Genomic DNA, 57,671 nt, shown 5'->3' with positions numbered 1-57,671 from the left:
AAAAATCGCCTGTATAATTTTAATAATAGATAACGAATCAAAACATAGGAGGATCTATTAATGAAATTAAAAGGGATTAAATCAGCAGTACGTCATTATAACTGGGCGGAACACGCAACAGTTATGTGGGACAGTGAAAATGACGAAGTTTGGACAGATGTTTTCGGTGGATGTAATGAGTGGAACGAATATCACGATAAAAAGATTAGGGCTGTTTTGGGGAAACATGAAATTTGGCCTGGGGGAAGACAAACAACGATGAAAGAAATACGCATGGCGTGCGAGGAAGAAGCTAAAGAAATGCTAGAAGGGGAAGAAAAGAAAGAAGAGTGGGCTGAAATAAAAGAAGATGAGCCAGAGTGTAGGTTCTAGTAAATATAACTCAGTTTAGCTTAACTGAGCCATGATTTTCAACCGAGTCTAAGAGTATTAGAGCAATTAACACACGTTCTAAATGTTGATCCAAGTATTTGGTTTAAAAAACACACAAATAAGCTCTAGCATTTGCTAGAGCCTTTTTTATTTATATAAACAAGGTTTTTATTTCATCCCTAAGAGATAGCTATAAATGCTTTCAGTTAGGTCTATTGATTCTCAGGAAACATTGGAATAGATAGCCTTGATACATTCCTCTAAAATGATTTAATTGATTACGAATCCACGGGGCTTTTAAATGTACCGCCGAGTCTATCTTCTCTTGAGAAGTATTAGTTGGAGCAGTCACAGAAACTCCATTACTATCCACTGCTATAGCTATTGTCTTCCTTCGATTACTCCACTTTAAGTCATAAGGGATTTTATTTTTTCTAAATTGAATATTGTTCAATTAGTACCCCTCCCTACTTTTCAGGTTAATTATTGTCTCAAAAGCATATTACTTCTTTTCTCTATTTTATCATAAATGAACAAAATCAATTCAGGATAAACGCAAGCAAAGTATACTGTACTCTATACTTGAGTCTCTACTTTATTTAACACAAGTACATTATTTTTAACTTCTATTCTTAAGATTAATCTTTTCAAGTAGTGGATTACTAAGCATGACTAAGATATTTGGCGACTTTGTTGGATAGATTAGCTTCGATGACTTTTTAGGAACATCACCGGAGGGGGTATTTTCTGTTATATTCCTGGCTATTATCTAATCGGCGTGCATCCATTATAAAAGTAGTTCAACTGGTGTTTTTCATGTTTTATTCACACTAATTTACCTAATTAGAGAGAATGTCTGAATTATATTTTCTCTAATGTTTTTAATATTTTTTGTAGTTTATAACGAACTTTTTGTACTTTCTGACCTTTTCGTCCAAACTTTTCTTACTTCCAGTACTTATTACGATAATTATTTGAACTATTTTTGAGTAGACGTTTATATTTAAGACAACCTTCTTGTACTCCACCTAGATTTTCTTCTCAATTAAATGAATATGCTTAATCCAAAGTAGCTGAATGGTTGACCATTCCCCACTATTTCCCTCTATTTCTTTTCCTCTATTGTTTACTTCTATATTTCTACATTTTATCTGATTAAAATCAGTCTACTTTTTTCCTTACTTTACAAGTGGGAAGGGGTTCATTTATCCAGAGTTTTCACGGGTTTCTTCTATAAGAATAAACATTAACTTAAGTGATCCAACTCCTTGTCCAAACATCATATTGTTCTTTTTCTTGGTATTGCTTTTCAATGTTTGCTCGGCTAGTTAATGTAGCAGCTCTATTAACCGAACTGAACTGAGCTGAGCTTTCTATCTCTTTTAAATTAATAGAATGCAATTAAACGTAAATACCTTTTTCCTCAGCAAGTTTAATTTATAATTATAAAGTTAGAGATTTATTATATATGTTTTGTGGAATAGTTAAGTAATTGTTGTGTAACTTTAATAAAAACTGGATCCTTAGAAACCAAGCTAAGCTTGGAAGAACGATATTTATACATAACTGTTAGTAAACCTTATGCAATAGTTGTGTAAGATTACTTAACTAATGACGCTTTTCAAGGAAAGAATTGTTTATAATCTACGCTTTCTCTACAACGAACTGCTTTCCTTAATCTTTTTATGAAATAGGATGAAAAATAGAGATTTTAGTGGAAAATAAAGCACTAACTGTGTGTTGAAGAGAGATTTACTTCGAAAGAAAAATGTGGGTACATCATCGGAAGGGGTATTTTCTGTTGTAAGTCATAGTTATCTAATCATTCTTCTTAATCGAATGGGAAAGATGAAGAGGGATGTTATTAATGTTATTTACATAGGGAAATTATGTACGTCTTTTGGCAATTCCGTCTAAACATAATTTAACCTTCAATGTTTTTGCTATTTTACACAGAATTGCTGGAACTTTTAGCACTTTTTGACCTTTTCGCCCCAACTTTTTCCTCTATTTCATATGGATGTGAAGGTAGAAGTTTAAGACTGTGGTTAATATTACACCATATTATCAGGACACATAAGGAAATTATGTGACACTACCAAAAGGGATTTATTATTTTGTTTCACTACAAATAGATTCTAGTTGTTTAGAGGTGGAGCAGATAGACCTACCTCCTGTATAATACAGAAAAAATAGAATAACCCTCCCTGATGACATGGAGAGGGTTATTCTTGGAATGATCGATTTCACTGTTATTGAGATTCGCGGCTCTTTTTAATTATAGCATAGTGAATTACCTAAAGGTTTACTCACTAATGTCCCAACTCTCCAGCAAAACAATTAGATTCTATATTAGCACACCAAAATTTAAACTTATTTACTTTACAAGTGGAAAGTTTTGTCAGGGAAATGTTCACTTCTATGATAGCCTAAAAATATGGGGACCTCATCGTAGGGGGTATTTTCTGTAATATAATTTAAAGGTAGGTCAAATAGGAAATTGAGAGAGTTTAGAGTATGCAAGTATCAGAAACAAAATAGTGAGTTTCCTATCGAAAGAAGCTTTATAAATACAATCTTTTTAGTCTTTTCTTCAGTTTTTATCGAACTTTTGATTGTTTCAGACCTTTTATTCCATACTTTTTTGAATTTAAGAGAATTTTAGTTAAAATGCAAGTGCAAATATGCTACAACCCATTTCAAATAAAAAGAGGAAACCGTTACGGATTCCTCAATTCGAAAAATTATAAAATCGTTTCTAAGTGATTCTTAGGCCTTTAAAATAGATTATCAATTCTGCTAGGGTTCCTGATTTTCAAATAGTAATTACCATTTACTTAATGTAGAACACAGCAATACTAAGCAACTCGTCTAAGTCATCCATTAAGGTCTGGGCCAATTCACTTCTTTTAGTTGATGAAGATGAAGATGTAGTTGTAATTTGCCATCTTTCTCTATTCATGGTTGGAGGTTCTAAAAAGAAGGTTAACGGTAAATTGAGAGATTCTGTTATTTTTATCATATTCTCATGATAGTGATCATGTTTAGACATTTTGCCTTCTATCATAAAGTGCAAAGTAGATGCTGATATGCCCGATATTCTTGAAATTGATGTTAACGTATATCCCTTGCAACGAATATAAGATAACATGTTTTGTCCAATTTCTTTTCGAATTTGATAAGGATATAAAGTCAATTGAATACCTCCCTAATCTTTTATGATGCTTTTAATCTAATCCAAATTAGAAGTGGCCAGTAGGTAAAGGCATCTCGAAAAATTCTCTTTCATTTCTTCTTCATCATCTGACCAATTCATTTCCCAATTTTGAAGGTCTTTATTAATCGTTTTGTCCAAAAAAAAACATTAAAACTTTAGCAAGTAAAATACTTTCACTTTCATCTTCAAAAATCCTTTTGGTTAACTCCGGAATACCCTTAATGAAATCCTTTCTTTCGATGTTAGTAATCATTATCATCCAAACTTTCATCATTTATAGGTAAAAATCTATATTGACCTTGTACAACTTCAGTAATAGGAAATATAAAGCAGTTAGCATTGACATCTTTATTTCTAGCTTTGAAAACCAAAACCACTTGTAGTATTGAATCATCTAGATTAAGTCCATAAAAACTGATTGTTGTAAGCTCTGTATTTAAGTTATCTCTTATTATAGTACCTTCTAGGGTAAAATCATTAGAGATAAAGCTAAAACCTCTTTCAGAGGTTACTCTTAACGTGTTCAAAGAACTTTCTTGAGTTATCCAAAAATTTTTCGCTGGCCCTAACCACCCGTCAAATAACATTTGATCCTTTTGTAATAGTAAGAAATTGGACATTCTTAACTCCTTCAGTAAATGCCTATATACATCCGGGTTTATATAGGGAAACTCTATTACAACTGCTACGCCATGATCCTTTGCATCCCCCCCCCAGTAAATCAAATTACTTTTTGTATAGACATCCATATTTACACTCCTTTTTTGACAATAAAAAAAGCCATTGACTATAGGTAACAAAATGTTTTTTTTTTAAAACATCGTTACCCATAGTCAATGGACTTCAAGAATTATTGTTATGTTATTATTATATCGTAAAACTTTTATCAACATTATGCAACGAGTTAAAAAAAGCCTTTATAATTAAAATTGTTCGAACTAATTTATAATTCAATCTTATTAGCAAAAGTATTACATTGTTTGCCTAGTTATAATGTCGATTATGAGTCAATCATCGAACAGCCGAAATCTAAATTAAAATCGGCTTTATAATAGCTTATTGGAATCTTAACTATACTTTGAAGTTAACTACTAGTTCGTTTCTTTAACCAAATTGCTTTTTCCATTTTTCAATTTTGGCTAACAACTCGTTGTTTCTTTTGCTCAACCTTGAAGGGCTAGCGATTTTCGTAATTCTTTTTGAAGTTGGCAAATTCAGTTTTCCATCTTTTTTCATTTACTTTTCCTCCTACATTTTCAATTATCCCCTTCATATATATACGCATTACCAAAGAATCTTTTACCCTTGAATTTATAACATTTGTAAACATGTTATGTCTAATAAACTTGGCAATTTATTAATCTTATACACTTGAGGAATAGTTATTGGATTTAAATTTAATTCTTTAAAGTTTTGAATTCTCTTTTTATACGCATCTTTTTTAATAGAGTCAGGGTAAAAATTGTTTAAGGGAGTGTCTAGATTACCATTGGATACTTTTTCCAAGAAATGTTTCAATCGTCTCCTAATTGTTAAACTATATTTGCTTGAACTAATCAATTCTTCCGCTAAATCAAATTTATAAAAGTCACCTGTCGGAAAAATTCTAAATAAATATTGCTGAATATACTCATTAAAGACATCCTCTTTGAAAAATGAATATAAACTCTTCATTTCTCCCGTTCCTTTAACTCTATTATAAATATGCGAATTTTTTAAGCAAACTTCAAATCTTATAGCGTCGCGTTCCCACTCCTCTGGTTCCCTATTATTATTTTTACATTGTTCATTTTTATCATAAATTATAGTATGGATACTCTTGCATTTATGATACATGGTAGTTTTATATTCTTTCTTATCTTTCCTTAAACGTTTAAAACTACCTTTTGTTTGCTGATACAGATGCATGTATAATTCTCTATGACTTGCTAAAGGTACTTTTTTATCTACCCTATAATCAATTCTTACTAAATTGTGATTATCATAAAGTTTTTCGTCACCATAAACCTTATTTAAAGCTGACTTTACAAAGCGGTTAATACTCCAATAATCTGCTTCTACAATATTTCCTCTATTTAAAATTTTTGTAACATCAATAAAAATGCTACACCTCGGCACCCCATGTGACCTATACTGTTTAGCTTTAATGCCAAATAGACCGTTTTCTTTCATTATATGATTAAAAGATGTGTTTTTTCCATGATTATTATCTTTGTAATATATATGTTCTCCTTTTAATTCTATAGACAGATGTGCTGTATGAATCATAAAATATCCCCCCTATTAATATGTGTACAAATGCTAAAATCTACTGTAATACCAATGGTTTTAAAAATAAAAGTCGTCTTTAGAAGAGCTATATTTATTTCTTTCTAAGTCAATTAGTAAAGTTGATAACTCCCTTCCATCGCCATCTCTATAAATGGTTATTTACATGATGCTATACAATACGCACATAAAAAATTCCATTCTTCTATATGAAGGTATTTCAATAGATTTCTTTAAAGCATTTAATTGAGTATTGTCTGTAACAGCTAACATATTGGAATAATCCTATGCAAAGATGCTTAGCATATATTGATCAATTAAAAAGGAGCGATTTATCGCAATTAATAAGGGGGATTTTGATGTTAGGAGAAAGTTTAAAAATAGCCAGAACAAAGAAAGGGATATCAATTAAAGAATTAGCTGAAGCGATAGATGTTACATCACCTTATTTGGCTCGAATCGAAAACAATCTCATTATTAATATTGGAATAGTAACTTTCTCAAAAGTTTGTTCTGAATTGGATTTATCAGATACACAAGTACTGGATATAATTAAATCCTTTAGATAGTTAAATTTATAACATAAGCAAAAAGCAGCACTATTATATTAGAAGCTGCTTTTTGTTTATTTCATATTCTTTAGCTCACATAAGGTCCAAATATAAAGTTTATTGGTTATTGAGGTCAGACAGGGTTCGACCGTTTTTTACACTTTCAAGGCTTGCTTTCCTTTATTCTTATATAGAACACGTTGCTAGTACAGGGTCAAACAGGGTTTGATCACTTTTCCCACTAGTGGTGATTCAGCTCTATTATTATAGAGTTCAAGTAGTAATTCTATTTCTCAACCAGTTATATTCACACACGCCCATAGACTAGATCGTCTTGGACAGACTCTAGCACACAATCCGCTAGTCTACTTTCTCCAGCATCTAGTACATCTTCTGAAGTAGGATATTTCTTTAACATCAATAAAGAAACCATGGAATAAAGATCACCAAAAAACCTTGTGGTATTCAGGAAACACTTGATCTAAAAATAGTGTGGAACTGCAGTTTAGCCTCCACATACATATTCGTCACAATCTCCTATTGTCTTGAAAGAATTCTAAGATTTAATAATTGAATCCCTCTATTTGTTTTTATGGTTCAAAATCTTCTTTGTAATAAAGCACAGACAATTGATACGCATCAATTGCGTCTGTTTTTACCTTTCATAAACTAGATTTCTTCACTTGATAAGAAATGATAGGGTTAAGCAAAATATATAAAACCTCATGCTCCTCCAAACATTGAACAACAGGAGAGTTGTAATGACCGTTCAGTATCTAATTTTCAGATTAATTTGAATGTGTGCATCATTTACTTCGTTTCCTTTACTAGTTTAATTAGGTTTAATCCCTTTTAAGTATTGCATTAGTAACTTTCTAATCTTCCGAAGTCACACTATATTTATTATTTACCAGTGAACTTGGAACTTTTACCCACTTTTTGTTCTACATATAATTACAGGTAAATATTCACTAAAAATTGCCTTACTACATCTATATATAGTAAGGACTTTAAAGTAGGTAGAGTATTCTGTATGGGCCATCTTTAATGGAAAAACATATAACATAAAAAAAGTTTTCAACTAACTACTTGTTTGCTTTCACTACGGGTAAATGCTTCTAATACTTCTTGGTTGAAAAGTATTTTTCCACGTGCCCTAAAATGTGGGATTTCATCTAGTCGGACCATTGTATAAATAGTACTTGTGGATACACGGATGAAATTCGCCGCCTCTTTAACAGATAAAATGTTTGTCATTTTTCGTTCTCCTTTTACACATCATATTCTTGATAAACCAAATAATAAACATTAATTCTTGATTTGTCAAGATTTATCAAGAATTTAATCTTTTTGCTTGATATACCAAGATTTTAAAGTTATTATTTTGTAAAAGGTGGTGATTATATGAGTAATGAAATAGGAGAGTTTCTAAAATCCTTAAGAAAAATGCGTGGTTTGACTCTTGTTCAACTTGAAAAAATATCAGCTGTATCCAATTCTTATATTTCTCAAGTAGAAAATGGACACTTTAAACCATCACCCGATGTACTCGCAAAGTTATCTAAAGCATTAAATGCAAATTTTTTTGACCTAATGGTGAAAGCTGGATATATTTCTACTGAGACTAAAAGAGACAGTATGGATAAAGACTTTGTAACAAATATGATAAGCCAATTGTCATTCGACAACAAAAAAGCCTTTATCAGTTATTTTGATCTCAACTATAACAAGGGGGTTCTTTTTCCCTCGTCCCGCTTTGAAAAACAAGAACTAAAGATGAAGGAACTAAAAGAATTAGGAGATATAGAGGAGCTTACCGAAAGTACAATTACAGATTTTTTAATTACAAATTTCAACATCCTTGCTGATATGGGCGACTTTCTGCGATTACTTCGAATCCATAGAGGTTTAACAATCGATGAATTGGCAGACAAGTTGAATGTAGATAGAGATGAATATGTGAACTCCGAAAACAATCTTGATTCATTTTACGCTTTAATACACCACTACAGTGAGCAAATTGGTGCCATTTTAAATGTAGGCGATTTTTCTAAGTGGTATTCTGAGCAAAAATTCTCCGCACCGAAAGATAAAGTAGTTGTAAATGATGATGAATCATTTGGAGAAAAAAGATCTATGAAAGAGGAAACAAATAAAACCGAGGAGACTTTTCATATTGAAAATATTTTTAGCTTAAAGAATCTTTCTATAAATAACCGTCTGCTTACTAATACAGAAAAAGAAAAAGCATTGCAGATATTAAAACTAATTTTTGAAGAATCGTAAAAAAATCGTGAGGAGATTAAGAATAACATGGCTAATATTGTAAAAAGAGGAGGTAATTCTTATCGTTTCACTGTCTACCAACAGAAAGATGCGAAAGGGAGATACCCACGGAAAACCAAAACCCATACAGTTACAAAGAAAATGACTCCTAAACAACTGAAAGAACATTTGGAACATGAATTTTTGAAATTTAAGCAAGAAGTTCTTTCAGGTGATTATATAAATCCTGAGAAAATGCCTTTTTCCGAATTTGTAGAGGAGTGGTTTGAAAAGTTTGCAGAAAAAGAATTATCCTCCACAACCTTAGCCAATCATGTATTTAAACTAAACAATCATATTTTACCCGTAATTGGTCATATTCCATTAGATAAAATTAATTCAATGGTGTTATTAGATCTATTATCAAACTTGACCAGAAAAGATGGAAAAGAAGGTGAACTTTCGTTACTTTCCAAGCAAGATATTTACAGAACGCTACAAAGCATCTTTAAATATTCGACACAGTGGAAAGTAATCAGTAATAATCCAATGGAGGGTGTTAACAAGCCTAAGAACAATCAGGAAGTAAAGAGAGAAGTGAATGTATATGAAGAGGAGGAAGTGACTGCAATTCTACAAGCTCTTCAGGACGAACCTTTTCCTTGGAGAATGTTTTTGACACTTTCCATTACTGCAGGTATAAGAAGAGGAGAAAATTTAGGTCTTGAATGGTCGAAAGTGGATTTTGAAAACAATCGTATTGATATTACACAAAGTATTGTAATAGGAAAAAATGGACCTTTGATTAAGTCACCTAAGTCTTTGGCATCCAAAAGACTTGTCACACTTCCTCCATCCGTAATGAAAGAATTAAAGCAGTACCGAAAATACTGGGTAGCTGAAAAGCTAAAATCTAAAACATGGAAAGAGGAAGAAAGAGAGTGGCTTTTCTGCCAAAAAGACGGATCTCATTTATACCCTTCTTCCCCTTCAAATTGGTGGAGTAAATTTTCGAAACGAACAAAATTCAGATATATTCGCCTGCATGATCTTAGGCACACCTCAGCGAGCTTATTAATAGCTCAGGGAGTTCATGCAAAAATCATTGCAAAGCGTTTAGGTCATTCCCACATAAGTATTACGATGGATACTTACGGTCATGCTTTACGTACTGCCGACCAAGCAGCAGCCGATACGTTAGAGGGTCTATTCCAACCAAAAGATATACAAACTAAATAAAGTTTATTTAAAAAGTGGTCTGTCCTTGGCTGCTTTTTTTATTGTCTATTTGGTGTTAATTCCATTATTTTATAGTATTTTCTCTTAGTTTATTTCAAATTTTAACACCAATTTAACACCAATGATAAAATGCCACAAAAAAACACCCCAACCATTTCAGGTAAGAGTGCTCTATAAAGGTTGCTATAATAGTCTTTTTAAGGAAGCCGCCTTTGCCGTATCTTATATGAAAGTTTTAAACCACCACTCCTCAAAGTGGGTGTTCGCAGATACCTTCTTTGCATGTCTTCATTGTCTAAAAGAGAATGAAGCTTGTCATTCCGGCTCTATATAAAACTCCCTGTTACAGCATAAAGGTTAAAACTTAATATTCATACGCACAATGCAGCTTGTATTCATATATTAAACCTTTTGTACTCATATTTCAAGTGAAATTAATTCTTATCTTACCAATTAATAGACAACATTTATGTATAATAGATGTACAAGTTGCAATCAGTAAGGATGTGAGTAAGATGCCTGATGATCGAAAAAAGGAAAAATGGGAAGAGGATATTGATGATGAAGAATTGCAGCAATTAGTTTTGGAGGCACAAGCTGAGGCACTGCTCAAAGCTAAAGAGGAAAAAAACCTTCCTACACGAAAGCGCCCATTTCCAAAGTGGATCTTTTACTTGATGGCATTGGTCTTATTTATTAATACTTTTGGTATTATCTTGCAGGTTTACTCCATTCCGGCTATTGAATTCGTCAAAACGTCAGCTCGCCTATCAGCTCAGGAGAATATAGCAGAGTATAAGAAATCGGTTGTAGTTGTTCTCACAGACGATAGTAAAGGCACTGGATTTTCCATTTCAGAAAACGGGATCATTCTAACCAATTATCATGTAATTGAAGACAAAAATAATATTACTGTCGGCTTCCCTGATGATGGGCGATTTCGAGCTGATGTGATAGAATCCTATCCCGAAATTGACTTAGCCGTTTTGCAAGTCTCCAGCAATGAAGACTTCCCGTATTTAACCTTAGCTGAGCAAATGGAAGCTAAGCAAGGTGATCCTATCATCTTTATCGGCAATCCATTGCGCTTTACAGGGATAGCCAATGAGGGAACATTAATAGAACCCTACCAATTAAGTGACTGGGATGTACCTATCATGATGATGGAGGCCCCTGTGTACAGAGGCAATAGTGGAAGTCCGGTGTTTAATCAAGAAGGCCTTGTTATTGGTATAGTTTTTGCTACCCTGGAGCATGAAAGCCATGGTAAGGTTGGTTTGTTTGTACCTATAGAGGAATATTACAAGGCTACTACTAAATAGGTTAAGTTAGATAAGCTGATTATCATCCGGCCCACGACATAATGCAATGACTAGTGATAATTAAGTCATTTGCAAAGAGCTCTACAGACAATAATAACGCCCCCAGAATTTTACGGTTTGTAAAACTCTGGGGGCATCTTCAGTTTTTTTATAATGATTATAAAAATTTCTCTCTCCAACGCAGTCGTTCTTTTTCATTTAACTGCGTTTCTAGTGCTTCGTCCCATTGATCGGTCAGCGTATTCCATACTCTTGCGAAAAACAGGTCCTCCTGCTCATTATAAATAATGTATTCTAAGCACGGGATATCATCAATGTACATTTCAGTAGATGAGATAATTTCGGAAATGATTATTAATTCCTCTCCTTCATGATCTTCCATGTTAGATTGATGTAGAGCGTCTAACAGAATTGCTTGTTCTATAGCCAGCTTTTTTTCATCTTTAGCGTATCTATACACCTGGAGCAGCTCCTCACCTTCTGAGGCAGGCTTTATATCTCCGGTTAAAAAATTATTATGGGTAGGACTAAACAGTATATGATGTGTCCCAGGTTCCTGCTCCTCTTCGAAGATTCCCTGTTCTAGTTGTTGTTTACCTTTTGCCGTTAGTACAATATTAGCTTCTCTTTTTTCTATTAAACCTGACTTTCTCATAACCTCTATTAAATCATCGATGAATAGCTGCTCCACCATCAACAATTCACTAAGCTGGGCAGAGGTGTTAATATTCGCTTTTTGAAAGGAGATTAACATCATTTTCATCAGTACGTCCATTTTTGTACGCTTCACTCGTTTATATTCCACTTCAATTGTATGGACTGGAACACACCAATTTAGTGATTCCATTATTTTCACCTTAGAATTTTGGTAAATTTCTTTTTCTAAGCGTTTTTGTAATGATTGCATATTTAAACTCCTATGCGACTCCCTTGTCCAATCACATCTGGATCACGAAAGCCTTCCTTCTGTTTTACTATTGTTTTTAAACGACCATACATTTCTCTGGAGCTTTTTTGCTTAGCTCGTTTCGTAAACATTTCCACACTGCCTACTATGACTAGCAGCTCTCTAGCACGAGATAATGCTACATTCAGTCGACGATAATCATTAGCAAATCCAATGTCTCCACTCTTGTCCTGGTTGTTACGTACCATGCTCAAAAGGATGACGTCCATTTCCATTCCTTGAAACTTGTCTACCGTTCCAGTTCTAAAATGCAAATGCTTTAAGTTCATTTCCTGTTGAATGAGTCGATCAATTCTTTTTACTTGTTCACCATAGAAGCTAATAACTCCAATGCTTTTCTTTTCATGTTGCTCCATTCTTCCCTCTTGCTTAGCTTTCTCTGTAGCTTTGTCCAAGTCAATGAGAATCTTTCTAATTGAATCGAGCTCAGCTTGATTGAATCTACTCTTACCGTCCTTCATACGTTCTTCAAAGTATCGTTTTTCATTAGGCATATCAACCCATAGAAGATGGTCGGTTCTTTTGACAATCTCAGAATCTAATAAATGGTCCCTCATCGCATCAGAATCGGTTAGGCCACATTGTAACCTGTAGTTCTCTTCCTCATAAAACGGCGTAATAGTTTCCATAATACTCTCATGCATTCGATATTGAATCGCTAGCATTGTTTTATTGCTCTTAGGTAAATTTTTGAAGAGACGTTCGAAAAGAGACTCTTTGAGCAACTTTTTCAACTCTTCTTTTTCTTCGAAGCTATCGCTTTCTTCAAGAATAGCCTGAAGCGTTTCATCTAACGTATCCTCTCCAACTAATGGAGGAAGCTGATGATGATCACCTACTAGAATAATCTTCTTTCCTTTTAACATCGGCAACAAGAGTTCTGGTGGTGTAGCTTTGGATACCTCGTCAATGATGACAACATCGAAGGTTGGATAATTCTCCATAAATTCTTTTCTAGCAGATGCAACACAAGTAGTCCCAATCACATTCGCATGACGCACATATAGCTTTCTTATCTCATCTAAGTCATGATCGTTAGCTTCCTGTAAAAGAGAAAACCATTCCGTTTGAAGAGCTTGAGTTATAGGTAGGCGCTCTAATTCAATGTGTATCTGCGCACTTTCTTTTTCTAAAGCCGTGTAGCTCTCTTCCAATTTCTTTAATGCATTTTCTGGATTTTGGAGTATGATTTCATCTAAAATCTTTAAGCGCTTTTCCTGGTCTAGACCTTCTGCATTTACCATCTTAGCTTCTTGTTCATTTTTTTGTAGAATATCTTCTTGCTCCTGAAGTTGAGTTTTAAGCTTCTCTAATTCAGCCTTTTTGTGGCCTAACTTCGCGCTGTAAACCGATACTTTCTCCAATGTTTCATCCAGAGCTGCTCTCTTTTTTTGTTTATCTAACAAGCTGGTTTCAAGAGCCTCTTGTGTTGGAAGGCCTTCAAAGTCACCAGATTCAGCGGAAATGTCCTTAATTTGTTTCTCTAAATTGGTAAGTTGGTGTTTCTGATTTGTCCCAACAATTATTAACTCTCTTGTTTGGTTATTAATAGCTTTGAACCCGTTTTCCAATTCAGTGGCTACTTGGGCCTTGATAGCCTGATACTTGGTAATGGAATTGCTCTTAGACAGTTGAATGCTTGCTTGTTGCTTTAAAACAAATTTCTCTCTTACATAAAGACCCTCTAGCAGAATAGCTAATTTCTCAGTAGTCAGCTCTTCTTCATCTGAAGTCATAATATGCTTTAATCTGTTCATAAATTGGTGAATTTCTTTAACCGTGTAGTTGGAATCAAAAACGACACCACTTCTGCCCATATTGCTTTTGACTGACTCTACAGGGTACTTATGTTTTTTTAGTAGTTTTTCTATAAATGCTATGGCCGAGCTCAATCGAGCATTTAACTCCTGCCAATCACTTGAAGACTTTATGCTTTCAATTAACAAATCCAACTCTTCCATCTGGCGGTTAACAAGAAATGATGGAACAATCCCACATAGCTTTAGACGCTCCTTCAGTTCATCCACCTTACGGATTGTTTGGATTTCTTTTTTAAGAGCTTCTAATGCCCCTAATTTTTTTTGAAGTTTTTGATGTTGTTCTCTCGTGTTTTCTATTTCTTGTTGAGCTTTTTGTAAAGAACGTACTGATTTTTGATACAAAATCTGATCTTGGATACTTTCCAATTCCTTCGTTAGCTGCTCCGTTTGTTCTGTTAATTGTTCTATTGAAGGATTAGCTTCCAGGAACTGCTCCATAGCCTTTATATCCTGAGCTAGTTGTTGAACTGCAGGACCAATACTTTGAATAGTGAGTTCAATTTCTTCACATTCCTTTTTTAATGAAACTAAGGCTTTTTTTAATGCTCTTATTTGTTGACTACGTTCATCATACTCGGTCTGTGCTATGACTTTCTTTTCAATAGCTTCTATTAAACGTTGCTTTTCTTCATCAAGACTCTTTGTCTCTAGGACAATATTATTCAATCTGTCTTTTAGTAGGTTTTCTTGAGAAGCATGATGCTCTATTACATCGGAAAGTGTTGCAAGCGTCTGTTCCTTCCAATACTGCCCCACATTTTCTTCTATAAATCTTTTCCCTTCTTCTTCTATGCTCTCCGTTCTACCAAACCGTAATATACGAATTTCTTTGTTAGATAGTAACCTACTAAGGGCATTATCTACCGCTAAGTTTGACTGAGAGGCTACAAGGGTGCGAAGTCCAGCTTTAGCATTCTGCTGACATATTTCGGAAATAACAGTTGTTTTACCCGTGCCTGGGGGACCCTGAATAACATATAAGTCTTCTGCAGACATAGCACCAACGACTGCCTCCTGTTGAAATTCATTAAGCCTATTATGGAATTCCAGTTCTTTTTGTTTATTCGTAATTCTAATTGTAGGACGATCTTCAAATAGAATTTTTTCTAGGTTGGCATTTGCTGCTAAGCCATTCTGAAGATCCTCAAAACCTTTTCGTAGTCGACGTATTTGACTAAGGGTTGCAAAATTACTAAAAACCACTTCCTTAGCTTTAGGGTTCAAACTATTTTTCCTTGCCATTTCCTTAATCCTTGGTCTTAGCTCTATTTCAATCGTGTTTTTATTCCTATTTGCTTTTAATACATCCCCAATGTCATTTTGGTAACCCTTGAAGCTAATGCTAAGCCCTCTTATTTTATTCCATTCGTTACCGTTAACTTCACAGCCTACTAATGACATCCTACTAAAATCTTCGTTAAATATAAGTTTAGAAAAGCTTGCAGTTATATCTGCAATATCCGCATTTCGTTCCTGTATTTTTAAATAACCTTCCCAGCTTGATATCCGCTTCTTCACGTACTCAGAGCGTTCCTCTGCTACAGGTAACTCTCGTATCTTTGTATGTAACTGTATCGGTAACCCAGCACCGTTATTTTTTGATGTAACGAATGATAGGTTAACTGGTAGCCTTCTATTTGTCTGCACCGGCACTCGAGAACCCCGTACATGAAATCCGGTTGCAAGAAACCCATTGTTCTGTAGTACACAGTCCATTATTGCTACCTTGCCATCCAGTTTTTCAGTAAGCTGCAAGTTCTCTATGTTGTCAAAGTATAAGGAAAGCGAGATATTTCCTTGTGCATTAACCGGACGTTTCTCAATGTAAACTTGAAACGATTTTTGTATATTAAAAAAGTCGTGTTCATCAGCTGACCACTCCTGTATTCCTTTGCGAGCATTATTAGTCATCATTAAATTGCAGCGCATTGTTTTTTCTAGAGTTGAAACATTACTCATGAACAGACCTCCTTTTAGATTTTTTAGTCCAACTTTTATATGTTAGCATTTTTTAAGGATTTCTTAAATTATCAATCACTATTTTAATTTGGTTATATTTAGAAAGGTTAATTTTTTTATTGCACTCAACTAGTAAAACACAAACTATATACTCCTTAGTTATCCAACTCACCCTGTAGTAAAATTCCATAAATACAATCTCGCCATGCACATGTTAACGTATCGTAAAAGTTCTCTGCACCCGTCCATAAGCAAAAACATTTTAGAAAAGAAAAAATTGTATTATATTAATATAATTTTCTAAATAATTACAATATTATAATTTTTTGTTTGTAATTTTTATTATTTTTCCCTATTATTAAAATACAGTTTTCTAACTTAATATTCAGAAAGCTAGTAAAGTTGAAGGAGGAAGGAAAATGCCAAAGAAAGCTGGAAGTGTATTAAACCCTGCTAGTCCTCAAAAAACCTCTAAAAAAGTGAAAAAAAGCGGAAAGGAACCACCACTTTACAACTATGAGGCTATTGCACACAGCCCTGAATTTGTTGCCTTAAAAAAGAAGAAAAGAAATTTTATCGTTCCAATAACGATTTTCTTTCTGCTATTTTATATTTCTTTACCAATTTTAACGTCTTATACAACTATATTAAACAAGCCAGCAATTGGAGATATAACTTGGGTTTGGGTTTTTGCTCTTGCTCAATTCATCATGACTTGGACCTTATGTATGATCTATGTTCGTAAAGCAGAGGGGTTTGATAAGGATGCGGAAGAAATAATCGAAAAGGAAAAGGCAGGTGATTATGTATGAATGGCATGAGTACAGTCGGTCTTATATTTTTTGTAGGAATCGTAGCATTAACTCTATTTGTCACATACATTGCGTCCAAACGAACTAACTCTGCTAGTGAATTTTACACTGCCGGTGGAGGTTTGTCTGGCTGGCAAAATGGGATAGCCATCGCAGGAGATTACCTTTCTGCTGCATCATTCCTCGGAATTGCCGGAGCTATCGCACTTTTTGGTTTTGATGGTTTTTTCTATAGTATAGGTTACTTAGTAGCATATTTAGTTGTACTTTACATCGTAGCAGAGCCTCTAAGAAATTTGGGGAAATATACGTTAGCCGATATGATTAATGCACGCTTTAACCAAAAGAAAGTACGTGGAGCTGCCGCGATTAGCACTATTACAATCGTTTTGTTCTATATGATTGCACAGCTTGTGGGTGCAGGTGCACTAATACAACTATTACTAGGCATTGATTACTGGATTGCTGTACTAATCGTAGGAACAATGATGACCATCTATGTTCTTTGGGGTGGAATGGCTGCAACGAGCTGGGTACAGATCATTAAGGCTGTATTGTTAATGATTGGGACAGTCCTTATCTCGTTTTTAGTATTATGGAAATTCAACTTTAATATCCTTGGTATGTTCACTGAGATGAAAACGGTTACAGAGCAAGGAGAAAACTTCTTAAATCCTGGAGTAAAGTATACGAATGGCTTGGACACAATTTCTATGATGATCGCCTTAGTATTAGGTACAGCAGGCTTACCTCATATTCTTATGCGATTCTTCACAGTAAAAGATGCTAAAACTGCCCGCTCTTCTGTGGTGTATGCAACATGGATTGTAGGTATCTTCTATGTTCTTACTATTTTCCTAGGTTTCGGAGCTGCTTACTTTGTAGGAGCTAGCGACATTATGTCTGCAAACTCAGCAGGAAACATGGCAGCACCATTACTAGCGCAGGCACTAGGAGGGGATATCCTCATGTCTTTCGTATCTGCTGTTGCCTTCGCCACTATATTAGCAGTAGTAGCAGGACTAGTGCTATCAGGTGCATCTGCATTTGCCCATGATATTTATGGACAAATCATAAAGAAAGGAAAAGCAACTGAAAAACAGCAAATGAGAGCGGCTCGTTTTGCTTCTGTTGGGGTTTCACTTCTATCTATTGTTTTAGCCTTAGGAGCACAAACGATGAATGTTGCGTTCTTGGTTTCACTAGCATTCTGTATCGCTGCAAGTGCTAATTTACCGGTGATCATCTACACCATCTATTGGAAAAAGTTCAATACCACTGGAGCTATGACAGCAATTGTCACCGGGCTAGTTACTGCTCTAGTATTAGTTTCCTTAAGTCCAAACCTTTGGGGAACAGATGGCACTCATTTATTTAATGGTACAGCTCTTTTCCCATTAACTAACCCTGCGATTTTTTCAGTACCTGCTGGGTTCTTGGGTGGCTATATAGGCACATTAATAGGAGCAAGAGCAGATCAGAAGAAATATGCAGAGGTCGATGTCAAAGCAAATATCGGGTTAAAATAAGAAAAAGGCGAAGAGAATTACCTCTTCGCCTTTTTTATTTAGCTGTATCAGGAAATACACGTTGTACTGTATCTGTAAACTCATCAAAGAATCCTTCAACCGGCTCCCCTGCTTTAATCTTTGTTCCGTACTCTTCCATACGGCCAACAAAATCAGGATCCAAAGATACATACACGTTCTCAAAATTTAAATTACCTTTACCTTCTTTAGCTTTTTCAGATATACGAGTTTTTAACTCATCGTTATCTTCTGTTCCTTCTTTCGCTTTAACAGCAACATATGCATTTGTATCCGTCACTAACACATGAGCAACATCTACTTCATCCAATTCTGCAATTTTTGCAGCCACGTCATCTGCTACATCAACCTTTTGATCTCCGTTTGTAGAAACGTCTTTTCCTTCTTCTTCACCAATTTCTCCATCGTTCCCAGTATCAACTGTTGCATTAGGATCCATATTCCCATCTTGAGTTGTATCCGTTGTCGTATCTGTTGTTTTATCATCCTTAGCATCATCATTTCCACATGCTGTTAAGAACCCTATTATAAGAATAGCGATTAATATCTTCATCTTTTTTATCATTTTATTTTCTCCTTTTCAATAAATTATTACAGTCGTATGATGTGAGTTCTGTAAGAAAATATGCACCAAAATAAAAAATAGATTATTTAAATAATTTAAAATAGACTTTCTATTATCTGTTATAATTTTTAGAAGTAATTGTTAATTAAAAATATATAAAAGAGGTGTTTTTAAGATGACTAATGATTTATTTCGAAGATTAGAAGAAGGTTTTAATGACATGGTAACAATTAGAAGGTATTTACATATGCATCCTGAGGTATCCTTTCAAGAGACTAACACTGCCAAATATATTCAAAACTTTTACTTACAACTTGGTATACCTTTTGACGCCAATGTGGGCGGAAATGGTGTTGTCGCAAGAGTTAAAGGGGCACGCCCTGGGAAAACGGTTGCTTTGCGTGCAGACTTTGATGCACTACCCATTCAAGATGAGAAGGAAGTTCCGTATAAATCTACAGTACCTGGTGTAATGCACGCCTGTGGACATGATGGACATACTGCTACACTGCTCATTCTTGCCCGTACTATACATGAGTTAAAAGATGAACTGAGCGGAGAATACGTATTTATACATCAGCATGCGGAGGAATATGCACCAGGTGGCGCAAAACCAATGATAGAAGCTGGCTGCTTACATGACGTAGATGTAATTTTTGGTACCCATTTATGGTCTCAAACTCCCCTTCACACAATTGCCTATCGCTCCGGCCCAATTATGGCTGCAGCAGATCGTTTTATCATCAAAATTCAAGGGCGCGGTGGTCATGGCGCTAATCCTCATGACACAAAAGATGCCATTTTGGCTGCTTCACAACTAGTAGTTAATTTGCAGCAAATTGTCTCAAGAAGAGTCAATCCGGTAGAGTCGGCTGTTCTTTCTGTCGGTTCATTTGTTGCCGACAATGCATTTAACATTATCGCTGATTCGGTTAAATTGAGCGGAACCATTAGAACATTTACTCCTGCTGTAAGAGATTTAATGGAGAATGAGTTACGACGCGTGTTAGACGGAACTTGTCTGACTGCAGACTGTACCTATACACTCACATATGAAAGAGGATACCCTCCAGTCATTAACCATAAAGAAGAAACAGAATATCTTGCTGAAATAGCAAGACAAATCCCAGATGTCAAAGAGGTACAGGAATCGGAGCTTTTAATGATTGGTGAGGATTATGGCTATTATCTCGAACAAATTCCAGGGACGTTTTTCTTCACCGGAGCTATGCCTGATGGAGATGTCTACCCACATCATAGCCCGATGTTTGATTTTGATGAAAAGGCCATGCTAACAGCAGCTAAAACGTTAGGGCATGCCGCTATTCTCTATCAAAAGAAATAAAGCTCGGATGAAGCAACAAGTGACTCACACTTAACTTCTGCGTGGCTCTGCTTGAAAACTTCAGGAGAAAGCAGAAACCGAATTTAAATTGTCACAGTCTTTGTTCTGATATCGGCTTATATATTTCCAATTTCCCATGTAAACCGTTAAAATATATTAGTATGAATAACGATAAAAATTTTATTACTTAATGAAACTATTTAAGCGGTAGTTACGTAAAATTAATTAAATAAAGAAATTTGGGGAGGTTTATCAATGGCTATTAATCTTGTAAAAGGACAAAAAATTGATCTTACTAAAGGTAGGTCTTCTTTAAAAAGTGTCATGGTTGGACTTGGATGGGATCCAGTAAGTCAAAAAAGCGGTGGGTTTTTAGGTAGTCTTTTTGGCGGTGGTTCTAGTGGCGCTGCTATAGACTGTGACGCTTCAGTTCTACTTTTAAACGAAAATGGAAAGTTATCTTCCAAACAACAATTAATATATTTTGGAAACAAAACTTCTAACAATGGCAGCGTGGTACATATGGGTGACAACCGTACCGGAGATGGTGACGGAGACGATGAGGTAATTAACGTAAACCTTAAATCAGTTGCAAGTTCTGTTCATAGACTTTTATTTGTCGTTAATATTTACCAAGCAAAACAACGAAAACAAGATTTTGGCTTGATAAAAAATGCATTTATTCGTTTAGTGGACAACGATACAAGACAAGAATTAGTACATTATAATCTTTCTGATAATTATTCTGGGAAAACTTCACTTTTCCTTGGGGAACTATATCGCGATGGTGAAGAGTGGAAATTCTCGGCTATTGGAGAAGGTACAGCAGACACTGATATTTCATCTATAGCAAACAAATACTTATAAGGAGTGGGATATAAACATGGCTATTAATTTATCTAAAGGACAAAAGGTAGACTTAACTAAAGGTAATCCAGGGTTAACAAACATTATTGTAGGTCTAGGCTGGGATACAAACAAATATGACGGCAGAAACGACTTCGACCTTGACTCTTCCGTTTTCTTATTAAATAGCAGTGGAAAATGTGCATCTGAGGCTGATTTTATTTTTTATAACAATACTTCAGGTAGTAATGGAGCAGTTGTTCATACAGGAGATAATCGCACAGGCGAAGGCGATGGCGATGATGAGCAAGTTAATATAAACCTTGCAAACGTTACAAGTTCTATTGAAAAAATTGCTTTTAGCATTACTATTCACGATGCAGAAGCTAGAGGTCAAAACTTTGGTCAAGTAAATAATTCATACGTACGAATTATCAATGCAGACACTCAGGAAGAACTAATTCGCTACGATTTAGGAGAAGATTTCTCAATTGAAACAGCAGTAGTTGTAGGTGAATTGTATCGCCACAATAACGAGTGGAAATTTAATGCAATTGGTAGCGGCTACCAAGGTGGATTAGGAGCTTTAGTTTCTGACTTTGGCTTAAACTAGTTAAATCTTTTCTAAAGCAAGGGTTTTCTCCTTGCTTTTTTTTTACAAAGAGTATATTTAATAGAACTTGGGTGACCTATAGCCCCTTCTTCTTTCAAGGAGTGATTACCATCAGACATTTTAAGGGTTTAAGTGAAAATGAAGTGAATAATTTTTTTCATCTACCTCCTAAAGAATTTTCAAAAACGACAGACAAGCTAAAATTGGGGATTGCTATGGGTGCCACTTTATATATTCCTGGCCTAATGAGTAATTTTTCTTCAAAACTAATCAAGAGATCTTTTGAAAATCTTACTAGTGTAATTATGTGTTTAGAGGATTCTATTTCAGATAACGCGCTAACAGAAGCCGAAAACAATGTAGTAGAACAACTGCACACCTTAGCTGAAGCAATCAGCGCAAATGCTACCCTACAGTATGATTTGCCCCTCCTATTTATAAGAATTCGAAGCGTAGACCAGTTACAGAGAATTGCTAGTCAGTTAGGAAATGACTTAGACCTTATCACGGGTATAGTCTTCCCTAAATGTAATTCTACTAATGCTAATGATTTCTTTTCATGCTTGGATTCCTTAAACCAAGCAAGATCCGTTACGCTATATGGTTTGCCTATTATTGAATCAAAAGAGATTATTTATAAAGAGTCTCGACAAGAGGAGCTCCAAAAGCTCTATAAGATTTTCTTGAATTACGAACGTCTCATATTAACCATTAGAGTTGGGGCAACAGACTTCTCTAGCCTTTTTAGCCTTAGACGGCCATATAATAGAACTGTTTACGAGCTACAATTAATTGGAGATTGTTTAACAGAAATTCTAAACACTTTTAGACGCTATGAGGATAACTTTATAATTTCAGGTCCTGTATTTGAATACTTTGATGATAAAAGTAAGGACATCTTATGGGAAGAAGTTCAACTAGACCTTTTGAATGGATTTTACGGTAAAACGTGCATTCATCCAAGCCAAGTAGATATCGTTAATGCTGTCTATCCTGTTTCTAAGGAGACGTTTGACGACGCTAGCATGATCGTTGGAAACAGATATGGAAATAATGGGATTTTAAGTAGCCCTTCAAAAAATAAAATGAATGAGGTTAAACCTCATTATAGTTGGGCTTTAAAAATACTGGCGCAAGCAGAAATATATGGGGTGCTAAATGAAAATGTTACCACACACGACTTTATCGGCTACATCAAGAACATATAATTTACATGGAAATTTAAAGCTAACCATTGATGTTCAAAATAATCCGTACAACCTTAATCCAGATAAGCTTTTTGAAATGGGAGTAAGAATAAATAAAAAAAGACAATTTCTCTTTATTAGTCGCCTGCTCGGGAAACACCTACCAGTAGACCCTTCTCTTTCACTAGGAACTGGGACTGTTCTTGCTTCTATGTTAATGGAAAATGAAGGTTTACCTGCTCATCCACAGTTAATGGATATTATTCAAATGATTGATTCCGGCCAGTCAGACCGCACGCTTAGCCTTAGCTCTTTAAAATATAAGGTTAAATTACCGTCTAATACTGTCTTTATAGGCTTCGCAGAAACTGCCACCGGTTTAGGTCATGCTGTTTTTAATCATTTTGATGAGGCTCAGTACATTCATACTACGCGTGAAGAAATCATCAATCTCTCCCCTTCTTTTGTTTTTGAAGAAGAGCATTCTCATGCTACCTCTCACCGAGTATATGCTTCAGAGAACGTGTTAAAGGAAGCGGAAACGATTGTACTTATCGATGATGAAATAACCTCTGGCCTCACACTTTCCAATTTAATTATATCCTTAAATAAAAAGTTCCCAAAAAAGCAGTTTAAAATATTGTCTATTCTGGATTGGAGAAGTGTAGAAAATATAAACAACTTTACTGACTTAATGAAACAAAATGGGATTCATGCCGAAATAATTCCCATTCTTTCTGGTCAATTCACTCTACACAATACAGCTACCATCAAAGAGGAAGTCATACCTTATCTAAAAGGGGGTGAAGAAGTTCATGTGTCTTTAGAAGATGACATCCCCTCTCAGTGCACCACGCCCTATTTTAGCGAACATGCAATTTATAGCACTCTCACTGGTAGATTTGGCCTGACGAGTGAAAGCCATGCAGCAATGGACGACTGGATACATAAATTACTTGAGAAGCTGAAATTAGATAGGGATAAACCAACGCTTGTAATAGGCATAGGAGAAAACATATATATTCCAAGCCGTATTGCTCTCGCACTAGGTAAACATACCAAGATCCAAACAACGACTAGAAGCCCAATCTTTGCAAAAAAAGAAGAACACTATCCAATTAAAAGTAAGTGTAAATTTATTTTGCCTGATTCAAATGGTGTTGAACAATACTTATATAACGTTGCAGAACATGAATTTGAACAAATCTTAGTAGTAGCAGAGTCTGTAAAAAATAAAGAAACCTGGTCTCCTTTACTAAGCTATTTGCACAGCAAAGGATCGGTCACATGGTTATCCCTTACATCGCCAGCTAACAGAGGGGGATTAGAGGATGCTTAAGACTGATCACTTAGTTAAAACTAGTTACTCACCAGAAGACATTACCTTCTTACTAAAGGATATGTCCAAAATTCAAATTGAATCGAACATAGATAATCGAGAAAAGGCATTTTCTTTAGGGCATCATTACTCTGAGTCCTTACCTATAGAATATCGACCCTCTCCAGAGTATCTACGTTTATACAATCAGGCTATGAACCAGCTTTCTAGCTATATAGCTCAATTAGTAGGCATTGTCACTAGACGCGTCCACAAATATGCAGGAACGGATCAAGTCGTCATCATTTCCTTGGCACGCGCAGGAAGCCCAGTAGGAATTTTAATGAGAAGATATGCTCGTACTTTTTTAGGCTTAGACTGGCCACATTTTAGCGTATCCATCTTAAGAGGAAAAGGGATTGACGAAAATGCTATAAAAACAGTGCGTGATTTATACCCGAACCATCATTTACAATTTGTAGATGGTTGGACAGGAAAAGGTGCCATTCAAAAAGAGTTGACCAAATCCGTTCAACAATTGAATGAACAAGGTCTTCACTTAAACGATGACCTTGCAGTCCTTTCCGATCCTGGTGGATGTGCAACGTTATATAGCACAAGAGAAGATATTCTAATACCTAATGCCTTTTTAAATTCTACAGTATCTGGCTTAATCAGTAGAACTATTCTAAATAACGCCTATCAGTCACCAGAGGATTTTCATGGGGCCAAGTATTACGCGGAGCTTGAGGATGAGGATGTGTCCAACTCTTTTGTCGATCAAATAACTGCTCATTTTTCTGCTGAAGAGGAAAATACCCTAAAGCAGTTCAATGAATTCCCTATTAAGAACGAAAGAACCTGGTCAGGCATGCAGGTAGCTCAAGAAATCGCACACAAATATTACAAAAACTCTGACCTCACCAAAGTAAAGCCTAGTATTGGGGAAACGACTAGAACGTTATTAAGAAGGAAACCTCATAAAATTCTCTTAAGAGATGAAAATGAGGAAGCTGTTAAGCATATTTTAAGCTTATGCCAAGAAAAAAATATACCTATTGAAATAATCCCTGACCTTTATTACCGTGCTATTGGGCTTATAGAATCGGAGGAATTAATATGACTATTCTATTTGCGAGTGATTTAGATCGAACACTCATATATAGTAAAAAATCTAGAGGTCTCGAAGTAAGTGAACAAGATCTAGCCATAGTAGAGTGGCGTGAGAACAATCCGACAGCATTCATGACCAAGGAAGGACTAGAAATTTTTAAAGAACTCTCCTCTTCCATTGAATTTTTGCCAGTCACAACTAGAACTAGTAAACAATATGAACGTTTGTTTAGATTGTATAATCCTCAGGAGAAGCCAACATACTCCATTGTTTCCAATGGAGCTGTAATATTAGAAAATGGTAAACCTATTCCGGAATGGTCTGATAAAATAGAGGTACAGCTTGAGAACGACTGTACCTCTGTCTCTCACGTACTATCACAGATTGAACCTTATATTAAAAGAGGCTCCGTCTTAAAATCTTTACAGGCAGAGAACTGGTTTGTGTATATGATTATAGATGAGGAGAGATTTACAGTTGAGGACTTGGAAGACCTATCCCAACTCTTTTACAAGCAAGGCTTTACCTTGTCTAAACAAGGAAGAAAGTTGTACGTAATGCCTAATTGTATTAACAAATCTCTCGCTCTTGAGTTTGTAGCTGATCGAGTAGAGGCAGAAACAGTAATTGCAGCAGGTGATTCATTATTAGACTTAGATATGGTTTTGAGTGCTGATTACGGTTTCATCCCTCAGCATGGAGAAGTTATATTAAATAATTCGCACCTCCCATCTCACGTCCAAGTAACCGATCAAACTGGTGTATTGGCAGGTGAGGAAATAATAAAAAAAGTTCATAATATTTGTTATAATATGTATTAACAGGAGGTAAAACCCATGGTGAAGTTAAATCCAATAAGGATGCAGTCGTGGGATTCATCTAACATTGGGAAATGGCTAAAAAACTCTTTAGAAGACCCTAGCATAGTGACAGTCGATCAAGATAGCCTGACATATCCCCAGTTATTATGCCAATTTATTGGTGTTTCTATGGATGAAGATGAGTATTTTACTATTTTGCATACACAATTAAATGATTCTGATGGTAAGCTGATTAATCTTACTAATTCTCTTAATAAAAATATTGCACCTGATAAACTACGTGCTATTAATCAGCTTTTTGAAATACATCGCCAGGAAAAAGGACTGTCTCCGAATCGAATGGTTGCCTTTTTGGAAGGTCATTTTTTACTCCCAAAACTCAATGATACCGATTTAAATAGACGTATAAGGATTGTTTTAATCGATTTATTAAAACAGCTCCAATCTAACTATGTTGAAGGGACACAGCACCATGAGTATCGACGGATAACGATTGATATGATTAAATGGATATTCAATCATGTCGAGCCTGTTTTAGAAAAATTAGACTTTCAAACTGGTCTGCCCGGCTTCCTCTGGTACGGTGATGCTACTCCTAGTGAGAGATGGTTTCTAAAGTTTTTAGGAGCTTATGGATTTCATATCGTCATATTTAATCCCTGCGATGAATCCTGGCCAATGCAAATGCTTGGAATAGATGAGGAACATTCCTTTAAATTTCCCAAAATAGCAAGCAAGCCAAGTGAATTTCCAAATGAGATGCCTAAAATTGCTGGTACAGTTGCTTTTAGAGCTACTCAAGAAATAAATGAACTCTTACATCACGATGATTCAGGTCTTTATAAGCCTTTTCAATTTAAATCATATTCCATAAATTCCTTAAGGTTAAAAACCACCGAGGATGAAGCATTCTTAATAGCTAAAGAACGTGCAATGATTCGGCCTCACTTTCAAGTAAGCAGTCAGCAAGTAACTATTCCCGTCGTTTTTGCTAAATACATGGGAATAGACCGCAATCGAAAGCGTTTTTGGAACAACGTGCATTCCTTAACCTCTCGAGAGGATACCCATGTGATTCGTCAATTCCCATTTACTAAGGAACAAAAGGCAAATCCAGTTTTTCATTATCGAAATGCTTTAAACTCTGACGGAATGTTAGATCCTGAGATTATGAAATCTTCTAATTGGTGGTCTTATGGTAAGCTACCTTCAGGTACACAAACAGCGATAGGTGAAGCCATTGCTAAGCATGTGCGTGATCCCATTCTTATTCCTCAGGGAAACGAAACACATGAGGAATTACAATTATATGCGTTCTCTCAATCCATGTTTATACCTGATTTTGTTATACGTCTGTTTCAAACGTTTGATTACCCTCAATTTGTTCCAACTATCTTCCTTTATAACGAAGAAAAGGGACCCGAGTTGAGTAGAGCAGATGCAAACGCTCTATGCATCATGCATCATCTTGGTTTAGATATTATATTGGTAAATCCGCAAGGACATTTGGATATAGAAAAATGGGTTCAAGAAGGAATGTTTGATCTGCACTGGATGGATGATAGATCCTTCAATGAGCCTTTTAAAGAAGAGAATGTAGTAAGTAAGATTTTTAAAAAATTTAGATGATATAGGGGTTGAAGTAGTTTGGAACTAGAAAAATTAGAAATGGACCAAAAGGAACAGCTTTTAGAGGAAAGCAATGAACTCAAAACACAATTGAAGAGAGATCCTCAGGTTTTACAATTGGTTGCGAAAATTGATCCTAAAAACCAAGTAGAGTTGTTAGAGTTTGGTCGCGAGCCAGCAAACGAAATCTCTGCTTTTACAGGAAGAATTTTAAACACAATAAAATCTAGTAGTATGGAAGAATCCAGCGAGCTTTTAAAACAGCTTGGTAAAATTATGGATAAGTTCGATAAAAAAGATTTTGTAGAAAAGCCATCTCTATTGAGCAAGGTGTTCAAAAAGGGTGAGAAGCTAATTGAAAAGCTCTTCAATAAGTATCAAACAATGGGGAAAGAAATAGACAAAGTCTTCATTGAAATTACGAAATATGAAAAAGAGATGAAAGCTTCTACTCAAACGTTAGAAGAACTCTACGATAAAAACTTCACTTATTTCATGGAGCTAGAGAAATATATTGTTGCAGGTGAATTAAAGCTTAACCAGTTACGCCAGCAGCTCCCTGCCCTACAGGAAAAAGCAGAGAGAGGCGATCAGCTTGTTTTAATGGATTTAAATTCCCTTCAAAATGCCATTGAGCTACTAGATCAAAGAATTTATGACTTAGAAATGGCTAAACAAGTTGCCTATCAGTCTGCCCCTCAAATCCGAATGCTGCAACGAGGTAATACCAAGCTTATAGGGAAGATTAACTCTGCATTTGTGACTACCATTCCTATATTTAAAACTGGTCTAATCAATGCTATTTCTGCCAAACGACAAAACTTGGTTGCCCAATCGATGAGTGAATTAGACCGTCGAACAAACGAAATGCTGTTAAGAAATGCGAATGACATTTCTAGGCAAAGTGTAGATATCGCCAGAATGTCAGGTCAGCCTAGTATTAAAATTGAAACGATTGAGCAAACGTGGGAAACGATTATGCGTGGGATGAACGAAACAAAGGCGATTGAAGATGAAAACCGTAAAATGAGAGAACAAGGTCGTCTTCGATTAGAAGAGCTTCAAAAGAAATATGAAGATGGTCAAAGAAAATAAAACACTTACTCAGTACTCACTAATTTAAAGGAGGAATTGAAATGTCAGTTATTAACCTATCTAAAGGACAAAAGATTGATCTTACAAAAACGAATCCTGGATTAACAAAAATTATGGTTGGATTAGGTTGGGATACAAATCGCTATAGTGGTGGTCATGACTTTGATTTAGACGCCTCTGCTTTCTTAGTTGATTCAAATGGAAAGGCACTAAGCGATAAAAGTTTCATCTTCTATAACAATCTTCAAAGTGAGGATGGCTCAGTTGTTCATACTGGAGATAATCGCACAGGTGATGGCGATGGTGACGATGAGCAATTGTTAGTGAACCTTCAACAAGTCCCTAGCGGTGTGCATAGAGTAGTTTTTACCGTTACTATTCATGATGCAGAGGCTAGGAATCAGAACTTTGGTCAGGTTTCTAATGCCTTTATCCGGATTGTAAATGACGAGACGCATGAAGAAATAGTTCGATACGATTTGGGAGAGGACTTTTCCATTGAAACGGCACTTGTTGTTGGTGAGATATACAGACACGGAAATGAGTGGAAGTTTAACGCAATTGGGAGCGGTTTCCAAGGTGGCTTAGCCTCTTTAATAACGGAATTTGGTCTTAGCTAAGCAATTTAATAAGTGCATGACAAGCTTACAAGAAAGATTGAACTTTATATCTCAAGCCCGCACAGTAAAGGAAATCTCTCGAGTTCATATGAAACTTGGGAGATTTCTATTTTGAGCCATTAAATTCCTGATATATATGTTTAGATGTCTACTTTGCATACTAAACTACCACCGTTCCAGAAAGAGATTCATGAGAAAGGAGTTCAACTATGCTGAAAGATTTATCTTCCCTCTTTCCTTCCTATCATAAATTTTCAGAATACCCAAATAACACAGATAAGGACGTTCATACTTTTCATGATCCTTCTAGTAATCAGTGGATACAAATAAAGAAGAATGAAGTATCCTCTCGGGACTTTTCGCTACTCTCTTCTTTCTACACAGTAGTAGATTTAACGTTGCCTTCTGATTACTCACTTTCTGAAAGGTGGACTCGTTTTCTTCAAGGCTCTGGTGAGCTACCTATTGAGGCAGGCAAGAAAATTCGTATTATACAGCTTGTGATAAAGAGTAATAGCTTTCAAAATACAGACTTGGCCAAGGCCGTTCAATTATTTTTCGAGGATGCTGTGCAACTTGTTTTCGTAGCCCCCAACAATGCCTTACTGATTGAACAAAAGTCTACTTATACTCAGTCTCCAGAGGACCTGGCTTCCTTTATCTCAGCTTTAGAAAGTGATTTTTTTATAAAAGCCCAGCTCTTTATCGGGAAGTTCTATCCTGTAGATGAACAAACACCTTCACGTTATGCTTTAGAAAGAGAATGGTTTTCTAATGGAATAGGCAACTATTTTCCTGGACGAATTTATACACTCGAAAGCATATTTCCGACCATCCTAACCAATGAAATGTCGGAAAGCTTGAGACAAATCATCCACCACGAAGTGTTAATTCCAATTGAATTTGACACGGAGCTACTGCAAACCGTCCGTGCCTTTTTCGAAAATGGCTTCAACGCCTCTATCACTTCAAAAAAATTACATATTCACCGGAATACACTTCATTATAGATTGTCAAAATTTCAGGAAATCACAGGTATATCAGTCCGTGACTTTGGCGGAGCCCTCATTGTATATTGTGCTAGCTTGCTCGTAAACTATGAATAACAACATGCACAATATATTTCTAAAAACCTTGTGCATATCATCTATATAAGCCATTAATCTCTATTGTTAAACTTAATGTATGGAAAAAACAATTTGGGGGGATTTACAATGGAAAAAATGGTTCTCGAAAATATTTATAAGATATATGATGATACTTCTACTGCAGTTTCAGACTTCAACTTACACGTACAAGACAAAGAATTTATCGTTTTAGTTGGGCCATCTGGTTGCGGTAAATCGACAACACTTCGTATGATTGCAGGCCTAGAGGAAATTTCTAAAGGTGAGCTTCGTATCGAGGGTAAGCTTATGAATAATGTGGCTCCTAAAGATCGCGACATCGCAATGGTGTTCCAAAACTACGCACTTTATCCGCATATGTCTGTCTATGATAATATGGCTTTCGGGTTAAAACTAAGAAAATTCCCTAAAGCTGATATTGACAAGCGAGTGAAGAATGCAGCTGAAATTCTAGGTCTTGAGCCACTTCTAAATAGAAAACCAAAAGCTTTGTCTGGCGGTCAGCGTCAGCGTGTAGCATTAGGACGTGCAATCGTCCGTGATGCTAAGCTGTTCTTAATGGATGAGCCATTATCTAATCTAGATGCCAAATTACGTGTACAAATGCGTGCTGAAATTATTAAGCTTCACCACCGACTTAAAACAACTACTGTATACGTTACCCATGACCAAACAGAGGCAATGACAATGGCTTCACGTTTAGTAGTTATGAAGGACGGCCTTATTCAACAGGTCGGTACTCCGAAAGACGTGTATGAAAACCCAGAAAATGTTTTCGTTGGAGGCTTTATTGGATCACCTGCCATGAACTTCTTCCAAGGGCAAGTAAAGGACGGTTACTTTGTAGCCGGCGAGAATAAGATTAAATTATCTCCAGAAAAGGCTTCTCTTCTAAATGGGCAAGGCTACAACGGTAAAGATATTATTTTCGGAATCCGTCCAGAGCATATTTCTGCAGACCCAGAGGATCTGACTAGAACACCAGAATCCGTAGTGAACGCACATGTAGATGTATGTGAATTAACAGGTGCTGAGTTCATGGTGTACTCCACTCTAGGAGAACAGCAATACGTTGCTCGAATTAATGCAGATTCTCTTTTAGAAACAGGGCAAAACATACAGCTTACATTTGATATGTCTAAGGCTCACTTCTTTGACAAGGAAACAGAAAGCCGCATACGATAATATAAATTATAAATTTGCCCACAGCCCATTAAAGGGTTGTGGGCTTTTATAATGCTATGCTGTAGAAAATATCAGTAAAAAAAGTGCTATGTTTAGCACTTTTTTTCACCCACCTAATATGTTTTCCAGATTTTATTCCTTAATGATAAACTCTTCCGATAACGGCACCATATTCTCCTTTATCTTCTTACCTTCCCACGCAGTTACTTTTAATTGATACCCCTTAATGTTTTTAGGCATCTTAAGCTTTGTCGACATTTTCATCGTCTTACCTTTTGGGATTGTTCTTGAGCTTTGATCTTGATCAACTACTTTTCCATTCTCATCAAGTAACTCCATTAATACTAAAATATCTTGATTTTTATTTTTAGTATTTTTAACCTCTATGGCAGCTGTAATCTTGTTTTCCTTCGTAAGCTTTTGTATTTCCTTTCCTTTTTCATCTTGGAATTTCACATTCACTTCCATTGCATATTCCGGAACCTCTGCTTGCTGCTCCCATTGAATACTATATGTTTTCTTTGACTTACCGTCTGGAGCAGTGACTGAAATAGTAGTCATTTGTCCTTCATCTTTTATATCTACATTCGCTTCTGTCTGATTTGCTATAGCTTGTAAGCTTGATCTTTCTTGTTCCGGTAAATTATATTGGCTTTTCCCTGGTGAAAAATTAGAAATAGTCTTCCCGCCAATTAAAATAGATTTTAGTGTAGCGTCTGTTTCAGGTACTGCAATCATTTGTAGCTTGTTGCCTTGTGCGTAATAAATGCTTCCGTTCATCCCTACCGTCATATTATTCATAAAGCGATCTACGATAACTTTATGTGACAAAGTTTCTGGATCAATAGCAACTAACTTTCGAGAAAGTGTCGTATAAAGCATTCCATCTGGTGCCCATTCTAGTCGGTAAGGTAGCCACTTACTGCTATTATATAAGCTTGGATGAATGGTTTTACTCTTAACCACTTCCTTCGTTTCTGGATCCATCGCAAATATTGTCCCATCAACTATGCCCCACAGGTTACCATCAGGTCCAAATGAGATCTCACCAATCATTCTTGGAGTTTCATCTATTCCAGGAATAGCAGGTGTAAATTCTTCTATTTTTTTGGAAGTAGCTACATCCCATACAAATATCTTAGCCTCTTTTGCTTTTGGGTCCAAGCCTAGTCCGCCCCAAATGGATGTGCTGCCATATAGCTTTCCGTCCTTATAGGCTAATCCAATAATACTTTGATCTTCTACTACATTTCTATATTGTGACCATTTACCGGTGTCTTCATCGAATATGGCTAGAACTCCACCTAATACCCCGTAATCTGGTACCGTACCAACGAATAGCTTATTATCTCCAGATGTAAGTGTAAAAGGTCTATCTTGATGATCAGTAATATCATATTCTAGCTTAGGGTTACTATTTAAATCTATCTCCTTGTTCGGATCATAGCTATAAATCATCGCTCCTACATATGTTCCATAATATACTTTGTCATTTAGAAAGCCGATGCCTTCTGGTTGGGCAAAGGAAGGTATATTCACTTCCCTTTCATTCGTAAATGGGTTATATATACTTAGTCCACGTTGGTAGCCACCCATATATAATTTTCCATCTTGACCAGCTTCCAGAGCCTGAATCTCTACGGATTGTGAGGCAATATCCATGTCAATAAACGTTATTTCATTTTTTATTGGCTCGTATAATATATATTCGCCATACTGCGTAATCATAGCAAGAACTGTCTCTCCATTGCTTAATGTTATCCATTCCATATCTTTAACTCGTACTGTGTCTGGTAATAAAGGAATACCTTCAATCTCTTTTGTTTCATTTTTACTAAAATCGTACTGATACAATTTCTTTTCAAACTTAAAGTAAATTAAATTGTTATTGTGTGGAGAAGGGTCTGAAATCATATTGCTATAACTAAATTGATTAATCACTTCATGCGTCTCTCTATCAAGAACTAGCATAGTTACTGAACCAGCGGAAACAAACAGCTTATCATTTACGATAAAAATATTTTCGATCATGCCATCTGTACCTGTTTGGCCTTCAATTATTATTTCTTCTTTTTCTCCTGTAGATCTATCAATCTTGATCAAATGCTTTTTAGTACCTACTCCGACGTAAATAGAGTCATCACTTACTCCAATTCCTCTCGCATATTGCTGACCTTCCTTTGCAGTACCAAAGTTACGGAAAGCACCGCTTTCTATGTCATATTCGAATACAGCTGCATGAGGATAAGTGGACCCATAAATCTTCCCATCAGCGGTACCTTCTAAATCCCACACCCAGTTATCAGATGGATTGACCCCTAATTCTTCTACTTTCTTCTCCTCTGGTAAATATCGATAAAGCTTACCATCACCTGTTCCTGCAAAATACACATTTTGATCGGAACCAATTGTGATTGCCCATAAAGCCTCTGTTCCTTCTATTACTTTAGAAAATTTAAGCTCTCCTGTTTCAGCATTTAAAACAGAAAATGTTCCCGGAAGGCCATTAGAATGATAATATACTTCATTTTCTCCTAGGCTATTTTTTTGAATAACTGCTGCTTGTCCTAACTGCACGTTAACCATTTCACCTAAATCGACTGGAGAAGCATATTCTCTTTCTAATGGAATGTCTTCTACTGCTTGCTCCCAAGTAACATCATCAAAGTAAGCCTCTGTTAAGCTAATTACGCCAGAGTAGAAGGCTAGCCTTGCATATGCTGCATTCGCAGGAACCTCAGTAAAGACTTTTAGTTCTGTCCAATTGTCTTTAGGTAAGTTTCCAAATAACTCTGTTTTGACATTGTTAGTGAGCTTTCTATTGTCTTTGTCGTAATAGTGCACCTCATACACAATATTATGAGTTTGCTTTACCACATTTGTCATGACCTTTGCAGTATAGGATTTACCAGGAGTGACCGATACTCTGTCACTAAATATCCTACTACCTGCTTTGTCCGATTCGTCTTTAAAGTGTAGGCTATGACTCCCCTCGTGAGAAATAGTGTTGGTAATAACTGCTGGAGTACTACTGTTATTTTCCATCGACCATCCTGGTATAGTAGAAGGGTCATTATTTACCTCTTCAAATCCAGGGTTTCGTATCTCACTTGAAGCTTCCTCCGCATGAGATATGGATAATGGCGTAAAGTTTCCTAACGCCACGCTTGTACAAAGAACCGTAATCATTACAATTTTAAAGAATTCTCTCATTTATTTTTCCTCCTATTTATATAGTTATTAGTACTAGTCTTAAGAATAGTTTTTGCTATGATTAGTGAGGGTTGTCGACTTTGAATGAGTCTAAAATCGAGTACTTCTTTCTTCTGTAAACGCTATTTCAATTTGTACCTGCTAAATCCTTTAAATAAATCCCATATCCTTTCCAAATATCAAAATCTAGTTTTTTATAGAAGTCTACTAATATCGTCCAATCGATAATAATAGTTTCGACTTTTCTTTCCTGTAATAGAACCATTGCCGCCTCTACAATTCCTAATCCATATCCTTGCTTTTGTTCGCTCGAATCTACTCCGAGGGGTCCAATCCCTCCAACCTTAGTTGTAAAGGAAGGACTCCAATAAACATTCTGCGCAATCGTTGGGGATGCATCATCATTGATTCGACAAAATCCAATAATCCGTCCATTCTTTTTGAGTACTACAAACTCTCTTCCACTTCCATTCGATTCAAAATATTTAATCGCCTCGTATTCCCATCTGCCAGGAAAAGACTTGTTTAAAAAGGTAAGTAACTCTTCCTTTTCATCCGGTTGTAAGATTGAATAAGACACTGTCTTGTCTTCGGGCATGGAATAGTTCTTACTTAGATGATTAATCAAGTCATATGTGTCGATTCTTTTCACATAGCCCTTCTTTTCAACCCACTGTTGTGTCTCCCCAAATTGTAGAGGTACTCCAGAGAAATAATGAAAAGGATCTCCGCCTAACTGAACCTCCTCTATACCATGATCTTTTAAAGTTTCTTCGGCCTTATTAAGTAGCTTTGTCCCTAACCCTTTATTCCGGTAATTTGTGTCTACCAAGAGTACCTGAACCCACCCCCTTTTAGAATCCATTTTTATATCTACGTTCTCCTGCCATTTTTTAGCTACAATAAACCCTATTATGTTATTTTGGTCGTCTACCGCCATGGCACAACCATCTTCTAGGACATTCTTGTCTTCCAAACTATTTTGGTTAAAAAGTTCTTGACGCATTGGATATTCTTCTCCCAATTCTTTGTTCCAGAGCTCAACCACTTCCGCTAGTCTACTAACATCCCAAGGTATGGTTTTCATTTCACGTCATCCTTTCTACTATTGTCCGAATGTCTCTTGCATACGTTTAATAGGGTCATCCTTCATGTCGCTACTCCATTCAACTACCTGGCTTACTTTCATCAGTTCTTGTTTTAGTTCCTGATAATCTATTTCTTGGACAGATGTATTATGCTTAATAGCTAAATTGGCTGCAACACTTGCAGATTGTCCAAGAATCATGAATACTGGCTCCATTCGTATAGATCCAAAAGCAATGTGAGAGCTGGATAAACAAACTGGAACAAGCAAATTAGTACACTCCTCTACTTTTGGACGTATGGAGCGGTAGGATATCTCAAATGGAGAAATCGGGACCTGCACATCTCCCTCATTTACACATCTTCCATCAATCACCACACGTCGGCAGTTATGAGAATCCATATGGAAGGAAGCCAATCCAATTGGGTCTTCAACAAAGGATTGTCCAAGACAGTTATGGTCTGTCATGACGTAATCTGATATCATTCTTCTTGCTTCTCTAATATAAAGCTGATGCGGCCAATGTCCCGTTTCCATAAATTCGTCCTTTGGTAGACCCCAAGATGCTACTTCCTCACGGATTGACTGTGGGACTCGTTCATCATTAGATAAAAAATAGAGCATCCCAAGATCATAATTTACGTGGTCCTGAAAAATCTCCTCTCGTCTTTCGTAGCTACCCTCTGGCCATTCATAATTCTTACCAATATTATCAGTGGAGATTGCACCGTGGTTATTTAAATCCGATTTGTCATTTGGGAGTGGAGTATGTAGCTTCATAGCATCCCAAACGCCCGACTTAATATAGCGTAATAAAAGCTCATAACGCTGAGGTTCATAGTTAGGGGGTTTTGGAAAAGAAATTCGATTTTTAGGGTTATTTGTTAAACAAATTCGAAAGTTATAGGCTTGAATCCGATGATCCCCCTGTCCCTGGTATCCTAAAGACTCTTTACTATCTACACTTATACCTGGTAATAGTCCACTGTCCTCCTGACCCTCTATCTTATACGGGTCAATCCACTTCTCAAATTTATGATGTGGTGCACCAAATTGAACGCCATTATAGATTTCCTTATAAGTGGCATTCGACTCTCTACCTACAAAATAGGAAACGTCCGCTAGCGCAAGTAAGTCTCCCTCATAGCTACAATCCATAAAGACTTTCCCTTTAAAACGATTACCACTCTCCATGATGATTTCCTTTATTTCTCGATCCTTTTTAATAACTTCATGTAAGTGTTCATTTAGAAATACCGGGATGTTATACTCTTCCATCCAGGATGCAAATATAGATTGTGCAGCCTTTGGTTCAAATCTCCATTGTTTTTCCTTACGGTAGTATTTAGCTACCTCATTATAAAACTCTTTAGCAAGTCCACCAATGGCATTTTCTGCGCCAAGGTCTGTGGCACCTAAGCCGCTAGCGGTCATGCCTCCAATATTCCGGCTAAATTCTACCACTGCTACTGACAATCCATTTCGTCGCGCCTGAACAGCGGCAGTTAAACCTGCTGGAGTTCCACCGTATATAATTAAGTCTCTCTCCACAATTTTAGATTCTTTATTTTTGGGTGTAGGCTTGTAATAGTATAGTTCTTTAAAATTCATTCGCTTCCCTCCCTCTCTTATTTCTCGTTCCATTCTTTTAGATTTCTTTCAGCTACTGTTTTTAAAAAATAGAAGTATACGTTGGCTAACTCCGTCGGTGTATAAGATTGTGAAATATCTTTTGATTGAGTAGACAGCAGCCTTTCTGTCTCTTCAAAATCCCACTGTCCAAAAAACTTACCTATCTCGTTTAGACAGTTTGCAACGTCCTGCCGCTCTGTCATATCTGTAACCTTTTCTGGATCGACGACTCTAGCTGGAAATAACGGTACGTTCCATTTAGTGTGAGGTGAGATTATTTCTTCTAAAAAGAGAAATGCTTCTTTAATCTGTGTCGAATCAGAAGCATAGATCTGAAAATATTGTTCTAGAGACGCACTTAAACTCTGTCCCCAAACAAGCTTCGTATATATATAATTATTAAAATGTTGGACCCACTTCCATGGGTAACTTTTGTCTAATTCCCTAGAGTGGTCTTTCACATGTGGCGGGACAATGAGATTTAAAATTCCCGTTACGTTTTGACGTCGATAATCCCTTACGTCTTCATCAATTCTTTTTGCCAGAGGTGGGAATAGCTCACTTAGCATGAAATGGTCGCTATAATATTCTAAAACGGTTAGATTTCTACCATTCTGTGTGGCTCCCGCGTTCCAATCCTTCAATGCATGACTTGCTCTTTGCTGATTAATCTCCTGTGATTCTATACTTTCTGCGTAATTTCTTCCCCAGTATGCAAATAGAATATCAACTTCTGACGAGATATTCGTGTTATTGTCGCGCTCTAGCATGTTCCACGAAAGTCCAGCGTTGTAGACTATATGCTCGACCTCTACTTGCTGCCCACTACTCTTTAAAGATTTATTCAAATTTTCAGTAAATAAAATATAGTTCGACATGAAGTCACTGGCGTTTTTCTCTCCAATACCCACATCCTCTGGCCACAAGGATATTCTAGAAATTACCTCATTCTCTTTACAAATAGCTACAATTTTTTGAATGACCTTCTCCTGTATTTCCTTATCTCTTGTAAAGAATTGAATATTTTCTTGCTTAGCACTCTGAATACCTATCTCGTTTAATAAAAATTGAAGTGAATGGCCGCCTAATGTTACCTTTACTCCTCTTTTTTTTAAGGTCGGAGCTACATACCTTTTTACTTTTTCCCATAAAAAGAAAGTAAAAAAATATTCATTATGGCCATTCTTTACTCCCCAATCTATTAATGAATTAATAAATGTTGAGTCATCAATGGTTTCAATAATATTTCCTCTTCTTTCAAAAGTAGGATTAAAAGTAGAAAGTTCTTCTTGCTCTTGAAGCGGCGCTGCAACTATTTCTTCTTGATCCAACTGAGTCCATCTATAGCCTAAATACATTTCACAATACTTATAAATTCCATATAAAACAGAGCGTGGCTCCTCCCCAATAATCCATGTGTTGGTGCCTTGTTTTACTATGCTGTAGCCGTCTAGACTTAAAACAACAGGTAGTTTGGAATCAATCGATAATGATTCGTATCGTTCTCTTGTTATTAATAAAATTTGATGATCGTCGCTATCTTTAAAGCATTCAACAAGTTTCAAGGAGCCTTCGATACCGGCTTTTTCTAACAACCTTTTTAACTCTTCCACTGCAAATAGAATTGGCTCTTGTTTGCTAAAGTAAGTAATCAAATTCATAATATCACTGCCTTTTAGATTAATATCTTGATTTCTAGCTACAGTAAAAGGCCCATGTTCTTCTAGACACGTGCCTGTAGAATTCTATAATTTAATTGGTTGCTTTAATTTACTAGACTCATATGCAGCCAAGGCGACTTCAAGCGACTTTAAACCATCATAGCCAGTAACCGATGGCTCTCTTCCTTCTTTTACACATTGAACAAAATCTTGTACTAACCCAAAATCCATATCATTTCCATAGAAAACGTGTTCAAGAGATTTTTCTCCACTAACAAACATACGGAAATGCTCCTTGAAGGCATCTACCTTAACTATTTGCTTGGTACCAATGACTTCAATCGTTGCATCACCCCAAGTGGGATATTGAGCAAATCTTGACCAGCTAGGATCATGAGAAGCAATTACACCGTTTGCAAATTCTAACGTAAGCAGACCCGCATCATCTATTGCAATATCATGATAATAGGAGTCAACTATAGCAGACACTTCTGAAACTTCCTGTCCTATATACCAACGCATTATATCTACCATATGTACCGTATGATCAAGCACTGCTCCTCCTCCAGCCGCTTCTTCTTCTATAAACCAACCACCAGGGTTTTGTCCTCTATTTGTGGTACGAAAAGCAATAATCTCTCCTAGCTCTCCTTTATCAATTAACTCTTTTAAATGACGAATTGGAGTACTAAATCTTACGGGGTAAGCTATTTGCAAAATGACCGACTGCTCTTTACATACTTCAATCATTTCCTTTGCATCCTCTATATTTGTAGCAATCGGCTTCTCACATAAAATATGCTTTTTAGCTTTAGCTGCATTGATTACCATCTCTTTATGTCGATTATTTTCGCTACAAACGATCACTGCATCCATGTCTAAGGAGAGAAATTCCTCTTGATTGTTAAAATAGGACGCACCAAACAAAGCAGCTGCCTGTTGCCCTCTCTCTGCCGACTCATCAAAGATACCAACAATCTGCACGTCTTTCATTTTTGTTAGAGCGTTCGCGTAACTGTTTGCATGCATATGAGCAAAACTCATCATACCTATTTTCATATAAGTGTACCTCCAGCTATGAAATCCCGATAGAATTTCACTTTTTCAATCAGTACAGCATCTACCTTTTTTGCAGAGCGCATTACATCATCTGCATTGTATTGTAATGGAAGAAGCTGACCGTTCAACTCCTCACTATCAAATTCAACAATACGCTTCACTCCACTCCATTCCACTTCAACTCGTTCCACATTTGCAATCGTAAATTCGACATGGGCCATGGCTCCACTTTCAAAACGGATCATGAGAATCATATGACTTATACCAGAATCTCGCTTAGACCTTTTTATTTGTCTCACTTTAGGTTCACCAAATAATAAGGAAAGTACATAGAGGTCTCCTGCCATAATATCTAGGTTATACTCTCTTACCATTCTTCGAAAACGAAATACGCCATTTGCCTTGCTGCCATTCTCTATTACTTCTTTTATTTTTTTGTAGAAAGGATAACACTCCAATTCAAAATATACCTTGGCGTCACTATCCTCATTCACATAACTAAGTAAGTCTGCTGGAATGAAAATGTTATATCCACTTTTCTCTAGAGCTCTTAAGTTTTTCTCTGTAGCGTCCATAACAAAAGAACCTTGTTCACCGTTAATCTCCACTAGCTTTTCAACAGACTGAAGCCTACTTGCCTGTCCTAGCTCCACTTCAGTAAAATCACCTAAAATAATACTCATGATTAATCACTCCTCAATTCAACAGCTTTCTAAGTCGACGCACCGCCTCTTCGTTAGCTAGCTTCGCATCCTCAAAGCCTTCATACTCAATAGAAAGCCACCCCTGGTAATCCTGTTTTTTAAGTCCTTCTACGATATAAGTTAAATCTACTTTCCCGTCACCTGGGATAACCCCGATTAGCTCTTTTCCTTCCGTTGAACGAAAGCCTTTTACGGTTTCATGAACTTCCTTCTCTCTGAAATCCTTAAAGTGCACATGAGCTATTTCAGTCTTAAGCCGGTCAAATGCCTTCGTAGGCTCTTCGTGGACTAATAAAAAATTCCCCGTATCAAAGGTAGATTTCACATACGGACTGTTGACTGCTTTAATAATTTCCTGAATCTGCTGACTTTTTCCCGCTAAAAGACCATGATTTTCAATAGCCAACACTATCTTTTCCTGTTCAGCTACCTTTGCACTTTCCTTCAAGCCCTCGATGATCCAATCAAAACAATCTTCATAGATAAGGCCCTCTCTAATATCTCCACAAAAAACACGAACTGTATTAGCATCCAAAGCCTTGGCGACACGAATGCCTTCTACTACTTTCTCAACTTCCGCTTTTCGTTCAATCTTGTTTTGATGAACAAAGTTATTTGTAATATCATAAGCTGATACTTCTAGATTGGTTTTGTGCAGTTTCTCGACAACTTTCTGTATCTCTTCATCCTTGTTAACAGGATTTTGCCAGTAAATATCTAAAAGCTCTACGCCATCCAAAGATATATTTTTTGCATAATCAATAAAATCTGAAACTGACCAATTCTCTCCTCGAAGAGTGGAAGCTAAGCTATACATACTTATACTAACTTTCATTTGTTCCCCTCCTATATCTATCCCTTCAGCTCCAATATTTTCTGACAAAAGCTAACTTCTTTTCTTCATGAAAAGGGTTAACCTCATGTGCATATTGAGGGTAGACTTCTATTTCCTTACTTGTTGTTCGTAAATAGTTATAGGCTGCAAAGACAGTGGATGGTGGTGTTACAGAATCCTCTAATCCAATAGACATTAGGGTCGGGCAATTAATAGATTCACAGAAATGTACACAATCAATATAGCCAAGTGTATTCATCAATGTTTCATAGGTGTCATATTGTGGGTCTGTATACTTGAAATAGTTGATAAACTCCATATACGGTCCTGCCAAAGACACCTCTAAGGCTCTTTCAAAATTTGCGAGGAATGGATAATCAGAGACTACTAGTTCTATTCTTTGATCCAATCCTGCAATTGCTAAGGCTAAGCCCCCTCCTTGAGAGCTTCCTACAACTCCTAGTTTTGTTGGGTTAAAAAGAGCCTCCGGTGAATTAATCCATTCAAGCTGTATTAGTAAATCCTTAAGCACATTCGTATAATAATATTTATCTGGATCATGGATACCATTTAGCATCCAACCAAGACTTCTACTTCCATTATTGTATTTAGCGTAGTCCGGTGAGCTTCCTTGCGCTCGAACATCAAAGGCATACACAGCTATCCCCATAGAAATCCACTTTAAATAGTCTAAGGGCAGTCCACGGCTACCTGTATATCCATGGATATTTAATATAACAGGACATCGTTCAACACCTTTAGGCTTAATAGCCCATCCCTTTAATGGTGTCCCATCCCAGCTTTCGAACACTAAATCTGCTACCTCCATAGTAGGAATCACGTAATCCTTCCAAACAACTGTGACATTTGGTTGGATATTGCTTATTTTCTTCTTTTGTTCTTCCCAAAACACCTGAAAGTCTACCGGCTTACGAGTAAGCATTGGCTGGTATGCCTTTAAATGGTTTAAAGAATAGTCTCCAATTTGTCTACCCAAATCGATTTAGCTCCTCCTTTCTAAGCAAACTTTGTCCTTACAAATAAACTTCTTTACCTGTTTGAGCAGATTCATAGATAGCATTCAACATTTTCATTACTTCGACCCCATCTTCAACAGGTGCAACAGGCGATTTCCCATCTAAGCAGCATTCTACAAAATGGTTTATCTCATTAGTAAAAGAGCCTGCAAAGTCAAAGCTTTTGTTGTCAACCTGCGGAAGAATATTTAAAATAGTATCATTCTGCTCCGTCACAATAATTAGCTCTGGTTCTATTTCAGCTCCTCCTTTGTCTCCAAACAATTTAACGCTTACTTGATCCTCTTTTGCCTGAAGCGTAAAGCTTACATCTACCGCCAAAGATGCTCCGTTTTCAAAACGAATTAATCCATTTGCTAAATCTTCCACGTTGTTTAAAGAAGAGTCGTAGTCAGCAGCCTTGTAAAAGGAAAGGTTTTTGACATTACTTCGATTACCGAGTTTGGAATACGTGTTGCCACTGACAGAAACTGGTCTAGGCCTCCCCATCAAATACCAGCAAAGATCTATCATGTGAACTCCTAAATCCATAAGGGCTCCTCCTCCAGATTTAGATTTATCACTAAACCAGCCACCTGGATTTCCTAGTCTTCTTAAACAAGATGCTTTTGCGTAATAGATTTCCCCCAAATATTCCTGATCGATAAATTGCTTTAAGATATTAGAGTTGTTACCATGTCTTCTAACAAATCCGACGAGTAAAACTTTGCCTGACTTTACTGCCGCAGCCTCGACTGCCAACGCCTCCTCGACCGTCATGCATAAGGGCTTTTCAACTAACACATGCTTCCCTGCTTCCAGTGCAGCAATAGCAATTTCAGCATGCGTATTGTTCCATGTACAAATGCTTACTGCATCTACATCTTTGTTAGCTAATAAGTCTTTATAGTTGGTATACATATGAGTAACACCATATTGATGACCACATTCCGTAAGTCTTTGCTCGTTTTGATCGCATAATGCTACTAGCTCTACCCGATTATGTAAGAGATAAGGGGTAATATGAAATTGTGAAATAGATCCTCCACCAATCACGCCAACCTTCAACATTAAAATGCTCCTCTCCAGTTATAAAACTACTTCCTAACGAAAACGTATTAGCTTCGTCAGGGTTTTAGATTTCTTGTCAGTCAAATCTTTATATGCAGCTGGCGCCTGATCTATGTTCACTTCTTCCGTTATAAATGAATTAATCTTAATACGCTTTTCATTCACTAATCTTAAATATTCAGCTACATTTCTTCCCTCTGTCCACCGCACATATCCATAAGGATAATCCACTGCCTGTTTCTCATAGACAGGGTCATATCTCCCTGGCCCCCCTGCTCTAGAGATGAGGATTTGAGCTTCCTTCCCAAACATTAACTCTCGTGGAAAGTCCGGCTCAATATCTCCTACAATAACGACCTTTCCTTGGTTGCGTATCCATTCCAGGCTTTGACCAGTAAGCGTTGACCGTTTGCCTCCCGCACAAAGCAATACAGCGTCTGCTCCTCGGTTGAATGTACGCACATTAATCTCTTCTTTCATGTCCTCTAACTTCGAAAAGGAGGTAATTTCTGATTCTTCTTTTAACATAGCTCCTCTTTCAGCTTGTACATCGTATGCAAGAACATCATAGGCAGCAGCATGAGCTACCTTTGCAATCATCTGCCCTAACAATCCAAGCCCAACAATCACCACTGTTTCTCCAAATGCTAATTTCGCTTTTCGAAGTGCATGAATAGCTATTGCTCCGATTCCAGCGAGGGCAGCTTCTTTTGGATCCATACCATTTGGAACCTTGGCACATAAGGTGGTTGGTACACATAAATACTCAGAATGCCCCACGTAGGGTGCACCGTAGCAAGCAACTATATCTCCTTCTTGAAAATCAGTGATTCCGTTCCCGCATTCCTCAACAATACCAACAGCACTATACCCTAAAGAAATCTCTCGGGCATTGCTCGCTGTTATTAAACTCAACTCGGTTCCGGGAGATATAGCGCTATACAACGTTTTGATCATAAGATAGGAAGGTAAAATATCCATTTTAGGCCTTTCTTCTATATAAACCATTTGATCTTTAGCAATAACTGACTTCACTTCAATCGCTCCTTACATCAAAACCTATTTGGTTAGAATTCATCATTTCAAACCTGACATTTGAATTCCCTCTGTAAAATATCGTTGGAAGAATAGGAAAATAAGAAAAGTTGGTATAAAAGAAACTGCTGAACCTGCCATTTCTATCCCAAAGTTTCCTTCCTTCCCTAACATCGAAGCCAAGCCAAGTGTTACTGGGAACATTTTTTCCTGAGTTAAATAAATTAGTGGCTGAAATAAATCGTTCCAGTTGGAGATAAAGGCAAAAGTTCCAACTGTAGCTACTACCGGAATAGAGAGAGGTAAAATAACTTTAAAGAATATCTGTAAATCATTTGCCCCGTCTATATATGCAGCCTCTTCTAAATCATTTGGTATTCCCTGTAGAAACTGTCTTACTAGGAAAACCCCCATAATTCCCCAGAGCTCTGGAACTATAAGCGCCCAGTAGGTATTGATCCATCCAAAGTCAGAGAACATAATATATTTTGGTATGATCAACAATTGTTGAGGAATCATAATAACCCCCATAAACACCCAAAATATAACCTCTCTCCCAAAGAATTTTTTCTTTGCGAAAATATAACCTAGGATTGCACAAAAAATCATCTGACTAGCTACGGGTATCACAGTAATAACAACTGAGTTAAAAATCCATCGGAGAAATTGGCCATCTCTCATAATATAAAAGTAGTTTTTTAGAGTTGGTTCATCTGGAATCCAAAAAAGCGGGTCTAATTGTGCGTATTCTACATTTTTAAAAGACCCTAAAATCATAATGATAAAGGGCATTAGAAAACAAAAACCCAATATAAACAAAGCAACATAGGAAATTACCTTTTTCAAACACTTTCATCCCCTTCTAGTAGAGATTAGACTCTTTCCCTAAAAATCTTCTTTGTAAGAGCGAGATCATTAGGATGATGAAGAATAGCACATAGGAAAGTACTGCAGCATAGCTTAAATTCAGGCTAGTAAAGCCTTGATTGTATAAGTAATAAACAATAGTCGTTGTTGCATAGTTTGGTCCTCCACCTGTTAGCAAGTAAGCTGAGTCAAAAATTTGGAACGACCCGATAGTAGTAGTGATCGCTACATAAAAATGAATAGGCTTCAATAAAGGAAAAGTTACTTTCCAAAAGATTTTACTTGTCGATGCGCCATCCATTTTAGCCGCCTCATATAGCCCCTTGTCTATCGATTGGAGACCAGCGAAGTAATAAATCATAGTGCTCCCGGCAACCTTAAAAACACTTAATGCGGCTAAAACAGGTAAAGCCTGACTAGAATCAGATAAGAATAGCTGAGGCTCAATACCGATGAACCCTATTAGATAGTTAATCATTCCTTCTTCTGTCCCTCTGAATAACCATCCCCATATACCAGCGATAATTACAAAAGATGTGACAACAGGTAAAAAGAAAATCCCTTTAAAAAATCCAGCCATCTTAACACCCGAATTAATAATTAAGGCTAGTATTAAGCCCACTGCCATTGTTGGGACAATATAATAAACTGAAAACATCACAGTATTCCATAAGGCCTTCCACGCAATACTATCGCTTAAAAAGTATTTCCAATGCTTAAGCCCTACAAATTCTGGATCACCAATTACCTTCCAATCCATGAATGTTAAATAAAAGCTTAAAAGGAATGGGTACACTTGGAAAATAGCAAAATGTATTAAGATCGGAATAAGAAAAATATAGACGATTGCATTACGATCCCATTGTCTTTTTAATCTAGCCCTTAGCGTCATCCCATTTTTCTTGGACGCTAAAGGTTTACCTATTGTATTTACCAGTGTAAACACCCTTTCATATGTAGATTAATCATATAGAGAGCTTGATCTGTCAAAGACCAAACTCCCTATTAGATTTACTTTACTTTTCCTTTAATTGCTTCAGCAGCTGCATCAGCAGCCTCTTTTGGAGTTTTCTTGCCCTCCATCATCGTTTGAAGCTCCGCTTGAATCAAAGGCATAATGTTGCGTCCCTCTGGATGTATAACTCCTGGTAAAGCAAACTCAGTATAAGTCGCTAGCTGAGCTAAATATTTTTGCTCTTCAAAGATATCCTTTGCAGATTCACGCGTTGGGATATACTGAGTAACCTGATTAAATTTACGTTGGTTTTCAGCATTCGTCATAACTTTTACAAATTCAGCTGCTGCATCTGGATTCTCAGAGTTAATAGGTACTACGAACATACCAGTAGTTCCATAAGTAACTTGTTCTTTATTTTTTAATGGGGGTGCAATAACAAATTCAAATGTGTCTTTACTTAACATACGGCTAATAGATGCTCCAGATCCTTGGACAGAAAGCAGTTTACCACCATCCCATAAAGCATCGTGCTCTAATGCGGTAATAGAATCCTTTGGAATCCACTCGTTTTTATACATTTTGTTGATAAATTCGAACGCTTCTACACCAGCATCGCTGTTAATTTTTACTTCATTGTCTGCTGTAAGTACTTCTCCACCAGCCTGCCAAAGATATGGATATAATGTACCGTTCATAGAACCTCCACCTTGGAAGCTAGATGCGTAATACCCTTTTGCTTTTGCTTTTTCTGCCCATTTCTCAAACTCTTCCCATGTTGCTGGCAGTTTGGATGGATCTTCACCGATTTCCTTGATAATATCTACATTGTAAAGGAAGGTATAAGCTTCTTGTAGAATAGGTAAACCGTATACTTTATCCTTCCATGTAGTGGAAACTAGAGCACTTTCAACAAAGTCCTCCATATCGTTGTCCTTTAAATATGGGCTAAGATCCGTTAGCATCCCTGCTTCGGCATATTGTGGCATTTGGTCAGGGATAGCATAAAATACATCCGGACCATTGTTAGCAGCTAAAGCAGTAAGAACCTTTTGGTCACGATTTGCCCAAGGAATTTGCTCAAAGTTGACCTTTACTCCTGTAGCCTCTTCGTAAGAAGCAATAATTTCATCCCACATTTTACCTTCAACTTCCTGATCCCCTGTATACGGATGTGCCCAAACAGTTATTTCTCCTGAAAAACCATCCTTTCCAGCTTCTCCAGACGTTTCTATTTTTTCCCCTGCCTCATCATCACTACAAGCTACCATCAAGGCGCTAAACACTAACAATATTAAAAATAACCACAGCTTTTTCATATATTTACCCCTTCCCCTTTTTAAAATATGTTGTTTGGATTAATAACTGTTGCTTAATTACTAAATCCCTCCTCCTAATAATCTGCTCTGGCTCGTTCTTTCTCTGTAACGTCTCCAACATTCAAGATATAAATTGTAAAAACTTCGAGTACATTTTTAAGAAAGCGCTATCAAGTTCAAATTATAAAACTATTTACTTTCTTAATAGCCTAAAATATACTGAAATTACAAAATAATAAGTTAACTTTTATTTATCTTATATGATTAACAATAAAGAGACAATGTCTATAAATAGTCTTTAATTAATAGACTTCTGTTTGAGAGGAGAAAATGAAGCTGAACTGGGATAATTTTAATAAAGTTGCATATTGGATGTTGTCACTAATTTACTTGAATTTATTGTGGATTATGTTCACTGTTTTAGGCTTAGGGATTTTAGGTCTATTCCCTTCCACTGTCGCATTATTTGGGGTTGTAAGATTGATGATCATGAAGGAAGGCAAAGAACCATTTAAAGTCTTTCAATCTTTTTGGAGAATCTTTAAAAAAGACTTCTGGAAAGCAAATAGTTTTGGCTTATTTTTTGCTTTCATTTGTTATTTTTTAATTTTTGACTTTCAATTTGTTCAATTAAGTAATGGCCAATTTAATTTTTTATTACCTGCTCTATTTTTCATCCTAATCTCTAGTATTCTTACACTACTATTTTTCTTTCCTGTTTATGTTCATTTTGAGCTAAAATACTTTCAATACATAAAACAGTCGTTTCTCATTGCTATTACGTCTCCCTTAGAGCTTTTTGGCATCTTAGCAAGTACATTAGCTATGTACTTTTTTCTAACATTTTTACCTGGAGCCATACCACTTTTCTCAGGAAGCCTTCTAGCCTATGCAATAACCGTGTTAAGTTTTAGAGCCTTTAGAAGAATTGAGCAAAAACAAAAAGTACAACAAGAAAAACCATTAGTTAGTAAAGACATGTTGGTTGAGGACCTGAAATCTTAAAAAAGAGAGCGGGATCTATTCTTTAGATCACGCTCTCTTTTCTTGTTACTTTAGCTTTCCTTCAATAGCTTTGGCTGCTGCATCTGCCGCTTCTTTAGGAGTTTTCTTACCTTCTAGCATGGTTTGAAGTTCTGCTTGTATTAACGGCATAATATTACGCCCTTCCGGATGAATGACTCCTGACTGTGTAAACTCCGTGTAAGAAGCTAATTGGGCGAGATATTTTTGATCGTCATAAATATTTTTTGCTGACTCTCTAGTAGGAATGAATTGAGTTTCTCTATTAAATTTCCTTTGGTTTTCAGCATTTGTAATTACTTTAATAAACTCTGCAGCTGCATCCTTATTATCTGAATTTACCGGAACAACAAACATGCCAGTGGTACCATAGGTAGCTTGTTTTTTATTCTTTAATGGCGGAGCAATGACAAACTCAAAAGTCTCTTTTTCTAGCATTCTACTTACTGATTTTCCTGCTCCTTGAATAGATAACAGTTTTCCGCTATCCCATAAGGCATCATGGTCTAAGGCAGTAATCGAATCCTGCGGAATCCAACCATTACTATATAATTTGTTAATAAATTCAAATGCCTCTACGCCACCTTCATTATTAATCATTACTTTATTGTCTTCCGTTAGTATTTCACCACCAGCCTGCCATAAATAAGGATACAGAGTACCATTCATTGAGCCTCCGCCTTGGAAGCTAGAAGCATAATAACCTTTTTCTTTAGCTTTAGCTGCCCATTCTTCAAACTCTTCCCACGTAGTTGGAAGCTTGGAAGGATCCTCCCCAATCGCTTTCACAACTTCAACGTTGTACATAAAGGTTTCGACTGATTGTAAAATCGGTACACCATACATTTTCCCCTTCCACTTAGTTGGAACCAGTGAGCTTTCCACAAAATCGTCCATATCGTTGTTTTCCATATAAGGGCTAAGGTCAACTAGCATTCCCGCTTCAGCATATTGAGGCATTTGGTCAGGGATGGCATAAAATACATCTGGACCATTATTTGCTGCAAGTGCAGTCAATATTTTTTGATCGCGATTAGCCCAAGGAATTTGTTGGAAGTTAACCTTCACACCAGAGGCATCTTCATAAGAAGCGATTAACTCCTTCCACATTTCCCCTTCTTTTTCCTGATTGTCCGTGTACGGATGAGCCCATACAGTTATTTCCCCTTTACTTTGAGAATCCGTTGTTCCAGTATCATCACTACAACCAACCATCAGTAACCCACTTACCAGCAATAAAAAAAGTAACTTTTTCAATTGACCTACCCCTTCGATTTGTTTTCTAGCTGCTCTTCTCTTTTCGATTCTGCTTCTAGATCACCCCTTTCAAAATAATAAGTATTTTTTTCCAATTATGTCAAATGTAAATCATTAGTTTCTTAATAGTATATGACTGACATGAAAGAGACAATGTCGTAATATAGTCACTAATTTTCTACACAATGGCTATTTTTTATATTTTGTGTGACAAATAGCTGTCGTCATGTTGTTTAAATTTCATATATGTTGTAAGATTCCTTAGTTATATTAAAATAAAGAATCTTACAACATAAGGCTCGGTGAATGATAGATGAATACAAAAGCTTTTTTTCTCGCAATTATGACTGTAGCTATCTGGGGATCTTCTTTTGCAGCGATTAGTGCAAGTTTAAATGGAGGCTTTCCTCCGGGTCACTTATCTTTATATAGATTTTTGATAGCCTCACTTATTTTTGCTGTTGTTGCATTCTGGCCAGGAAGTAAATTTAAACTTCCTGAGAAAAGCGACCTATGGAAAATATTAATATTAGGGTGGATTGGTATTAGCCTCTACCATGTTTGCGTGACATTTGGACAAATGACCATTTCTGCAGGGACTGCAGGTATGCTTATCGGTTCTGCACCAATTGTTACCACTGTGATGGCTGTCGTTATATTAAATGAACGATTAGGAAAAGTAGGATGGGTAGGATTAGGGTTTGGATTTGTTGGAATAATACTTATCGCTTTAGGGACTGGAGACTCATCCTTTGATATCTCTCCGGGAGTATTCCTAGTTCTAATTGCAGCTTTTGCCACTTCTATTTTTTTCGTATATCAAAAGCCTTTATTTAAGAAATATAGCGCTATTGAGCTTACTGCTTACTTTACTTGGGCTGGTACTGTACCATTTCTCTTTTTTTCACCTGGACTATTCGATACTCTTCAAAACGCAACTGTAGAAGCAAATCTATCTGCGATTTACATTGGTATATTTCCTACAGCATTAGCCTACCTCACTTGGGCAATAGCGTTATCTAAGAGCGATGCCAGCTCTATTTCCAATACATTATACGCAGAGCCAGTTGTTGCTATAATTATTACTTGGATTTGGCTTCATGAGCTTCCTTCTCCACTTTCTATTGTTGGTGGGACCATTGCAATAAGCAGCTTATTACTCGTTAACTTGTATGGAAAGAAACAGCGGCTTACCTTAAAGCAAGAAAATACAGCCAAAAATCACATATGAAAAAAGGTACCCATGAAGACTATGCTTCATTTGGGTACCTTTTTACTTTTATCTATACGATGGTATTCAGACAGTTGGGTTACACGGACATTCTTCGTATTCAATTCATGGTAGATGCCTCTACTATCCCAAAAGGAAATAAACTGATCCCTTTCATTTCGGATCAGACTTTCCGCTTCCTCCAATGATTCTAAGTGAATAAACCTTCTTATATAGTGGTTTTCATCAAAGAAGTAAGTAATTTTAAATTCTTTCATCTTTAGTCTCCTATTGTTACTTGCTTTTTACATTGGCCATGATAACCTTACTATGTGGAAGACTTGGTATACTTACCATGCTATAGCTTAAATCCTGGTTTGGAAGGTCGTATTCTAGCTTATTTGCAAGATATTGAAGGCTCACCTTCATTACTTCAATAGTTACCCACTCTCCTGCACAGCGATGGCCCATATTGAAATCTCCACCGCCTTGTGGTATAAAGCTAAACGGACTATCTTCCCACCGTGCAAAACGATCGGGATTGAAAATTTCTGGGTTGTCCCATAGATGAGGATCATGGTTGGTTCCATACAAGTCTAATAAGGTTAAGGTTCCTTCTTCAAATTGAAAATCGTTCCAGATAAAGTCTTTTTTCACTCTAGCGATTGTCGCAGGGAAAAAAGGATAAAATCTTCTGACCTCCTGTACAAACATTTGAAGGAATTCGTCTTCTTTTAAAAGTTTCGGTTTATTTTCAGGATATTGATGCACGGCCAAGCCGGTGAAGGTAATATAAACGGAGATTGCTACAATTGGTCTAATAATATTCAACACTTCTACAGCAACTATTTCTTTATCTAATAGCTTGCCATCTATGTCCTTATGAAAGGAAAAACTGTTGAGAGCAGTTCCCTCTGGTGGCTGTAGCTTGCTATTTCTTACTTGTTCCACCAGCTCTCCAATCCAATCCTCTAATTCTTTTCTAGCGTGCCTTCCCATCCAATGTTCAGGTCCTAGCGCAGAAGCAGACTCAAATAATTTAGTCAGCTGCTCTGTACGTTTTTTTACTTCGCCCTCATTTAAAGGCACCCCTGCCCATTCACATGCCAGCTTACATAATAATTCTCTCGATTCATCATATAGAACGACTTGGTCTTTCTGTTCCCATTCTCTACTTTTGATATCCCAATATTTTTGAGTAAGACGGTTTAAACGCTCTAGGTGATTTGGCGTCATGATAGACATGAACATCCCTTTTCTATTTCTATGCTCTTCCTCGTCCAATCCTTGAACTCCGCCTACTCCAAATAGTGTCTTTTGAAGTCTTTTTGGGGCTGCTCCCGTTCTTATGAACTTATCGTTATCATAGAAAAGCTTAGCCGCCTCTTCGCCACCCATACAGATTGCCTTCTGCCCCAGCAATCTTGTTTCAAAGATATTAGATGCAAAGCTTTTACGTCTATTCGCTAAAAACATATACCCCTCACGTAACAACGTGAGACTATGATCTAGACCCTCTTCCTTTGGCATCTGCCTTGAATTAGTCATTTAACCATCTCCTTATTTACTTATATTGTTTGTTTACTTTTCCCTTTTTAATCTGGTTAAAACAAGAAAAGCGTAATCGCCTGTCTCTGCCCCGACAGGCAAATGGAGAAAAGCGAGGAGGCGGCTCCTCAGCCACCGGAGCTTTTATCCATTTGACCCGAGGGGCAAGGCGATGAAGCTAGACATCAAGAAAAGCGTAATCGCCTATCACTGCCCCGACAGGCAAATGGAGAAAAGCGAGGAGGCAGCTCCTCAGCCACCGGAGCTTTTACCCATTTGACCCGAGGGGCAAGGCGTTCCACAGGTTCAGAACTTTATAATTTCCTAAACAACTAGAAAAGCTCTTTGCACTATCTTTTATCTTTAAATAAAGCATATGATAGAATGTATTTACTACAAGAAGGAAGGAAGTAGCTTACATGAAGTCACCTTTTACATATAAATATATAGCACCGACCACTAATGGAAATGACCAGCCATCTCTTTTCTTATTTCATGGCATGGGCAGTAACGAAGAGGATTTGCTCCAGCTTGTAAAAGAATTAGAAGGAAGCCACCATATATTTAGTTTGCGTGGACCAATTGTATTTAATCCTGGATATGCATTTTTTACGATTGAGGAAGAGGGAAGACCAGAAAGACAGGTTTTTGATAAGGTAGTAACATACCTTCACCAATTTATTGCAGAGGCTGTACAGGAATATAGCTTAGATCAAAGTAAAATAAGTTTAGTCGGCTTTAGTCAGGGCGCTGTATTGGCACAGACAATAGCTCTTACTATGGGCGATGTAATAAAAGGAGTAGCTGCCTTAAGCGGTTATTTACCTGATTTTGTGAAAGAGGAGTATAGAAAGCACCCTGTCGACCATTTGACTATGTTCATTTCGCACGGGGAATATGATTACGTAATTCCATCTCACTGGGGATTAGAAAGTAAAAATTATTTTGAGGAACTAGGAGCTAATGTTACATATAAAACATACGAGGACGGCCATGGAGTCGTTCCGGAAAACCAGCTTGATTTAGTTAATTTCCTAAAACAATTGTAGAATAATTATCAAGTTCAATTGAAAAATGAAATTTATTCTTATTTAAAATGTTTGAGGAGATACTATATCTTCCTCAAACATTTTTTTGATACTATATATGTTTAACTTCCATAAATAATGGTTACATGAGGATGCTTTTTCAAACAGCTTGCCGGAAAATCCTCGGAAATGCCTTGTTCCTTAATGCGATTCAAAGTCTCTATTTTATTTTCACCAAAGGCTAATAACACAATCTGCTTTGCCATCATAATTGTTTCAATACCCATTGTAATGGCTAGCTCTGGGACTGATTTTCCTTCTGGAAAGTATTTAGCATTATCCTGTTTTGTTTTATCTGCAAGCTCGACAACATGTGTTCTTGATTGAAAAGACGTACCTGGCTCATTAAATCCAATGTGTCCATTAACACCAATTCCTAGTAATTGAAGATCAATTCCGCCTTTTTGTTCAATCTGCTGCTCATAACGGGCACATTCCTTCTCTAAATTCGTTGCTAAGCCATTTGGAAGATAAACATTTTCTCTTGGAATGTTTACATGTTTAAATAGATGCTCCTGCATATATTTATGGTAGCTTGTAGCTTCCTCCGGCCCGATCCCTACATATTCATCCAAGTTAAACGTACTTGCTTCTTCAAAAGAAATATCCCCTTTTATGTAGCATTGCACTAATTCTTTATAAAAGCCTATCGGAGTTCCTCCTGTTGCTAATCCTAATACACTAGATGGCTTTTCTATTAATTGCTTTTCAAAAATAGTAGCTGCCATTTTACTCATTTCTTCGTAAGTTTTAACTTCCAACCATGTTATATTACCTTTGCTCATTAGAATAACTCAGCCTTCCTCTACAAAAAGTATATTGTACTTCAAAGGAGTTATTTAGCAATACAATGTCGGCATCCTTCCCAACTGCTAAACTCCCTTTTCGATCGTCTACTCCTAATCTTTTCGCTACATTTGTTGAGGTTATTTTCACTAACTCATGAAGCGGTAAATCAGTTAAATCTCGGATTTTCCGTACACCCTCATTCATTTTTAGCACACTTCCAGCTAATGTACCCGATTTTAAGGTAGCAGTTCGACCAACCACCTTGACCTCCTGATCGCCAAGTGAATAGTTTCCATCCGGAAGTCCTTTCGCTCGCATAGAATCAGTAATGAGAATGACTCTATCCGACCCAATCACCTTAAATACTAATCGAAGCATATCGTCTGATAAATGGATACCATCCGCAATCACTTCACAGAAAAGCATTTCATTCATGAATCCTGCTCCAACCATCCCAATTTCTCGATGGTGAACACCTGTCATAGCATTGGTAAAATGCGTTAGGTGTGTTAACCCATTTTGTACTGCATTATTAATGTCTTGATAGGACGCCTTCGAATGACCTGCGGAAGAAATAACTCCTTTCTCTTTTAAATATTGGATCATCTCAAAAGCTTCGTCGAGCTCAGGAGCTAATGTAACTACCTTCAAATTGCTTAGTTGTTCTCCAAACCAACTATTTAAACGATCAATGGAAGGCTTTTGTATATGCTGAACCGGCTGAGCCCCTGCCTGCTCGGGATGTATAAATGGCCCCTCCAAATGAAAGCCAAGCATCTCTGCTCCCTGATTTTCTATACCCTCCTCCAGGAATTGAGTGTTTACTTCTATCGATTGTTTAATTCGCTCTGATGAATGAGTAATAGTCGTTGCTAAAAAAGAAGTTGTTCCTTCTTGAGGCAAGTATTCGGCAATCTCTTTAGTAGCCTTGAGCTCTCCATCCATAAAATCAGCGCCAGCAGCGCCATGAATATGGATATCTATAAAACCAGGCATTGCAACATATCCCATACCATCAATGACTTCTCCAGTAAACTCTTCCATTGTACCTTCAGATATAGATGCTATCTTTCCATCAACAATTAAAATCTCCCCATCGATTATTTGGCCATCCTCTAAGCACATTTGAACGTTTTGAATACGGTAATTACTCATAGGCACACCTTCCTATAAAATAGATTTACTTTTAAATAAATTTAATATTTCTAAATAATCATATAATATAAACGTATAAAATTATACACTTAAATTCTATGAAATAGATTAACGATTCCTACAAAGGGGTATTTCTCAAGTTGATTCGTTCAAAACTTTTAAAATGAGCAGGAATTACAACTTCAAAAATGAGGCTATTAAAATTATTATTTAAATAATGTAAGCACCCCATCCGCTTTTATTGTATGATAATTAAAAATAAGGAGGAATATTATGCCATTCTTACACTCTCCAAAATACCATCCGTCTATAGATGAAGTAATCATCCAAACCTTAAAAAGTGAAGGCGTTAAAAATGAAGTAATTGAAGACAAGTTAGTAGAAATGTCTAAAATAGAAGCTATGGATCGGTATTTTAGTTCTAAAGAAGTAGAGGTAACTACCGAATCTATCTCCCATTTTATATCCCATGCTTTTTACATAGATTTAGACAAAGCATACTTGTTAGACATAGAAACTGCTGAAAACCTGAAAGAGCCTACTCCAAAGGCAGCCATTACATGGTACCTGGAAACTCAACAGCAAGATTGGACTGGAGAGCAGATTCGCATTCTCCTAAAAAACCTATTTGGTATAAATACAAATGGACTTGCATTTTTAGAAAACAAGAAAATCTCTTTATATTCTAAGAAGCAATGGATTCTAAAACAGGACCATGATTTGTTTATTGTTTCTACTGGGGTAAAAGATATAGACGTTTACATTTTAGCAACTGATTATTTTAAACAAAAGACTGGATTAGATGGCTTACCAGAGAATTTACACGAAAAGCTAAATGAGCTGAGATTCAGTTATAATCAAGAAAAAATGTGCTACTATTTCTGCACAGAAGACGGACAATCAGTAGAAGATTCATTTAAAGGCCAGGTTTTAAATAGCTTAATAGAAGTAGCACGGACGAAATACGATCATTTATAAAGGCTATGTTAAAGGGTAGTGTTGATTTATAATGCAAAGAAATCTTTAAACCATAGAGTAGAATTGATTTTTCGCACCAGCCGGACGCTTTCCGCGGGGTGAGCGATAAGCCATCACCCATCGCTATCGCGCGTGGTTGTGATGTCTGATCTGTCTCACTCATCCCGCTGGAGCATTCCTGTATTATAACTTTAAAGGCACTTGAAAAAAAAAGAACCCTCTTATATGATGCTAGAGTAACAACCAATTGAATACTCAAAACATATATAGGAGGGCCTCTTATGAATAATAGTACGAATCATAAAATTAATCAAGTGAGTGAAAAGACGTTGGTCATTGGGATCGATATCGCCAAGCGCAAACAT

At 36.6% G+C, this 57,671-nt stretch carries 51 protein-coding genes, 1 other RNA gene and 1 pseudogene; 23 read left to right on the top strand and 30 right to left on the bottom strand.

The window, feature by feature from the left end; all coding sequences use genetic code 11:
* Positions 1–60: 60 nt before the first annotated feature.
* On the top strand, positions 61–372 hold the full coding sequence (locus tag M3627_RS15235) for a hypothetical protein (protein WP_251556391.1): 312 nt from the start codon (positions 61–63) through the stop codon (positions 370–372).
* Between the two features lie 202 nt (positions 373–574).
* On the opposite strand, the gene M3627_RS15230 is transcribed toward M3627_RS15235, so the two are convergent.
* From M3627_RS15230 to M3627_RS15210, 6 genes are all read right to left on the bottom strand, one after another.
* Complete coding sequence (locus tag M3627_RS15230) at positions 575–826, bottom strand: YgjP-like metallopeptidase domain-containing protein (RefSeq protein ID WP_251556389.1); 252 nt, start codon at positions 824–826, stop codon at positions 575–577.
* Positions 827–1,623: 797 nt separating this feature from the next.
* On the bottom strand, positions 1,624–1,773 hold the full coding sequence (locus M3627_RS15225; protein WP_251556387.1) for a hypothetical protein: 150 nt from the start codon (positions 1,771–1,773) through the stop codon (positions 1,624–1,626).
* Positions 1,774–3,205: 1,432 nt separating this feature from the next.
* Positions 3,206–3,568, bottom strand: a complete 363-nt coding sequence (locus M3627_RS15220) for an XRE family transcriptional regulator (RefSeq protein WP_251556386.1) — start codon at positions 3,566–3,568, stop codon at positions 3,206–3,208.
* Positions 3,569–3,831: 263 nt separating this feature from the next.
* Complete coding sequence (locus tag M3627_RS15215; RefSeq protein WP_251556385.1) at positions 3,832–4,338, bottom strand: hypothetical protein; 507 nt, start codon at positions 4,336–4,338, stop codon at positions 3,832–3,834.
* A 355-nt stretch (positions 4,339–4,693) separates the two neighbouring features.
* Positions 4,694–4,825, bottom strand: a complete 132-nt coding sequence (locus tag M3627_RS20895; protein ID WP_285841724.1) for a hypothetical protein — start codon at positions 4,823–4,825, stop codon at positions 4,694–4,696.
* 75 nt (positions 4,826–4,900) lie between these two features.
* Positions 4,901–5,857 carry a hypothetical protein gene (locus M3627_RS15210; protein WP_251556384.1) on the bottom strand — a complete coding sequence of 319 codons (957 nt, stop codon included), beginning with the start codon at positions 5,855–5,857 and terminating at the stop codon, positions 4,901–4,903.
* Positions 5,858–6,216: 359 nt separating this feature from the next.
* Here M3627_RS15210 and M3627_RS15205 point away from each other — a divergent pair, with 359 nt between their 5' ends.
* Positions 6,217–6,426, top strand: coding sequence for a helix-turn-helix domain-containing protein (locus M3627_RS15205; RefSeq protein ID WP_251556383.1), 210 nt, complete (start codon positions 6,217–6,219; stop codon positions 6,424–6,426).
* Positions 6,427–6,722: 296 nt separating this feature from the next.
* Here the strand turns inward: M3627_RS15205 and M3627_RS15200 are convergent.
* Both M3627_RS15200 and M3627_RS15195 read right to left on the bottom strand, forming a co-directional pair.
* Positions 6,723–7,175: pseudogene (locus tag M3627_RS15200) on the bottom strand (IS110 family transposase); the annotation flags it as partial.
* 310 nt (positions 7,176–7,485) lie between these two features.
* Positions 7,486–7,665, bottom strand: coding sequence for a helix-turn-helix domain-containing protein (locus M3627_RS15195; protein WP_251556382.1), 180 nt, complete (start codon positions 7,663–7,665; stop codon positions 7,486–7,488).
* A gap of 147 nt (positions 7,666–7,812) precedes the next feature.
* Between M3627_RS15195 and M3627_RS15190 the strand changes: the two genes are divergently transcribed.
* Both M3627_RS15190 and M3627_RS15185 read left to right on the top strand, forming a co-directional pair.
* On the top strand, positions 7,813–8,694 hold the full coding sequence (locus M3627_RS15190) for a helix-turn-helix domain-containing protein (RefSeq protein WP_251556381.1): 882 nt from the start codon (positions 7,813–7,815) through the stop codon (positions 8,692–8,694).
* A gap of 27 nt (positions 8,695–8,721) precedes the next feature.
* Positions 8,722–9,912 carry a site-specific integrase gene (locus M3627_RS15185; protein ID WP_251556379.1) on the top strand — a complete coding sequence of 397 codons (1,191 nt, stop codon included), beginning with the start codon at positions 8,722–8,724 and terminating at the stop codon, positions 9,910–9,912.
* Positions 9,913–10,111: 199 nt separating this feature from the next.
* Here M3627_RS15185 and ssrS read toward each other — a convergent pair.
* Positions 10,112–10,306, bottom strand: a non-coding RNA gene (ssrS, locus tag M3627_RS15180) — 6S RNA.
* Between the two features lie 34 nt (positions 10,307–10,340).
* Between ssrS and M3627_RS15175 the strand changes: the two genes are divergently transcribed.
* Positions 10,341–11,234 carry a S1C family serine protease gene (locus M3627_RS15175; protein WP_353056472.1) on the top strand — a complete coding sequence of 298 codons (894 nt, stop codon included), beginning with the start codon at positions 10,341–10,343 and terminating at the stop codon, positions 11,232–11,234.
* 157 nt (positions 11,235–11,391) lie between these two features.
* Here the strand turns inward: M3627_RS15175 and M3627_RS15170 are convergent, their stop codons facing one another.
* Together M3627_RS15170 and M3627_RS15165 are read right to left on the bottom strand one after the other, a co-directional pair.
* Positions 11,392–12,141, bottom strand: a complete 750-nt coding sequence (locus M3627_RS15170) for a hypothetical protein (RefSeq protein ID WP_169360180.1) — start codon at positions 12,139–12,141, stop codon at positions 11,392–11,394.
* 2 nt (positions 12,142–12,143) lie between these two features.
* The gene (locus M3627_RS15165) at positions 12,144–15,980 is read right to left on the bottom strand and encodes an AAA domain-containing protein (RefSeq protein WP_251556377.1); all 3,837 of its coding nucleotides are present in this window, start codon (positions 15,978–15,980) and stop codon (positions 12,144–12,146) included.
* A gap of 419 nt (positions 15,981–16,399) precedes the next feature.
* Here M3627_RS15165 and M3627_RS15160 point away from each other — a divergent pair, with 419 nt between their 5' ends.
* Complete coding sequence (locus tag M3627_RS15160; RefSeq protein ID WP_169360182.1) at positions 16,400–16,792, top strand: DUF485 domain-containing protein; 393 nt, start codon at positions 16,400–16,402, stop codon at positions 16,790–16,792.
* Positions 16,793–16,797: 5 nt separating this feature from the next.
* Positions 16,798–18,321 carry a solute symporter family protein gene (locus M3627_RS15155; RefSeq protein ID WP_251556403.1) on the top strand — a complete coding sequence of 508 codons (1,524 nt, stop codon included), beginning with the start codon at positions 16,798–16,800 and terminating at the stop codon, positions 18,319–18,321.
* Positions 18,322–18,355: 34 nt separating this feature from the next.
* Here M3627_RS15155 and M3627_RS15150 read toward each other — a convergent pair whose 3' ends face one another.
* A complete protein-coding gene (locus tag M3627_RS15150) occupies positions 18,356–18,904 on the bottom strand; it encodes a YhcN/YlaJ family sporulation lipoprotein (protein ID WP_251556375.1) in 549 nt (182 codons plus the stop codon).
* 175 nt (positions 18,905–19,079) lie between these two features.
* On the opposite strand from M3627_RS15150, the gene M3627_RS15145 reads away from it, so the two are divergent.
* The 12 genes from M3627_RS15145 (at position 19,080) to M3627_RS15090 (ending at position 31,804) form a co-directional block, all read left to right on the top strand.
* Positions 19,080–20,249, top strand: a complete 1,170-nt coding sequence (locus M3627_RS15145; RefSeq protein WP_251556373.1) for a M20 family metallopeptidase — start codon at positions 19,080–19,082, stop codon at positions 20,247–20,249.
* Between the two features lie 255 nt (positions 20,250–20,504).
* Entirely contained in the window at positions 20,505–21,116 is a 612-nt protein-coding gene (locus M3627_RS15140) for a TerD family protein (protein WP_169360185.1), read from the top strand.
* Positions 21,117–21,132: 16 nt separating this feature from the next.
* Entirely contained in the window at positions 21,133–21,708 is a 576-nt protein-coding gene (locus tag M3627_RS15135) for a TerD family protein (protein WP_169360186.1), read from the top strand.
* Between the two features lie 143 nt (positions 21,709–21,851).
* A complete protein-coding gene (locus M3627_RS15130) occupies positions 21,852–22,916 on the top strand; it encodes an HpcH/HpaI aldolase/citrate lyase family protein (protein ID WP_251556372.1) in 1,065 nt (354 codons plus the stop codon).
* Positions 22,867–24,234, top strand: a complete 1,368-nt coding sequence (locus tag M3627_RS15125; RefSeq protein ID WP_251556371.1) for a phosphoribosyltransferase family protein — start codon at positions 22,867–22,869, stop codon at positions 24,232–24,234. Before M3627_RS15130 ends, M3627_RS15125 begins: the two co-directional genes overlap by 50 nt.
* The gene (locus tag M3627_RS15120; protein WP_251556370.1) at positions 24,227–25,336 is read left to right on the top strand and encodes a cysteine protease StiP domain-containing protein; all 1,110 of its coding nucleotides are present in this window, start codon (positions 24,227–24,229) and stop codon (positions 25,334–25,336) included. The genes M3627_RS15125 and M3627_RS15120 overlap by 8 nt, the downstream gene beginning before the upstream one ends.
* Positions 25,333–26,148 carry an HAD family hydrolase gene (locus M3627_RS15115; RefSeq protein ID WP_251556369.1) on the top strand — a complete coding sequence of 272 codons (816 nt, stop codon included), beginning with the start codon at positions 25,333–25,335 and terminating at the stop codon, positions 26,146–26,148. The genes M3627_RS15120 and M3627_RS15115 overlap by 4 nt, the downstream gene beginning before the upstream one ends.
* 15 nt (positions 26,149–26,163) lie before the next feature.
* Entirely contained in the window at positions 26,164–27,777 is a 1,614-nt protein-coding gene (locus tag M3627_RS15110; RefSeq protein ID WP_251556367.1) for a YceG family protein, read from the top strand.
* Between the two features lie 39 nt (positions 27,778–27,816).
* Positions 27,817–28,872, top strand: coding sequence for a toxic anion resistance protein (locus M3627_RS15105; protein WP_169360220.1), 1,056 nt, complete (start codon positions 27,817–27,819; stop codon positions 28,870–28,872).
* 41 nt (positions 28,873–28,913) lie between these two features.
* Entirely contained in the window at positions 28,914–29,492 is a 579-nt protein-coding gene (locus M3627_RS15100) for a TerD family protein (protein ID WP_169360191.1), read from the top strand.
* A gap of 209 nt (positions 29,493–29,701) precedes the next feature.
* On the top strand, positions 29,702–30,598 hold the full coding sequence (locus M3627_RS15095) for a PucR family transcriptional regulator (protein ID WP_169360192.1): 897 nt from the start codon (positions 29,702–29,704) through the stop codon (positions 30,596–30,598).
* A 108-nt stretch (positions 30,599–30,706) separates the two neighbouring features.
* Positions 30,707–31,804, top strand: a complete 1,098-nt coding sequence (locus tag M3627_RS15090; protein WP_169360193.1) for an ABC transporter ATP-binding protein — start codon at positions 30,707–30,709, stop codon at positions 31,802–31,804.
* Between the two features lie 132 nt (positions 31,805–31,936).
* On the opposite strand, the gene M3627_RS15085 is transcribed toward M3627_RS15090, so the two are convergent.
* The 13 genes from M3627_RS15085 to M3627_RS15025 all read right to left on the bottom strand — a co-directional run bounded on the left by M3627_RS15085 (position 31,937) and on the right by M3627_RS15025 (position 48,258).
* On the bottom strand, positions 31,937–35,017 hold the full coding sequence (locus M3627_RS15085) for a carbohydrate binding domain-containing protein (RefSeq protein ID WP_251556366.1): 3,081 nt from the start codon (positions 35,015–35,017) through the stop codon (positions 31,937–31,939).
* Positions 35,018–35,144: 127 nt separating this feature from the next.
* On the bottom strand, positions 35,145–36,104 hold the full coding sequence (locus M3627_RS15080) for a GNAT family N-acetyltransferase (RefSeq protein ID WP_251556365.1): 960 nt from the start codon (positions 36,102–36,104) through the stop codon (positions 35,145–35,147).
* A gap of 18 nt (positions 36,105–36,122) precedes the next feature.
* Positions 36,123–37,715, bottom strand: a complete 1,593-nt coding sequence (locus M3627_RS15075) for an FAD-dependent oxidoreductase (RefSeq protein ID WP_251556364.1) — start codon at positions 37,713–37,715, stop codon at positions 36,123–36,125.
* A 17-nt stretch (positions 37,716–37,732) separates the two neighbouring features.
* On the bottom strand, positions 37,733–39,397 hold the full coding sequence (locus M3627_RS15070) for an alpha-glucuronidase family glycosyl hydrolase (RefSeq protein WP_251556363.1): 1,665 nt from the start codon (positions 39,395–39,397) through the stop codon (positions 37,733–37,735).
* 84 nt (positions 39,398–39,481) lie between these two features.
* Positions 39,482–40,456, bottom strand: a complete 975-nt coding sequence (locus M3627_RS15065) for a Gfo/Idh/MocA family protein (RefSeq protein ID WP_251556362.1) — start codon at positions 40,454–40,456, stop codon at positions 39,482–39,484.
* Positions 40,453–41,139, bottom strand: a complete 687-nt coding sequence (locus M3627_RS15060; RefSeq protein WP_251556360.1) for a hypothetical protein — start codon at positions 41,137–41,139, stop codon at positions 40,453–40,455. The genes M3627_RS15065 and M3627_RS15060 overlap by 4 nt, the downstream gene beginning before the upstream one ends.
* Positions 41,140–41,152: 13 nt before the next feature.
* Positions 41,153–41,995, bottom strand: a complete 843-nt coding sequence (locus M3627_RS15055; RefSeq protein WP_169360200.1) for a sugar phosphate isomerase/epimerase family protein — start codon at positions 41,993–41,995, stop codon at positions 41,153–41,155.
* Between the two features lie 25 nt (positions 41,996–42,020).
* Entirely contained in the window at positions 42,021–42,992 is a 972-nt protein-coding gene (locus tag M3627_RS15050; RefSeq protein ID WP_251556359.1) for an acetylxylan esterase, read from the bottom strand.
* A 37-nt stretch (positions 42,993–43,029) separates the two neighbouring features.
* Entirely contained in the window at positions 43,030–44,082 is a 1,053-nt protein-coding gene (locus M3627_RS15045) for a Gfo/Idh/MocA family protein (protein WP_169360202.1), read from the bottom strand.
* Between the two features lie 33 nt (positions 44,083–44,115).
* A complete protein-coding gene (locus tag M3627_RS15040) occupies positions 44,116–45,117 on the bottom strand; it encodes a zinc-dependent alcohol dehydrogenase (protein ID WP_251556358.1) in 1,002 nt (333 codons plus the stop codon).
* Positions 45,118–45,159: 42 nt separating this feature from the next.
* Positions 45,160–45,963 carry a carbohydrate ABC transporter permease gene (locus tag M3627_RS15035; protein WP_169360204.1) on the bottom strand — a complete coding sequence of 268 codons (804 nt, stop codon included), beginning with the start codon at positions 45,961–45,963 and terminating at the stop codon, positions 45,160–45,162.
* Between the two features lie 16 nt (positions 45,964–45,979).
* Positions 45,980–46,876 (bottom strand): carbohydrate ABC transporter permease, encoded by an 897-nt coding sequence (locus tag M3627_RS15030; RefSeq protein WP_251556402.1) that lies wholly within the window; start codon positions 46,874–46,876, stop codon positions 45,980–45,982.
* A gap of 119 nt (positions 46,877–46,995) precedes the next feature.
* Positions 46,996–48,258, bottom strand: coding sequence for a sugar ABC transporter substrate-binding protein (locus M3627_RS15025; RefSeq protein ID WP_169360206.1), 1,263 nt, complete (start codon positions 48,256–48,258; stop codon positions 46,996–46,998).
* A gap of 330 nt (positions 48,259–48,588) precedes the next feature.
* Here M3627_RS15025 and M3627_RS15020 point away from each other — a divergent pair, with 330 nt between their 5' ends.
* Positions 48,589–49,263 (top strand): YesL family protein, encoded by a 675-nt coding sequence (locus M3627_RS15020; protein WP_251556357.1) that lies wholly within the window; start codon positions 48,589–48,591, stop codon positions 49,261–49,263.
* A 45-nt stretch (positions 49,264–49,308) separates the two neighbouring features.
* On the opposite strand, the gene M3627_RS15015 is transcribed toward M3627_RS15020, so the two are convergent.
* The gene (locus M3627_RS15015; protein ID WP_251556356.1) at positions 49,309–50,538 is read right to left on the bottom strand and encodes a sugar ABC transporter substrate-binding protein; all 1,230 of its coding nucleotides are present in this window, start codon (positions 50,536–50,538) and stop codon (positions 49,309–49,311) included.
* Positions 50,539–50,851: 313 nt separating this feature from the next.
* Here M3627_RS15015 and M3627_RS15010 point away from each other — a divergent pair, with 313 nt between their 5' ends.
* Complete coding sequence (locus tag M3627_RS15010) at positions 50,852–51,769, top strand: DMT family transporter (RefSeq protein WP_169360208.1); 918 nt, start codon at positions 50,852–50,854, stop codon at positions 51,767–51,769.
* Between the two features lie 26 nt (positions 51,770–51,795).
* On the opposite strand, the gene M3627_RS15005 is transcribed toward M3627_RS15010, so the two are convergent.
* Both M3627_RS15005 and cypC read right to left on the bottom strand, forming a co-directional pair.
* The gene (locus M3627_RS15005; protein ID WP_251556353.1) at positions 51,796–52,026 is read right to left on the bottom strand and encodes a hypothetical protein; all 231 of its coding nucleotides are present in this window, start codon (positions 52,024–52,026) and stop codon (positions 51,796–51,798) included.
* 16 nt (positions 52,027–52,042) lie between these two features.
* Entirely contained in the window at positions 52,043–53,296 is a 1,254-nt protein-coding gene (gene cypC / locus M3627_RS15000) for a CYP152 family fatty-acid peroxygenase CypC (RefSeq protein ID WP_251556351.1), read from the bottom strand.
* A 419-nt stretch (positions 53,297–53,715) separates the two neighbouring features.
* Between cypC and M3627_RS14995 the strand changes: the two genes are divergently transcribed.
* Positions 53,716–54,345, top strand: a complete 630-nt coding sequence (locus M3627_RS14995; RefSeq protein ID WP_251556349.1) for an alpha/beta hydrolase — start codon at positions 53,716–53,718, stop codon at positions 54,343–54,345.
* Between the two features lie 101 nt (positions 54,346–54,446).
* Here M3627_RS14995 and nagB read toward each other — a convergent pair whose 3' ends face one another.
* A complete protein-coding gene (gene nagB / locus M3627_RS14990) occupies positions 54,447–55,154 on the bottom strand; it encodes a glucosamine-6-phosphate deaminase (protein WP_251556401.1) in 708 nt (235 codons plus the stop codon).
* A 1-nt stretch (position 55,155) separates the two neighbouring features.
* Complete coding sequence (nagA, locus tag M3627_RS14985) at positions 55,156–56,328, bottom strand: N-acetylglucosamine-6-phosphate deacetylase (protein ID WP_251556348.1); 1,173 nt, start codon at positions 56,326–56,328, stop codon at positions 55,156–55,158.
* 273 nt (positions 56,329–56,601) lie between these two features.
* Here nagA and M3627_RS14980 point away from each other — a divergent pair, with 273 nt between their 5' ends.
* The gene (locus tag M3627_RS14980; protein WP_251556347.1) at positions 56,602–57,306 is read left to right on the top strand and encodes a hypothetical protein; all 705 of its coding nucleotides are present in this window, start codon (positions 56,602–56,604) and stop codon (positions 57,304–57,306) included.
* Positions 57,307–57,671 lie beyond the last annotated feature (365 nt).

Origin of the sequence: Psychrobacillus sp. MER TA 171 (assembly GCF_023713305.1) — a bacterium.
Lineage (GTDB): Bacteria > Bacillota > Bacilli > Bacillales_A > Planococcaceae > Psychrobacillus.
The sequence above is the reverse complement of the archived record's forward strand: the minus strand, read 5'-3'. Positions and strand labels throughout refer to the sequence as shown.

What these genes read in the sequence shown, in the direction of transcription:
- M3627_RS15170 (WP_169360180.1), bottom strand. Translation starts at nt 12,141, where the DNA reads ATGCAATCATTACAAAAACGCTTAGAAAAAGAAATTTACCAAAATTCT.
- M3627_RS20895 (WP_285841724.1), bottom strand. Translation starts at nt 4,825, where the DNA reads ATGAAAAAAGATGGAAAACTGAATTTGCCAACTTCAAAAAGAATTACG.
- M3627_RS15190 (WP_251556381.1), top strand. Translation starts at nt 7,813, where the DNA reads ATGAGTAATGAAATAGGAGAGTTTCTAAAATCCTTAAGAAAAATGCGT.
- M3627_RS15115 (WP_251556369.1), top strand. Translation starts at nt 25,333, where the DNA reads ATGACTATTCTATTTGCGAGTGATTTAGATCGAACACTCATATATAGT.
- M3627_RS15010 (WP_169360208.1), top strand. Translation starts at nt 50,852, where the DNA reads ATGAATACAAAAGCTTTTTTTCTCGCAATTATGACTGTAGCTATCTGG.
- M3627_RS15070 (WP_251556363.1), bottom strand. Translation starts at nt 39,397, where the DNA reads ATGAATTTGATTACTTACTTTAGCAAACAAGAGCCAATTCTATTTGCA.
- M3627_RS15025 (WP_169360206.1), bottom strand. Translation starts at nt 48,258, where the DNA reads ATGAAAAAGCTGTGGTTATTTTTAATATTGTTAGTGTTTAGCGCCTTG.
- M3627_RS15020 (WP_251556357.1), top strand. Translation starts at nt 48,589, where the DNA reads ATGAAGCTGAACTGGGATAATTTTAATAAAGTTGCATATTGGATGTTG.
- M3627_RS15030 (WP_251556402.1), bottom strand. Translation starts at nt 46,876, where the DNA reads ATGACGCTAAGGGCTAGATTAAAAAGACAATGGGATCGTAATGCAATC.
- M3627_RS15215 (WP_251556385.1), bottom strand. Translation starts at nt 4,338, where the DNA reads ATGGATGTCTATACAAAAAGTAATTTGATTTACTGGGGGGGGGATGCA.
- M3627_RS15125 (WP_251556371.1), top strand. Translation starts at nt 22,867, where the DNA reads ATGAAAATGTTACCACACACGACTTTATCGGCTACATCAAGAACATAT.
- M3627_RS15195 (WP_251556382.1), bottom strand. Translation starts at nt 7,665, where the DNA reads ATGACAAACATTTTATCTGTTAAAGAGGCGGCGAATTTCATCCGTGTA.
- M3627_RS15060 (WP_251556360.1), bottom strand. Translation starts at nt 41,139, where the DNA reads ATGAGTATTATTTTAGGTGATTTTACTGAAGTGGAGCTAGGACAGGCA.
- M3627_RS15075 (WP_251556364.1), bottom strand. Translation starts at nt 37,715, where the DNA reads ATGAATTTTAAAGAACTATACTATTACAAGCCTACACCCAAAAATAAA.
- M3627_RS15065 (WP_251556362.1), bottom strand. Translation starts at nt 40,456, where the DNA reads ATGAAAATAGGTATGATGAGTTTTGCTCATATGCATGCAAACAGTTAC.
- M3627_RS15145 (WP_251556373.1), top strand. Translation starts at nt 19,080, where the DNA reads ATGACTAATGATTTATTTCGAAGATTAGAAGAAGGTTTTAATGACATG.
- M3627_RS15155 (WP_251556403.1), top strand. Translation starts at nt 16,798, where the DNA reads ATGAGTACAGTCGGTCTTATATTTTTTGTAGGAATCGTAGCATTAACT.
- M3627_RS14995 (WP_251556349.1), top strand. Translation starts at nt 53,716, where the DNA reads ATGAAGTCACCTTTTACATATAAATATATAGCACCGACCACTAATGGA.
- cypC (WP_251556351.1), bottom strand. Translation starts at nt 53,296, where the DNA reads ATGACTAATTCAAGGCAGATGCCAAAGGAAGAGGGTCTAGATCATAGT.
- M3627_RS15160 (WP_169360182.1), top strand. Translation starts at nt 16,400, where the DNA reads ATGCCAAAGAAAGCTGGAAGTGTATTAAACCCTGCTAGTCCTCAAAAA.
- M3627_RS15140 (WP_169360185.1), top strand. Translation starts at nt 20,505, where the DNA reads ATGGCTATTAATCTTGTAAAAGGACAAAAAATTGATCTTACTAAAGGT.
- M3627_RS15210 (WP_251556384.1), bottom strand. Translation starts at nt 5,857, where the DNA reads ATGATTCATACAGCACATCTGTCTATAGAATTAAAAGGAGAACATATA.
- M3627_RS14980 (WP_251556347.1), top strand. Translation starts at nt 56,602, where the DNA reads ATGCCATTCTTACACTCTCCAAAATACCATCCGTCTATAGATGAAGTA.
- M3627_RS15095 (WP_169360192.1), top strand. Translation starts at nt 29,702, where the DNA reads ATGCTGAAAGATTTATCTTCCCTCTTTCCTTCCTATCATAAATTTTCA.
- M3627_RS15045 (WP_169360202.1), bottom strand. Translation starts at nt 44,082, where the DNA reads ATGTTGAAGGTTGGCGTGATTGGTGGAGGATCTATTTCACAATTTCAT.
- M3627_RS15090 (WP_169360193.1), top strand. Translation starts at nt 30,707, where the DNA reads ATGGAAAAAATGGTTCTCGAAAATATTTATAAGATATATGATGATACT.
- M3627_RS15105 (WP_169360220.1), top strand. Translation starts at nt 27,817, where the DNA reads ATGGACCAAAAGGAACAGCTTTTAGAGGAAAGCAATGAACTCAAAACA.
- M3627_RS15120 (WP_251556370.1), top strand. Translation starts at nt 24,227, where the DNA reads ATGCTTAAGACTGATCACTTAGTTAAAACTAGTTACTCACCAGAAGAC.
- nagA (WP_251556348.1), bottom strand. Translation starts at nt 56,328, where the DNA reads ATGAGTAATTACCGTATTCAAAACGTTCAAATGTGCTTAGAGGATGGC.
- M3627_RS15185 (WP_251556379.1), top strand. Translation starts at nt 8,722, where the DNA reads ATGGCTAATATTGTAAAAAGAGGAGGTAATTCTTATCGTTTCACTGTC.
- M3627_RS15005 (WP_251556353.1), bottom strand. Translation starts at nt 52,026, where the DNA reads ATGAAAGAATTTAAAATTACTTACTTCTTTGATGAAAACCACTATATA.
- M3627_RS15110 (WP_251556367.1), top strand. Translation starts at nt 26,164, where the DNA reads ATGGTGAAGTTAAATCCAATAAGGATGCAGTCGTGGGATTCATCTAAC.
- M3627_RS15135 (WP_169360186.1), top strand. Translation starts at nt 21,133, where the DNA reads ATGGCTATTAATTTATCTAAAGGACAAAAGGTAGACTTAACTAAAGGT.
- M3627_RS15235 (WP_251556391.1), top strand. Translation starts at nt 61, where the DNA reads ATGAAATTAAAAGGGATTAAATCAGCAGTACGTCATTATAACTGGGCG.
- M3627_RS15100 (WP_169360191.1), top strand. Translation starts at nt 28,914, where the DNA reads ATGTCAGTTATTAACCTATCTAAAGGACAAAAGATTGATCTTACAAAA.
- M3627_RS15055 (WP_169360200.1), bottom strand. Translation starts at nt 41,995, where the DNA reads ATGAAAGTTAGTATAAGTATGTATAGCTTAGCTTCCACTCTTCGAGGA.
- M3627_RS15205 (WP_251556383.1), top strand. Translation starts at nt 6,217, where the DNA reads ATGTTAGGAGAAAGTTTAAAAATAGCCAGAACAAAGAAAGGGATATCA.
- M3627_RS15085 (WP_251556366.1), bottom strand. Translation starts at nt 35,017, where the DNA reads ATGAGAGAATTCTTTAAAATTGTAATGATTACGGTTCTTTGTACAAGC.
- M3627_RS15165 (WP_251556377.1), bottom strand. Translation starts at nt 15,980, where the DNA reads ATGAGTAATGTTTCAACTCTAGAAAAAACAATGCGCTGCAATTTAATG.
- M3627_RS15150 (WP_251556375.1), bottom strand. Translation starts at nt 18,904, where the DNA reads ATGATAAAAAAGATGAAGATATTAATCGCTATTCTTATAATAGGGTTC.
- M3627_RS15080 (WP_251556365.1), bottom strand. Translation starts at nt 36,104, where the DNA reads ATGAAAACCATACCTTGGGATGTTAGTAGACTAGCGGAAGTGGTTGAG.